The sequence below is a fragment of the Spirulina sp. CS-785/01 genome (assembly GCF_028330525.1).
In the GTDB taxonomy this organism is placed as follows: domain Bacteria; phylum Cyanobacteriota; class Cyanobacteriia; order Cyanobacteriales; family Spirulinaceae; genus JAQMSD01.
Map to the genome: position 1 here is coordinate 1 of NZ_JAQMSD010000175.1, position 57,671 is coordinate 57,671.

48 protein-coding genes (1 of these 48 running past the window's edge) are annotated in these 57,671 nt (G+C 45.7%); 20 read left to right on the forward strand and 28 right to left on the reverse strand.

Annotated elements, in window-relative coordinates:
• The 3 genes from cas2 to csx18 form a co-directional block, all read right to left on the reverse strand.
• Positions 1 to 253: CRISPR-associated endonuclease Cas2 (cas2, locus tag PN462_RS11430; protein WP_272128346.1), on the reverse strand; the 253-nt coding region annotated here is incomplete at its 3' end.
• Complete coding sequence (cas1, locus tag PN462_RS11435; RefSeq protein ID WP_272128347.1) at positions 253 to 1,239, reverse strand: CRISPR-associated endonuclease Cas1; 987 nt, start codon at positions 1,237 to 1,239, stop codon at positions 253 to 255. The genes cas2 and cas1, both read right to left, overlap by 1 nt.
• Positions 1,240 to 1,438: 199 nt before the next feature.
• Positions 1,439 to 1,714 carry a CRISPR-associated protein Csx18 gene (gene csx18, locus PN462_RS11440; protein ID WP_272128348.1) on the reverse strand — a complete coding sequence of 92 codons (276 nt, stop codon included), beginning with the start codon at positions 1,712 to 1,714 and terminating at the stop codon, positions 1,439 to 1,441.
• Positions 1,715 to 1,901: 187 nt separating this feature from the next.
• Between csx18 and PN462_RS11445 the strand changes: the two genes are divergently transcribed.
• Positions 1,902 to 3,113, forward strand: a complete 1,212-nt coding sequence (locus PN462_RS11445; protein WP_272128349.1) for a helix-turn-helix transcriptional regulator — start codon at positions 1,902 to 1,904, stop codon at positions 3,111 to 3,113.
• Between the two features lie 37 nt (positions 3,114 to 3,150).
• On the opposite strand, the gene PN462_RS11450 is transcribed toward PN462_RS11445, so the two are convergent.
• From PN462_RS11450 to PN462_RS11510, 13 genes are all read right to left on the reverse strand, one after another.
• Complete coding sequence (locus PN462_RS11450; RefSeq protein ID WP_272128350.1) at positions 3,151 to 4,083, reverse strand: hypothetical protein; 933 nt, start codon at positions 4,081 to 4,083, stop codon at positions 3,151 to 3,153.
• A 5-nt stretch (positions 4,084 to 4,088) separates the two neighbouring features.
• Positions 4,089 to 5,792: an AAA family ATPase gene (locus tag PN462_RS11455; RefSeq protein WP_272128351.1), complete on the reverse strand. Its 1,704-nt coding sequence runs from the start codon at positions 5,790 to 5,792 to the stop codon at positions 4,089 to 4,091.
• 48 nt (positions 5,793 to 5,840) lie between these two features.
• Positions 5,841 to 7,799: an RAMP superfamily CRISPR-associated protein gene (locus PN462_RS11460; protein ID WP_272128352.1), complete on the reverse strand. Its 1,959-nt coding sequence runs from the start codon at positions 7,797 to 7,799 to the stop codon at positions 5,841 to 5,843.
• 45 nt (positions 7,800 to 7,844) lie between these two features.
• Positions 7,845 to 8,240, reverse strand: coding sequence for a hypothetical protein (locus PN462_RS11465; RefSeq protein ID WP_272128353.1), 396 nt, complete (start codon positions 8,238 to 8,240; stop codon positions 7,845 to 7,847).
• A gap of 15 nt (positions 8,241 to 8,255) precedes the next feature.
• On the reverse strand, positions 8,256 to 9,059 hold the full coding sequence (gene cmr4 / locus PN462_RS11470; RefSeq protein ID WP_443029147.1) for a type III-B CRISPR module RAMP protein Cmr4: 804 nt from the start codon (positions 9,057 to 9,059) through the stop codon (positions 8,256 to 8,258).
• 60 nt (positions 9,060 to 9,119) lie between these two features.
• The gene (locus PN462_RS11475) at positions 9,120 to 10,757 is read right to left on the reverse strand and encodes a hypothetical protein (protein WP_272128355.1); all 1,638 of its coding nucleotides are present in this window, start codon (positions 10,755 to 10,757) and stop codon (positions 9,120 to 9,122) included.
• Complete coding sequence (locus PN462_RS11480; RefSeq protein ID WP_272128356.1) at positions 10,742 to 11,830, reverse strand: type III-B CRISPR module-associated Cmr3 family protein; 1,089 nt, start codon at positions 11,828 to 11,830, stop codon at positions 10,742 to 10,744. Before PN462_RS11480 ends, PN462_RS11475 begins: the two co-directional genes overlap by 16 nt.
• 4 nt (positions 11,831 to 11,834) lie before the next feature.
• A complete protein-coding gene (locus PN462_RS11485) occupies positions 11,835 to 12,014 on the reverse strand; it encodes a hypothetical protein (RefSeq protein ID WP_272128357.1) in 180 nt (59 codons plus the stop codon).
• Positions 11,986 to 12,399 (reverse strand): Uma2 family endonuclease, encoded by a 414-nt coding sequence (locus PN462_RS11490; RefSeq protein WP_272128358.1) that lies wholly within the window; start codon positions 12,397 to 12,399, stop codon positions 11,986 to 11,988. Before PN462_RS11490 ends, PN462_RS11485 begins: the two co-directional genes overlap by 29 nt.
• Before the next feature lie 136 nt (positions 12,400 to 12,535).
• Positions 12,536 to 15,529, reverse strand: coding sequence for a type III-B CRISPR-associated protein Cas10/Cmr2 (locus PN462_RS11495; RefSeq protein WP_272128359.1), 2,994 nt, complete (start codon positions 15,527 to 15,529; stop codon positions 12,536 to 12,538).
• 346 nt (positions 15,530 to 15,875) lie between these two features.
• The gene (locus PN462_RS11500; protein WP_272128360.1) at positions 15,876 to 16,334 is read right to left on the reverse strand and encodes a hypothetical protein; all 459 of its coding nucleotides are present in this window, start codon (positions 16,332 to 16,334) and stop codon (positions 15,876 to 15,878) included.
• A 412-nt stretch (positions 16,335 to 16,746) separates the two neighbouring features.
• Positions 16,747 to 18,117: a DNA cytosine methyltransferase gene (locus tag PN462_RS11505; protein WP_272128361.1), complete on the reverse strand. Its 1,371-nt coding sequence runs from the start codon at positions 18,115 to 18,117 to the stop codon at positions 16,747 to 16,749.
• Between the two features lie 79 nt (positions 18,118 to 18,196).
• Positions 18,197 to 19,528: a cytochrome P450 gene (locus PN462_RS11510; RefSeq protein WP_272128362.1), complete on the reverse strand. Its 1,332-nt coding sequence runs from the start codon at positions 19,526 to 19,528 to the stop codon at positions 18,197 to 18,199.
• Positions 19,529 to 19,578: 50 nt separating this feature from the next.
• On the opposite strand from PN462_RS11510, the gene trpB reads away from it, so the two are divergent.
• Positions 19,579 to 20,817 carry a tryptophan synthase subunit beta gene (trpB, locus tag PN462_RS11515; protein ID WP_272128364.1) on the forward strand — a complete coding sequence of 413 codons (1,239 nt, stop codon included), beginning with the start codon at positions 19,579 to 19,581 and terminating at the stop codon, positions 20,815 to 20,817.
• Positions 20,818 to 20,991: 174 nt separating this feature from the next.
• Positions 20,992 to 21,627 (forward strand): ribonuclease H-like domain-containing protein, encoded by a 636-nt coding sequence (locus PN462_RS11520; protein WP_272128366.1) that lies wholly within the window; start codon positions 20,992 to 20,994, stop codon positions 21,625 to 21,627.
• A gap of 61 nt (positions 21,628 to 21,688) precedes the next feature.
• On the opposite strand, the gene PN462_RS11525 is transcribed toward PN462_RS11520, so the two are convergent.
• Positions 21,689 to 22,048, reverse strand: a complete 360-nt coding sequence (locus PN462_RS11525) for a rhodanese-like domain-containing protein (RefSeq protein WP_272128367.1) — start codon at positions 22,046 to 22,048, stop codon at positions 21,689 to 21,691.
• A 306-nt stretch (positions 22,049 to 22,354) separates the two neighbouring features.
• Between PN462_RS11525 and PN462_RS11530 the strand changes: the two genes are divergently transcribed.
• The gene (locus tag PN462_RS11530; protein WP_272128369.1) at positions 22,355 to 24,373 is read left to right on the forward strand and encodes an adenylate/guanylate cyclase domain-containing protein; all 2,019 of its coding nucleotides are present in this window, start codon (positions 22,355 to 22,357) and stop codon (positions 24,371 to 24,373) included.
• Positions 24,374 to 24,646: 273 nt separating this feature from the next.
• On the opposite strand, the gene PN462_RS11535 is transcribed toward PN462_RS11530, so the two are convergent.
• The gene (locus PN462_RS11535; RefSeq protein WP_272128371.1) at positions 24,647 to 25,747 is read right to left on the reverse strand and encodes a tetratricopeptide repeat protein; all 1,101 of its coding nucleotides are present in this window, start codon (positions 25,745 to 25,747) and stop codon (positions 24,647 to 24,649) included.
• Positions 25,748 to 26,423: 676 nt separating this feature from the next.
• Between PN462_RS11535 and ahcY the strand changes: the two genes are divergently transcribed.
• Together ahcY and PN462_RS11545 are read left to right on the forward strand one after the other, a co-directional pair.
• Positions 26,424 to 27,701 carry an adenosylhomocysteinase gene (gene ahcY, locus PN462_RS11540; RefSeq protein WP_272128373.1) on the forward strand — a complete coding sequence of 426 codons (1,278 nt, stop codon included), beginning with the start codon at positions 26,424 to 26,426 and terminating at the stop codon, positions 27,699 to 27,701.
• A gap of 125 nt (positions 27,702 to 27,826) precedes the next feature.
• Complete coding sequence (locus PN462_RS11545) at positions 27,827 to 29,161, forward strand: response regulator (protein WP_272128375.1); 1,335 nt, start codon at positions 27,827 to 27,829, stop codon at positions 29,159 to 29,161.
• Here the strand turns inward: PN462_RS11545 and PN462_RS11550 are convergent.
• Positions 29,148 to 31,187 (reverse strand): hypothetical protein, encoded by a 2,040-nt coding sequence (locus tag PN462_RS11550; RefSeq protein ID WP_272128376.1) that lies wholly within the window; start codon positions 31,185 to 31,187, stop codon positions 29,148 to 29,150. The genes PN462_RS11545 and PN462_RS11550 overlap by 14 nt on opposite strands.
• Before the next feature lie 473 nt (positions 31,188 to 31,660).
• On the opposite strand from PN462_RS11550, the gene psaA reads away from it, so the two are divergent.
• From psaA to PN462_RS11570, 4 genes are all read left to right on the forward strand, one after another.
• The gene (psaA, locus tag PN462_RS11555) at positions 31,661 to 33,916 is read left to right on the forward strand and encodes a photosystem I core protein PsaA (RefSeq protein WP_272128377.1); all 2,256 of its coding nucleotides are present in this window, start codon (positions 31,661 to 31,663) and stop codon (positions 33,914 to 33,916) included.
• A 175-nt stretch (positions 33,917 to 34,091) separates the two neighbouring features.
• Positions 34,092 to 36,320, forward strand: coding sequence for a photosystem I core protein PsaB (gene psaB, locus PN462_RS11560; protein ID WP_272128378.1), 2,229 nt, complete (start codon positions 34,092 to 34,094; stop codon positions 36,318 to 36,320).
• Between the two features lie 157 nt (positions 36,321 to 36,477).
• The gene (locus PN462_RS11565; RefSeq protein ID WP_272128379.1) at positions 36,478 to 36,990 is read left to right on the forward strand and encodes a DUF29 domain-containing protein; all 513 of its coding nucleotides are present in this window, start codon (positions 36,478 to 36,480) and stop codon (positions 36,988 to 36,990) included.
• Between the two features lie 274 nt (positions 36,991 to 37,264).
• Positions 37,265 to 37,564, forward strand: a complete 300-nt coding sequence (locus tag PN462_RS11570; protein WP_272128380.1) for a hypothetical protein — start codon at positions 37,265 to 37,267, stop codon at positions 37,562 to 37,564.
• Here PN462_RS11570 and PN462_RS11575 read toward each other — a convergent pair.
• On the reverse strand, positions 37,538 to 39,475 hold the full coding sequence (locus PN462_RS11575) for a mechanosensitive ion channel family protein (protein WP_272128382.1): 1,938 nt from the start codon (positions 39,473 to 39,475) through the stop codon (positions 37,538 to 37,540). The two genes, PN462_RS11570 and PN462_RS11575, sit on opposite strands and share 27 nt — an antisense overlap.
• Before the next feature lie 500 nt (positions 39,476 to 39,975).
• Positions 39,976 to 42,117, reverse strand: a complete 2,142-nt coding sequence (locus PN462_RS11580) for a prolyl oligopeptidase family serine peptidase (RefSeq protein WP_272128383.1) — start codon at positions 42,115 to 42,117, stop codon at positions 39,976 to 39,978.
• 216 nt (positions 42,118 to 42,333) lie between these two features.
• On the opposite strand from PN462_RS11580, the gene petP reads away from it, so the two are divergent.
• From petP to chlG, 3 genes are all read left to right on the forward strand, one after another.
• On the forward strand, positions 42,334 to 42,525 hold the full coding sequence (gene petP, locus PN462_RS23530; protein ID WP_443029148.1) for a cytochrome b6f subunit PetP: 192 nt from the start codon (positions 42,334 to 42,336) through the stop codon (positions 42,523 to 42,525).
• An 11-nt stretch (positions 42,526 to 42,536) separates the two neighbouring features.
• Positions 42,537 to 43,634 carry a Get3/ArsA fold putative tail anchor-mediating ATPase NosAFP gene (locus tag PN462_RS11590; protein WP_272128385.1) on the forward strand — a complete coding sequence of 366 codons (1,098 nt, stop codon included), beginning with the start codon at positions 42,537 to 42,539 and terminating at the stop codon, positions 43,632 to 43,634.
• Positions 43,635 to 43,800: 166 nt separating this feature from the next.
• Positions 43,801 to 44,769, forward strand: coding sequence for a chlorophyll synthase ChlG (chlG, locus tag PN462_RS11595; protein WP_272128386.1), 969 nt, complete (start codon positions 43,801 to 43,803; stop codon positions 44,767 to 44,769).
• 610 nt (positions 44,770 to 45,379) lie between these two features.
• Here chlG and rfbC read toward each other — a convergent pair.
• Both rfbC and PN462_RS11605 read right to left on the reverse strand, forming a co-directional pair.
• The gene (gene rfbC / locus PN462_RS11600; RefSeq protein WP_272128387.1) at positions 45,380 to 45,925 is read right to left on the reverse strand and encodes a dTDP-4-dehydrorhamnose 3,5-epimerase; all 546 of its coding nucleotides are present in this window, start codon (positions 45,923 to 45,925) and stop codon (positions 45,380 to 45,382) included.
• Between the two features lie 124 nt (positions 45,926 to 46,049).
• Positions 46,050 to 46,520 carry a hypothetical protein gene (locus PN462_RS11605; RefSeq protein WP_272128388.1) on the reverse strand — a complete coding sequence of 157 codons (471 nt, stop codon included), beginning with the start codon at positions 46,518 to 46,520 and terminating at the stop codon, positions 46,050 to 46,052.
• 210 nt (positions 46,521 to 46,730) lie between these two features.
• Here PN462_RS11605 and PN462_RS11610 point away from each other — a divergent pair, with 210 nt between their 5' ends.
• From PN462_RS11610 to PN462_RS11630, 5 genes are all read left to right on the forward strand, one after another.
• A complete protein-coding gene (locus tag PN462_RS11610; protein WP_272128389.1) occupies positions 46,731 to 46,994 on the forward strand; it encodes a YkvA family protein in 264 nt (87 codons plus the stop codon).
• Between the two features lie 281 nt (positions 46,995 to 47,275).
• Entirely contained in the window at positions 47,276 to 48,106 is an 831-nt protein-coding gene (locus PN462_RS11615) for a hypothetical protein (protein WP_272128390.1), read from the forward strand.
• A gap of 65 nt (positions 48,107 to 48,171) precedes the next feature.
• Complete coding sequence (gene rseP, locus PN462_RS11620) at positions 48,172 to 49,260, forward strand: RIP metalloprotease RseP (RefSeq protein ID WP_272128391.1); 1,089 nt, start codon at positions 48,172 to 48,174, stop codon at positions 49,258 to 49,260.
• Positions 49,261 to 49,357: 97 nt separating this feature from the next.
• On the forward strand, positions 49,358 to 50,017 hold the full coding sequence (gene nth / locus PN462_RS11625; RefSeq protein ID WP_272128392.1) for an endonuclease III: 660 nt from the start codon (positions 49,358 to 49,360) through the stop codon (positions 50,015 to 50,017).
• A complete protein-coding gene (locus PN462_RS11630) occupies positions 50,017 to 51,378 on the forward strand; it encodes an aromatic ring-hydroxylating dioxygenase subunit alpha (RefSeq protein ID WP_272128393.1) in 1,362 nt (453 codons plus the stop codon). The genes nth and PN462_RS11630 overlap by 1 nt, the downstream gene beginning before the upstream one ends.
• Positions 51,379 to 51,465: 87 nt before the next feature.
• Here PN462_RS11630 and PN462_RS11635 read toward each other — a convergent pair whose 3' ends face one another.
• The gene (locus tag PN462_RS11635; protein ID WP_272128394.1) at positions 51,466 to 52,320 is read right to left on the reverse strand and encodes an ArsR/SmtB family transcription factor; all 855 of its coding nucleotides are present in this window, start codon (positions 52,318 to 52,320) and stop codon (positions 51,466 to 51,468) included.
• A 17-nt stretch (positions 52,321 to 52,337) separates the two neighbouring features.
• Positions 52,338 to 52,871, reverse strand: coding sequence for a peptide deformylase (gene def, locus PN462_RS11640; protein ID WP_272128395.1), 534 nt, complete (start codon positions 52,869 to 52,871; stop codon positions 52,338 to 52,340).
• Positions 52,872 to 52,929: 58 nt separating this feature from the next.
• Between def and dnaA the strand changes: the two genes are divergently transcribed.
• Positions 52,930 to 54,276, forward strand: coding sequence for a chromosomal replication initiator protein DnaA (gene dnaA, locus PN462_RS11645; RefSeq protein ID WP_443029146.1), 1,347 nt, complete (start codon positions 52,930 to 52,932; stop codon positions 54,274 to 54,276).
• 159 nt (positions 54,277 to 54,435) lie between these two features.
• Here the strand turns inward: dnaA and PN462_RS11650 are convergent, their stop codons facing one another.
• Entirely contained in the window at positions 54,436 to 55,113 is a 678-nt protein-coding gene (locus tag PN462_RS11650) for a Uma2 family endonuclease (protein WP_272128397.1), read from the reverse strand.
• A 408-nt stretch (positions 55,114 to 55,521) separates the two neighbouring features.
• Here PN462_RS11650 and PN462_RS11655 point away from each other — a divergent pair, with 408 nt between their 5' ends.
• Positions 55,522 to 55,836, forward strand: coding sequence for a hypothetical protein (locus PN462_RS11655; RefSeq protein ID WP_272128399.1), 315 nt, complete (start codon positions 55,522 to 55,524; stop codon positions 55,834 to 55,836).
• A gap of 76 nt (positions 55,837 to 55,912) precedes the next feature.
• Here the strand turns inward: PN462_RS11655 and PN462_RS11660 are convergent, their stop codons facing one another.
• The gene (locus tag PN462_RS11660; RefSeq protein ID WP_272128400.1) at positions 55,913 to 56,644 is read right to left on the reverse strand and encodes an SDR family oxidoreductase; all 732 of its coding nucleotides are present in this window, start codon (positions 56,642 to 56,644) and stop codon (positions 55,913 to 55,915) included.
• Between the two features lie 10 nt (positions 56,645 to 56,654).
• Positions 56,655 to 57,671, reverse strand: partial view of an FAD-binding oxidoreductase gene (locus PN462_RS11665; RefSeq protein WP_272128401.1) — the 3' portion only. The gene runs 324 nt beyond the window's last position; only the last 1,017 of its 1,341 coding nucleotides appear in the window; the start codon falls outside the window, past its right edge; its stop codon occupies positions 56,655 to 56,657.

Here is a 57,671-nt window from a genome sequence, read left to right on the forward strand (position 1 = left end):
CAGTCACCGGAGGCTCACCCCACACCTCCACCCGTCCCAACGTATGACGCGACAACGGATAAAAACGAATACTATCCTCCCCCTCCTCATAACGATGCCGCAACCGTTCCCGCAACTCCTCAAACTTCCTCTCATCCAACACACATTCAAACACCGAATATTGAACCCGTTGCCCATACCCCTCCAACAAATCCGCAATCTTCTTCCGCCGCCGATCCGACGGAATATCATAAGTAATCACATACAACAACATCAGCGCGTTACATAGGGAGAATATCCCTCACTAGGACTGTACACAAACCGCTTAAACCGCTTCACCTGCTGCATAAGAATATCCCATCGAGGCTGCACCCCATCCTCGACCTGAATTTCCTCCTCCATCCGCCGCACAAACCCCTGTAAATACTTTTTCCGTCCCCTCTCACTCAAAAAACACCCCCCATCCCGATACTCAAAATCCCCCAACTGCATGACCCGTTTATTAATCAAGCGCAACATCAACGAATCCACCAACGGCGCACGAAACTCCTCAATCAAATCACTCGCCAACGCCGCATGACGCTGACTCCCCGAATGTAAACACGCCTGATAGGGGTCTAACCCCTGCACCTCAATCAACGCCAACAAATGATTCCACAACACCTGATACCCAAAACTAAGAATGGCATTCACCGGATTCCCCGGAGGCCGCCGCGAGCGAGACGTAAACACAAAATCCCCATTCCGTAAACAATCCCCCAACGCCGCAAAATAGGTCTTCGCCCCAGTCCCCTCAAACCCCAACAACCGTTCACTAGAATCCGCGTGTTTCACCTGAGTTTGTAAATAATCCAAACTCTGAATCGCCAAACTCAGAGACTCCGACGGATAGCGACGTTTTTGCCGTAACAAAAGCGTCCGACTATTCTGTAACTTCCCCAAAACAATACTTTGAGCCACCCCCAACCGTTCCCCCACCCCCAACTCCTGCTGATACCGAGCCAAAACCCGATACCCCCGTTCAATGGCCACAATGCGCCCATAGCAATACCCCATCCGTGATAAATAAACAACGGGAATATCCCGCCATAAACAAGCCCGAATGGCCTGAGTCGTCATCTGAGACTTCCCAAAAATCAAAACCTGCTCTAGTAAAGGCAATTGAACCTGAGAGAGAACTTCCCCCTGAGCCTTCACCACTAACTGCTCCTGCTCCAGAGCCACATAACAACCTTGTTGAGAGACATAAAGAGAACGCATTTTGGATAATTCATAATAGGTAAGTAAAAAACCCGGTTTCTTTCTCCATCTAGAGACATCATCCCCCACTCACAAGAGAAACCGGGTTTTTCGGACAAACAAAAGGGAGTCAAAAACCCAGTTTCTTTCTCCATCTAGAGACATCACCCCCCACTCACAAGAGAAACCGGGCTTTTCCGAGACAACCAACCAGGACTCCCTAAAACCGCCGAATATCATCCCGTTGACGCTCCTGCATCACCCCCGTATCAACCCCCCTGGGTAACTCAGACGGCGGCACACCACCCCCCAACCAAGCCACCACCCAATCGCCAACCACACAAACCCCAAAGGTCGAGGCCGTAATAAACAACGTATTGGTAATTACCGCCGCTAACCCTAACGGCGCAATCAACAGTAAAGTCAGGGTAATCGCACAATTCACCCCTGCAACCACCCCACTGCGAACCAGTGCGGCCCGAGTCGATATATACATAACGCTTAATTCCTGAAACTCAATCTTTTATCTTCACCCTACTCTCCCCCCACCCCTAAAATCCACTAATAGCCCATCCTCACCCCTCCCTCCCTTGCCCCCATCAAACCCCCATGCTAGGCTAAACCCCAAACCTCATCTTCCCTAACAAAAATATTCTCTTTTTTTCCCTCCCAAAACAGCCCCCATGCCCCGTAAACCCAGTCCTCACCCCTATGCCGACCCAACCGCCTTCCAACGGTTAATGCTCCTCATCGCCACTCTCATCCATCACCCCGGAGTCGGTTGTCCCCAACGCCGCGCCTGGCGAGATAACCCCAAGCAACACCACAACGCCCTAGAAGACCTACAACAGCACCTGCAAACCCTCGCCCAAGAGCAAGGCCACCCCCTCCCCCCCAACTATCCCGCCCCCCCAACCCTCCAAAAAGACCTCAAACGCCTGCGAGAGTACGGCATATTAGACCGCAGGATGTATCGCTGGGGCTATTATCTCGGCACAGGGATCATGAGTCCCAGAGAATTGCAAGCGGCTTTAAATGCCCTAGAATCTCAAGCTAAATACCAAGGGGATCCGCAAATTCGCCAAATGTATCAAAGCCTCCTGCAACGGGTGCGGGGGTTTGCTTTCCCCCACCAAACCAAGGCCACTTCTCCCTATCCGGTCCGACAAAACTGCGATCGCGCGATCGATTATACCGACCCAGAGGAGATGTTAGAGAAACAGGACTATCAACCCACCCTATTTCATCATATTGCCCCTTTAGAGGAGGCGATCGTCACTGGGCAACCCATTGAAATTTCCCGTACAGTGAACCCCTATGGAGACAGTCAATTAGGCATTGATCAAGTTTGGCCCTTACAACTGATTTATCGAGATATCGCCTGGTATCTCCTCTATGAACGCTGCGCCAACCATCAATTAGTCATTGGCCGCATGAACCGTTATAAAGACTATTTAAAGGTACTTACCCCCAATGGTCGAGGCATTGAGGCTCAATGGGAGCGTTTACAACAGGCCCATGAATTACTAGAGACAGGGTGGGGGTTGAAGTTGGGGACACGGGAGGAACAGGAACAGGAGTTAGCAGGAAAGGGGGAAGGAGTCAGCGTCCGAGTGCGCTTTTTCCCCCCAGTGAGTACCTTTATCGAGGAGGGCCAATTACGACACCCGAAACAAAAGTTACGACGGGGAAAGAAAGACCCCACCACAGAAAAACCGGAGTATATAGATTATTCTTTAGTGTTACCACCTCGGTCCTTGGATGAGTTTAGTATTTGGGTCCAACGCTATGGGGATAAAGCGCAGGTAATGAGTCCTCCAGCGTTAGTGGAGCGTCATTATGGGATGGCGTTGCGGTTGTTGGGGCGGTATCAAGGATCAGTAAAATTGGACTAAAATATAGTAAAATTCCATAATTTAGTATTTAATCATATTAAGGAAGTGAAAAAGTATCTATTAATCTATGCTGTTTTGTACTAGGATCAAATTCACCTTGTACTTCATCTTTATGTTTTTTTCCTAATCGAGTCCAAGTAGTTTTTGGCTTGGGAGAGTAACTGAATCCAAAACCATGAGGTAAACTAATTCCAACTAAATCAGTTATGAGATAGCGATCATGAAACTGCTCCCACATAAAAACAGTAATTGGAATCTTTAGATTTTTAATTTGCTGTTTTAAATGATTAAAACTGACTCTATATTCTTCACTTGAGTAACGGTCCAAACTAACATGAAATTCTATGCTTTGCAAGGAGTTAGTAAGGGGTATTTTTATAAAAATTTCATGAAATTTATTATGACTTTTAGAGTCGGGATTTAAGTAAGGATCAATAAACATTAAAGAATTAGAATGTTGGAAAATTAGCTTTAAATTGTTTACATAGTCTTGTACTGTTCGAGATAATCTTACTGATGGACTTCTATCTAGCCACCAATTAGTTTCATTAAGTTTTTCTATAGAAGCAACTATTTGATTGTTTTCAAACCTTTGTTTTGTAGCTTTTGGTGTGATTATTCCAGTTAGCGGTGCTTGCTTATGGGAAGAAAGTGCTTCTTGACACCATTCAAAATCATCACTAGGTTTTTTTAAATTGACTTTTTCTGTGGTGACTAATCTTCGTTGCTTTTTTAACGCTTTTAAAAACTTTTTAGTTGTAATGGGGTGCTTATACTGAAGCCGATTAATAAATTCATACCATTTGCCACCATGTAAATTACGTAGTAACGCTTCTTCTTGTAATATTGATAAAAGCTGTTTTAAATGAATTTCACAAATATCTTTACGACAATCTTCATCAGTAGTGCTGTTACCATAAGAATTAAAATTGAATACATCTGGGGTTAAACTATATTCATTCAAAAGCATTATTTTTAAAATAACTCCTCTAATTCTTCTTCAAAAAAACCACCCGGCCATGATTTTATAAATTCTCCTCTTGCATTCAAGTCTATATGTCGAACAACCGCAGTATCTCCAATAGGTTCAACAAATAAAACTGATATATTTTCTGGTTTTATTGGGGGGGCATGAGAGGGTAATTCCTCTTGAAATGTTTCGCGCATTCGTCTCATAATTCGCAACATTAAATGTTCGCTATGCGTTTCAATGATTAAGGTATTTTTCTGTGCAGATTCTATGAATAAATCTCCTAATTCTGTTTGCAGTTTAGGGTGTAAGTGTAATTCTGGTTGTTCCATTAAAATGGTTTTTCCTTCCGATAATACACTTTGTGTGATAACGGGTAAAACTTGACTGATACCGAAACCAACATCTAATAAACTAACATTAACATTATTTTTATCCACTAAGCGAATAGTGTAAACATCACTTTTTAAACCTTCTTCACTAGGAGTGAATGAAACAGGTTGTAATTGATAATGAATTTCAAAATCCTTGAATTTTTGATTAACTTGATCCAATAACTCCGGGTTTTTAAACAGTAAATTTGTCATCATTTTACCAGATTTACCTACTTGTGAGTCAGACTGATTTGTTGCAATATAAAAACGTTCTGGATAATCTCTGATCGGTCCAATATAGCAAGTTTCTTTGATAAATGTAAGAAATAGAGGATTTAAAAAATCAATAAAATCGACTAATATATTAGAATGTTCTTGATAAATTTTAGCTAAATATTCTAATTGTTCATCCATTTCTTTTTGGATTAAATCCCCATAAAAATTCGGTAAAAAATCATTAAAATCAAGATATTTTGAATAATTCATAACTTGAATATAATCTTCTAAAGCTACTTCTAATATTAACGTTTTATTGAGAATGCTTAGAAGTGAAATTATTCGATCTATTTTTAGTTCAATTTTCTCTTCATCTATTTTTCTTTGTTTTAATTGAGTTACTCCAAGTTCGTTATCATTTTCAGCTTTTAACTCTTCAAGAGCTTGAATTTGTTCAGTTTTTAACTCCTCAAGAGCTTGAATTTGTTTATTTTTTGCTGATGGTGGTCTTTTTATTCCAAAACTTTTTAATGCTGTTTTTACAACATTGGTTACTGATTTTCTGATATCTACTTTAGAGTGTTCCCACCAATTTTGCCAAATAATGTGATTAGGATTAAGTTCACGGATTATTAAATAATCTTGCTCCTCACTAGGTTGATAAGTCACAAAAGGTTCTTTCATATTACTAGCAAAACAGTTTATAGATTCAAGGCAAATTTGAGAGTCCCGATAACAATAAGTGACTTCTAAACCAATGAAGGGGTGATCCGTTAAAATCTCACCTAATAACGCTTGGATACTATCGGGTAAAGGTGGATCAGAATCAAATTCCCCAATCTTGAAGGTAGTTTTAAAAGAAAAAAATCGCTCTGTTTCGTGACGATGAATAAATTCTCGATAATTCCCTAAATCTACAAGGTTTCCTTGAGGAAGTAAGAGTGTGTTCCCATCTCCTGCTTGCTCTAAGGTTTGTTTGAGCAGTAGAAGGGATTGAATAATGGAACTTTTTCCTGATGAATTTGCACCGTAAATTAGGGTGATAGGACGAATGGGAATAGTTTCCGGGCCAGCAAAGGCTTTAAAGTTGGTGAGTTGATAGGAATGGAGTTTAGTCATACTAGAATTAGATGAGGTGAAATAGGTGCGCTAAAGCGCACCTACGAACTAGGGTAGAGGAAATACTGTAGCATAATTTTTAGCTGACGTTTGGTTGCTTAATTCCTCTACATATTGCCGACGGGGATTCTGAGTTGCTCCAAAAACGGTGACAACTTGATAATCGCCTAAATCCGCAATCCACACAGGAGAGGGTTGTACACCCTTCACGACTTTCCCACACAAGTTGCCATCATAGTCTTCCCTTGACCCTCTTTTAATTTTAAACTGGGGACTGTGAAGGATGTTTAACGCATAGGGTTTATCATTTCTCTCCCTGCCATTACAAATAATGATTTCACAGTTCCGATCTACGGCATCTGTCCAAGTATCCTGATGGACTGGGAAATTATTGGTACGGTGGTTATAGTCGAGGTTTTGAGAGGTGAGTTGACCTAATGCTTGATAAAATGCCTTGAGACGCTGCTGAAAGGTCTTTTTAAAGGCGGAAATTTGTTCGGGGGCCTCCCAGAAAGGATCGGCTTCTTCTAGCTCAATATAGAAGGTTGAACCCCGATACCAAGGGGCGCGATCGCGGTTTTGTCGAGAATAACAAGGTCGTCTCGCCCCTTGTCCAATTCCCCCCAAATTAAACAATAACCAAGTTAAATTTTTCAACAATGTTTTTAACTGGGTCTCTTGGTCATTGGGCGTTTCTGGAGAGAAAGATAAAACCAACGTTCCCTGCTGCTCCCCACAAGGATCATTTTGCCCTTTATAATTAGGACGGGGTTCTTTTTGAGCAATACGACCATTGAGCAAACTAACTTTCAAATAACCGTACTTTTTAGGATTAATGCCCCCAAAGAGTTGTGCTTCCCAAGTGGATACTTGTTGTGGGGTTAACACTCCCAAAGCAAAGGCACGAAACCAATAACGCAACATGGATTTAAACGCCGTGGGACGGACTTCCGCTTGGGCTTGTCCGCGCATTTGCCATTCGTGGCGACGGTCATTCCATCGCCATTGGGTAAAGCGTTGATATCCGTGAATTAACTGCCCTTCTAAGCTAAAATCAACCCGGAAAAACTCATCTGTCGGTTGCCCCACTCCGGCTTTCAATAAGTCGCCATAGCCTGTGTTGACTTGAGACCCAATCCCAGACTGTAATCCTTGAATTAGCCAAGTTTTCACGGGTTCTAAAAGGGCTGCATCCTCACAGCGACTCGTTAACCGTAACCCGATTAAAAATGTGGTTTCTTTCAAGGATAAAAAGGGATTGGGATTGGGAGAATAATTCAGGTCATTCCCCTCCCAAGACCAAATATTATTGGCAATATCCATCGTTAACCCTCCCGTTTGACTGGGGATGGGGTAAGCATCCAGAAAAACAATTTTTCCCGCTTTATCCGCATCCCCTGCTTCGAGAGAGCCAAAATATTTGGCAATGTTGGGATGGTCTTGAGCTTGTTTCCAGTTCAACTGGGGATTTTTTGCCATTAACTCTCGGATGGCCTGAGTTCTCGCCACACCCCGTAGGGTACTAGAGGGGATATAGGGCATCCCCAAAGCATCAAAGGCCGGGAGTAAAATACTTTCGGGCCCCCGATGTCCCCCAACGCGAATCCGCCAAGGGCATTTGACTTGAAAGGTATTATTTTTTCCGGCAATGCGTTCGGTTCGTTTACTGAGGGTGGCGAGACGTTGGCGATAGTTGGCGTTTTCGGTGGCCTGTTGTAGGATTTCTACTTTTGTCCCGTCTTTGTAGTTGTCTCGGTCTGGTTCACGCATCCAGCGCAAATATTCAACGAAACTAGCGGTTTCGTGGGGACTGGGTTCGTTGTCGGGGTCAAGCCAAGGGGAGGGGGGAGTGTTATTGTTTCCCCCGTTTCCGCCTTGTCTGCCGCCACTCTTGTTTCTCGGTGCGTTTTTTCCGCCTTTAGAGATGACTTTCTTGGTTGGGGGGGTTGGGGGTTTTTTGGTCGCTTTGGAGGGTTTATTGGGACGTTTGGGGCGTTCATAGACCATAGGGGGTTTCTCCTGTTGCAATGATGGGATAATTAAGGACTCGGTTCATTCTTCTCCGGTAATGTCGTGATAAACGGCATTGGCCCAGAAACTGAAGTCGTTGGCGAGTTCTAGTCCTAGTCCGGTGAGGCCGAGGTAATCATCGGAACTTAGGTCTTTGATGGTGTCTAAGCCGCGATCGCCCGCTAGATTTTTCAACCCCGACAGGCTTTCTAAGCATTCAAAGAACTTTTTAACGACTTGTTGCTTTCCTTCCTGCGTTAAGGCGCGTTCTTCAGCTTTAAGACGCATCATTCCCCAAGTGGCCAGATAGGTATAAAGTTCAACGGCTTGATTTTTCTGTTCTTTCAGTCGCGCTTCATCTTGGGAGGATTGCGATCGCAAGCCCGCTAATGCCTCATACACGGGTTTACTGATAGTGCGCGGATCAAATGTTGTCATGATACTTTCCCCTTTTTAATTTTTAAACCATTGTTGAATAAAACCCCGTCCGAGGCTTTCTTGTCCCCCAATTTGAATAATGTCACTCTGCTGGAGTAATTGTTTAAAATCTCGTTCTGCATCAGCACTTGTGCCATTACTCTGGGCAGTTGTTCCCCAAGGGAAATACATTAAAGTATCCGGGGGAATGGCCTCCTCATAGCGAAATCCTCCCTCCACGGTTTTATGTTCATCGAGTTTAATTTTCACTTGTCGCCATAGTCCCATTTGTATTAACGTGGCACAATGGCGATCAGGTAAAATCATCACTCGTTCAATGCCTTTCGCTTCTGGACTTTGGGGGACAAATTCTTTCCAGTTAGAAAAGTCTTTTAACTCTGAAGCCTTTAATAAGGCATCTTTGAGGTAAACATTAGAATTTTCCTGTTTGAAATTACAACTATATGCGTCGGGAATGGTCATTTCTGGATTATTCCACTTTGCCCAACGAGTGAGGAGTAAGGGGGAACTAATCCACACGACTCCATGACTGAGTGAGGGAATCGGCAACCAGAGAATTGACCCATCGCCAATCCAAATTTTACCTTGGGTTAAATTCTCACTGCCATCGGAAGTTTTTCCCTCTTTTAGTTCATTTCCAAACAAGCGATCGCGCTTTACCTGATCGGTTTCACTCGACCGAATTTTCCCCCGTAAGGTACTCGATGGAATATAAGGAAAATTAGTATGCGATTCACGGGCAATCCCCACTAAATTTCCCTCTTGGGTTGTTCCTCCGGTATGTAACGGAGACAGTAAATACAAATAGACGGTGTGCATATTCATAGACTTTTTGACCTACAATTGAATAATTTTTGCAGAATTTGGACAAGACAATCATTACAGCACATGGGCTGATTCTTCTTTTAACGTTTGTATTCCCCAATCAGACAGCGATTTGAGCAAAGAGGTTTCAGGAATCTGCCAATGGGGACTGGCAATTTTTTGGATAACCTCTCGCCAAAGTAGTACAATTTGCTGAGTTTCTTGTAAGTTTTCTGACAGTAAATTCTGTTGTTCCCATAGTCGTTCTAAATCATTTCTTGTAATCGGTTTTGCTTGATGGACAATATCATTACGACTGAGCCGAATCTCATTCAATAATTTAACATAGGGATTATTTCGGGATAAATTATCTCGCCTTTGCCAAGCCTCAATGAGTTCTTTAATGGTGGGATCATAAGGACGGCGATTCATATCCCAATAATCTGGAATTGAAATTAAACCTAGTTCAATCCAATTCTCTTGTTGATGGCGTAAATAAAGTAACCGTTCTAGGGTTTGTGCTAACTGCATAAAGGCAGTTGTGTAGTTATTTTGAGTGAGTTGTAATTCAATGAGAAAAAAGGTTTCTAAGGTGGCTTGTACAGCATCTTGACGGGTTTCTAATAACTGGTTTCGCCATTGCTGCACCCTTGCCCCACCTGCTAAATCTTCCAAATTCCTACTTCTCAGCCACCCCGTTTCAAAGTTACGATTATTTAAAAACGGTTCAATTTCCCAGTTGGTGACATTGGCTAAATAACCCGCCAATTGATAAAGAACCCGATGGCGGAGTTGATGGGCTTGTAGTAAAATTTGACAGGTGCGAAAATCTCCCTTTTCCCAAATGGTGATGATTTGTTGCCGTTCCACAGGCCAAAAATATTCACTGACGGCAAAGAGTTCGTATTGGCTGGCAGTTTGGGCAGAACGCTTCCCGTTAGCCCCCTCGACATAGAGGGTTTGAGGTTCGATGGGGTTGGCATTCAGAACTTGGACTTGTCGCACTAAAGCCGCCGCACAAATTTCCAAACTTTCTGCGATCGCCGGAACAGCCCCTTTATTTTCCACCAGAAAGACCGGAGGGTCTTCCCGACTAGGTAATGCTTCCACCGCAAGGGGAAAGATAAACCCCTCCAATTCTTGGCGGATCAATTCCCGTTTATTGGCTGCAACGATAGGGGCAACCACATCCACTTGCACCCCAGGCCAAGTTTGCTCAATTTTCCCCTTCATCAGTTCCGCCAACCAGAGTGTATCAGCGCGACGGTAGTTCCAGGGGGTACTTTCGGGCTGATTAGTTGCCCAGAGGATAATATGCTTTAATCCCTTGGGGACGGATTCTGCAATGATAGGGTCATCGAGGAGTAAGCGCACCGCAGTAAAATCCCCGCCTAGCCACTCTGTACAATAGTCCCAATAGCGTTGTCCTAAATGGCGGACACTCCAAAAATAAGCGGGTTTGTTTTCCTCGTGATACTTGCGTTCGATTTGCAGTTCTCGGTATAGTTCGTTGATATGGGGGGGATGTCCGCGATCGCTATCGGCCCCAAAGCAACGGACTATCCCATCTTGACAAAGCCAACCGACTTGTCTTGTGCCAACTGTAATAATTAACGTATCAACGCGATCGACTTGGGTAAGTTTAGACGGGTTCATAGGACTGGGTTCAAGCAATAACAGGGTTAAACCAATTCGTTTTAATAAGTTATCCACAAAAATTGCGAATAGCCTAAATTTTGCCACCGTTGGGTTTTCGGGGTTTCTCGGAACAAGGGTTGCGGGTGTTCGAGATAGTAACAACTCCCCGGTGGGGCTGCGAAAACTTGCGGGGCCGGAATACTTTTTTGAGAGTCTTCCTTATCCCGAATACGGCAACTGATGGGAACAGGACGATCTGTCGCCACACTCACCAATGGCCCCGGTGTTTGATTCTTGTTCACCGTATGAGCAAGATTCCATTCCCATGGCCACCCCCGACACATCGCTTGGAGTTTCCCCCGCGACACTTTTTGGGGATATTCAAACACCCCAGGAGTGACCAAATAAGCGATCATTTTCCCCCCTTGCTCAAAATTCTCCTGAGAACGCTGCTGAATTGCCATCCAGTCTTCCCCCAAACCATCGCACTGTTCCACCAAAACCCGATGGCCTTCCCCTCCTAGTTGTAATGTCGTGGGAACATCCGGGAGTGGTTGGTCTAACCCCACCGCCAAACTCCATCCTTTATGCAGACGAATGGCATTCTCCACAAAATATCCATCCGCATCTTTAACTTGTCTTGTCCCTTCGGCAATATTATTGTGGGGTCGAGACTCAACTTCCCAAGGTTGGGGGGATTCAGACTCGGAACACCGCCAATCGGTCTCTGCTAATTCATTATGTAGTATTTTTTTAATGACCTCTGTGGGTAAATATTGGCGATACTTGAGCTTTTTATGATTCGAGTAACTCTCCTCCGTCTCCCGTTGCTGTGTTACTAAAGGAGCAGGTTGCGATCGATCCCACTGCATCATGTGAGCAGGATGGTTCTCTAACCAAGACACCGGAGTTAAACGCCGTTCCCCCACATAGTTGAGAGGTCGAGGCAAATATAAGGTTTTGTCACGGGATAAAAACGGGCCAGTTAAAGTTAATTGGTCTGTTGCTAAAACACTTCGCAATGCCCCGGCTAAAGTGTGTCCATTGGGGGGGAAAACACTCCCTGCCCAAGCTCTTTCCCCAGGGGTAAAGGGTTTGGCATCGCGGAATAAGAGAATATCTAAGGGGGTTAAAGTGTACCAATACATAGTTTTAGCCAAAAATAGTAGAAAAATGAACTGTTAATTCAGGAAAGGCAAGGGGAGCAATCCTTTGATTTTCCGTAATAATTTGCTGTTGTTGATAGGTGCGATTTTCTGGTTCTCGATAAACTTCTAAAAGTTGGCGAGTGAGATTAACTAGCTCAATAGTCTGGAATCTTATTTTCAGCATACAAGGGCTTTTTAATCTCTTGATCGGGGATCAGGCTTGAATCAGCCACTTCAATTAACAGTAAAACATCTTCAGGGGTGGGGAATTTATGGGCATAAAAATCTTCACGGGGTTGGAGTAAGGTGAGATCGGGTTGGGGTTCAGAATAATTATTGAGTCGGATGGGGGTTTGGACTGTCATAATTGCGCGATCGCGCAATTGTTGAGGGAAGAAATTACTCAAACGATTAATCGTGACAGCGTGTTGTAAGCCAATCGGCGACATTTCGAGGATTTCTCCCTCAATTAATTCTACCCTTTCTTCTGGTTCAAAAATGCCAATTTCGTCCATTTTATGATAATGTTCAACGGTAATTTTTTTAGTAAGTAATGGCAGAGTGTTCATATTTAAAAAAACAGAAAAAAATTGATAAGAATTGATCTGGGTTATGCCTAGGGCGTATGCAATATGCTCCTACAGAAATTGAGGATTTTTTAGGGTATCGTAGGGGCGCAATGCTGGTGCCCAAACTTGCTTTTGCTCATCCAAAAGGACTAAGTTCTTTTGAACCCACCTGGGAATTTCGGAGGACAAAAGCCGCTAATTTGAACCAGTTTTTCACCTCTTGCTCTAATTGTTTCTCTAATGTTTTCTCCCAAATTTTCTCTAAAAAGGCCGTTAATTGCTGAGTAAAACGCTCTTGTTTCTCATCATCCTTCAACACCTCTCGACGAGACACAAACGCCTGGACCCAAGGGGAAATAGCTGCCTTGTGCGGAACAGGATGTTGTTCCCATAATTGCGCCGCACTTTCAAATAATGCGGGTTCTAACTCTAAATTTAATAATGCTCGCCATTGGGCAAACGTCTCAAATTTAGTGGTCGCTTTGAGAATATTGCCGTTGCCGTAAATAACCCGGACTTGGACCGCATCTTTTTTATCTTCCTCCCCCTTCTCATTGATGCAGACATGATCTTTTGCGTCATCTTCCGCTTCCCAGAGGTTTTCTAAAGCAATAGCCAACGGTACACTATGATGAGCCATGACAAGGCCAAAACTAATAGTCGCCTTCTCTCCCATCGTGAACAAAGGACGGTCTGATAAGCCGTTAATAGGCGTTTTCGGTCGCCAATAGTCTCCCGTCTCATCAAACTCCCCGTGCGGGTCTTTATCCCCTTTAAAACACTGTCGCACATCCCACAGCCAACTGTCCCATTCCCAAAGGTTGGTATAAGCGAGGACATCATCTCCACCCCCATAAATTAACCGCCCCGCATAGCGTTGTTCGGTGAGATAGGGTAGAAGTTGGTTAGAAAAGTCGAGTAAAGCCCGACTGAGGGCATTATGGGTTGAGGGGCCCATACGTTTTTGCAGTTGTTTGAATTCCTCAAACTCTGGTTTCACGGGATCGGGAATAGTTAAGGTTTCGGGGAAATAGGCTTGATATTGCTTCATTTTCGTCCCTTTCAGCCAGTCCCCCATGCCATCCCCATCTCCGGCTGCTAAAACATACCAATTGGCCGGGTTATTATTGGGGTAATGGCGATCGATGCGCTGTTGTAGCTCATTGCGATAGCTGCGAACTTCCTCCTCTGGTAATTCCAACTCCTCGACCAGCCAACCTGCATTTAAGACACGAGGATGATACTGGGAATACTGTTCATTGTCTGAAGTATCAATCCAAGGAATTCCCCAAGATTGGCTGATGAGGTCAGGAATTTTCCGGTGATCTTGAATAATTTTCTGCTGAATATCTTGGCAAGCGTGACGAAAATGCTGGAGTTGTTCGGATGTTCCGGTTTTGAGAAAACCCGCTACTCCGGCAGTGAGGTCGGGATAAGACCCGGCTATATTGGTTTGACCTTGTTCGTTGTCTATCCCCAGTAAGTCGGGTAAAACTTTTTCTAAACCTCGTTTGACGGTTTCGGTGGCGTTTAATTCTTCAATGCCGTCAAATAATCCAGCATTTCTTGTCCAATAGTTGCGAGTCTCTCTTTCTGTTACCCAGTCTGTGAGTTCTCCTGCTTGGTTGCGTTTTTTCTGGTGGTCGGGATAGACGACAGACCCTAACCCAGAAATGGTCGAACGGGGGCCGAAGACGGTGGGAAGTTGCCAGTTACGGGCATTTTTGACTGCTGCTAGGCTATAGCGGTTTTGGTCGAAGATGGCGGCCCACCATGACCCCACATTGGCGGCACAGGGGTTGCGGTGTTGAGTCTCTTTGCGATGTTGTCCACTTTTACGGAGAAAGTCTAGTTCTTGTTGAAGGAAGAGTGCTTGCTTGCCGGTCAGTCCGTAGGCTTCATTTTGCCGTTCACACCAATCTTGATCTTGTTGGGCTTTTTGTTGTGTGGCTTGGGGGGTATCGTCTTGATAAATTTCACTACTTTTGAGGGTTTCCCCTTCTTTACCGATGGGAACGGCAGTCCAGTAGATTTGCCATTGTGCTTCTAGCCAACTGGTCCAAGTTCTATCGGTTTCTTGTAGTTGTCTTGTCCAGTGGCGTTTCTCTTTTAAGTGGGTGAAGACAAGATGGGCAACTTGTCGCCATTCTTGCAATAAGGTGCTTTTGGCGGTTTGCATGGCGGCTGCGACTTTTTCTTTGGGCAGGATTAATAGGAGTACATTGGGGAAGCCAGCAGTGAGTAAGCTGCGATCGCTAGGTTGTTTGACCCATTCTCCAAATTCTTGTCTCAGCCAATGGTCGATTAAGGGTTGTTGGAACAAACTGGGATAAAGGAAGCAGTCGGGCCCGTATTGTTTGGCAAGAGTCCAGCAGACTTTGGCGGACAGGTAATGGAGTAACCAAGACCCTGCCCAGAAGTCTCGCATTTTCCGACTGGCTTTGATCAGTTGTTGGACGGGGGAGAAGCTGAAGGTGGCTAGGTAGGCATGGGGGAGAGGCGCATTGGCTGGCCAAGGGTTGGCGAGAAGGTCTGGGGTGGCATTATAGCCGATGAATGCTCCTGCTAGGGCGGCGGTTAAGCTGGCATGACTCCAGATTGATCCGTCGGGAAAGCGGGTTTCGGCGGGCAGGAGTAATAAAGATGGGTCATTAAAGTTTTGACAGGTGGTTTCGGGGAGGCAACGCCACAGCCACCAAAACAGGCGTTTGGGGTCGTTTCTGATGGCGGTGGGGATACTATTTCGCAGGTCTTGTTCTTGCTGTTGGAGGTAGTTTTTACGGTTGCTGAGAATTTCTTGATGGTGAGTTTCTGGGAGTTTAAGGTCTTGTTGTTCTCCTGAGAGGAGATGGCTAATTTTTAAGCCTTGGTCATTATAATTAACACTGGTATTGAGGTTAGCGATCGCGCCGCGATCGCTGGCAGAGGTAATATAATCGGCATTTTTCAGGTGCTGAAAGATTTTTCCGCTTTTGCTTTCAGGATTCCAGTTATTGTCTTTCCAGTCTGCCATGGCTTCTAGGTCGAGCCAGAAGCTATTATCACCGCGTCCGGTGTTGTTATGTAATCCTTTTAAGGCCGGGTCATGGAGAAGTCCCCAAATTTTCGCTTGCCAATAGACATTGGACATAATTCGATGCTCCTTTAGTCAGTAAACAGTAAACAGTAAGCAATAAGCAGTAAATAGTCAGCAGTTATTAGTAGGCAGTTATTAGTAATCAGTAATCTGACACTGAGCTTGTCGAAGTTTAGGACAAGTTTTGGTTGCTAGGGGGGCTTCATTTCAATGGGTGACTGCTTAGGACCCGCTATTTTGCCGGAAGCTAGGTTCTACCTTAGCAACTCTTTTAAGGAAATAGACCTTGAGGTAAGCATATTTTGATAGTTTGTTTTATTTTTCAATAATTGGTTATAGGCAGTAACATTAATTCATTAAGTTATACGAAGAAGTATGAAGCAAGTCCCCTAGAGGGGCATTAACCTGGCTTTTTTGCCGAGGGTTTGCGTTTGGGGGAGGGGGGAGTCGAGGCCGACTGGAGTTGAGTGAGTACCGTTTGGGTGAATTGTTGGACTCGTTTTTGCTGTTCTGTGGGAAAGAATAGGATATGGATGGTTTGGCCGGAGTGAACGACTAAGCGTTCTCGTTTGATCAGGAAAAAGGCAATAATAAAAATGATTCCAATGATCCAAATGATGGTGATTAGACCCACCCATAATAACCACCAAATGGGTCCAGAGACAATTTCGATACTGTCTATATTTTTTAAGGGGAGGTAGGTGGTTTTGGTTTCTAGGTTGAAGGCCGTTTTTTGTTGACTACATAGCATTTGGCCTTGTAATTCTAGTCGAATTGTTCCCCGTGTCGGAACAACAAAATTCCCGACGCTTTCTCCCAGTTTGCCTTGGAGTTGGGTGAGGGGTGCTTGGGTTCGCATGATCTCCGCTTCTGTGAGGGTTAGTTCTACTTTAAGGGAGGGGTGAGGGAAATGTCTTGAAAAAGAGCATATTTTATTGTTTTTGTGTGAAATTGAGGAGAGGTTTATGAGATGAGGGTTTTGGAGGTTAGAGGAGCAGGTTTTGTCTAGTTTTAAATATTGGCTTTTTTAGAGAGGCGGCAGTTAGTCTTTCCTGAATTTTCCTATATGAAAACGGTATGGAGGATATCCGCCTGTCAGAGAGTCTAACCCATCTCTCTCATTAAAATCCAAACGCTAAAGTATCCAGCATATATTTGCTTTTCTCCCGACCAACCGCCATATAAATCTCTAACAAGTCCTGATAAGTCGTTTCGCCGCCGACCAATGATTGCTTCTCGTGTTTTGTTACTAATAGTGGTCATTATTCTGATTAAATAAAGGGTAAAACTTCTTTTGCTAAGTGATAGACAACTGGAACTGAAACAGCATTACCAAACTGATATTTAGCTTTATTTTCATTACTGAAAAGTTGAAAGTTGTCAGGAAAACCTTGTAATTTTGCGTAATCTTGAGCAGTTAAAGGCTTATAATTTCTCGGACTATAAATATTTTTAATAAAATCCTGCTTATAGGCTATTGGATTTTGGCATTTAAAAGGAACAGTTGCCACATAATCTCTAACACCTGTTGCTGTTAAAGTTCCCACTGCATCTCCATGGGGTAAATAAATTTTGCAAACGCCATTAATACCAGATGAGATTTTAGAATTAGCAAATTTATAGCCTTTATTTTCTTTATTTTTTAAAACTCCTTTATCAATTAATTGATTAAGTTCTGAAACTTTTAAATCAGGAAGCAAGCCTTGTAATTGTTCAAAAGTTAGCGGATTACCATCTTTAGAACCATAGATTTTTTTTCGTCTATTTTTTAATAGGGTTTGACAGATTAGCTTTTCTCTAGGAGTAGTTGGAATTAAATCCCAAGAATGAATCGTTGAATGTCCATCTCGTATATCAGCAAACGTAAAAAAATCGTTTAATTCATCAGGTTTTTGAAATCTGCCTCTAGACGGTGGAACTTTTCCCGTTGAGTATAATACTTCGGGAGGAAATTTAGCTTTTTTTAACTCATAGGGTTCAAGTCCAGAGATCACATCATAGAGTTTCACTTTATGATTAAGCGGTTTTGGGAACGTAAACCCCCAACAATTCTCAAGTTTATCTTGAATTCCCACAATAAAAATTCTGTCTCGATCTTGCGGTAAACCAAAATCATAGGAATTCAGGACTTGGTATTTTACAATATAGCCTGATTCAGTAAAATTTTTGAAGATATACTCTAAACTACTACGGTTTCTCGGTTCAAGTAAACCTTTGACATTTTCAAAAATAAAGGCTTTGGGTTGATTGACTTTAACGAGACGGAAGACATCCAGCCACAATTTTCCCCGCGAATCTTCCAACCCTTTGAGTTTGCCAGCAATTGACCAAGGTTGACAAGGTACACCCCCCACCATTAAATCCACAGTAAACGGCAGCTTCCCAACTGCTTGAATATCACCTAAATCAATTTTGTCACTCTCTTTATTTTTAATAAAATTTTGCTGATAAACCTGAATCGCGTTTTTATCAACTTCTGAATACCCTAAACAAGTTCCTCCCAATTGTTCCAGAGGAATCCTAACCCCCCCAATCCCCGCAAATAAATCAACAAACGTAAACTTTTTTTGGATACTTTTGGGATTGAGAGGTTGTAATAATTGAAATATATCTAACTGATTCGTTTCGGTACGGATTGCCATTCGCTAGAATTTCTTGACTTAACCTATTGTAACTGGTCTGTAGGGTTATCTCAAAATTCTAGGCAATTCAAGTTAACCATTACTGGATCATCCGACACCCCCCCGACGGGACAAAAGTAATCCCCCGACGGACTGGTTTGGCCGGGAGACGGTTTTGTAACTGAAAGCGAGTTTCAGCCACCATTGTCCCTAAAATAACCTGCATTTCAAACAACGCAAACGCCGCACCAATACAACTGCGACTCCCCCCACCAAAAGGGAAAAATTCATAGGCCGTAAATGTCCGATTTAAAAAGCGGTCTGGATTAAATTGATCAGACTGTTGAAACGTCCCTTCCCGATGATGAGCCAGATAAATATTCGGGACAACAATTGTGTCTTTTGTCAAGAGATAGTTATGAATTGTATAATCCTCTTGTAACACACGAGGTTGGGCAATAATCGCAATGGGATACGTCCGTAATGTCTCCTGACAAACTGCCTGTAAATAGGGCAACTGGCACAACTCATGGGGAGCAGCTTGAGTCCCCACTGTGTTCAACTCTTGCTCCAGTCGAGATAACACAACATCTTGACTATAAATCCAGTAAAACGCCCAATCTAACGCCGATGCGGTGGTTTCATGGCCTAACAATAACAAAGTAATTAGTTGATCTCGCAACTCCTCATCAGTCATCCCCTGCCCCGCTTCATCCTCTGCCCTCAACAGTAAACTTAACACATCCATCCCCAAGTCTTCCTGCTGTTGGCGACGCTCCCGAATTTCTTGATAAATTAACTCATCAATCTCCCGTTGTTGCTGTAAAAAATGTCCCCAAGGACTCCAAACCCCCAAATCTTTTTGTAAAGGGGGGAAAAAGAAACAAGTCGAATAAAGCGGCTGAGTAATTTCCTCTAATAACTGAGAAATTAACCCCTTTAACCGTTCATACCGTTGTCCTCGCCCTATACCAAACACTACCCTTAAAATAATATCTAGGGTAATTTCTGCCAGATAGGGACGGAGACGAAAAACCCGCTTTTTCGGCAACCGAGAAAGGGTGTCTAAGGTAATGTCTTGAATAGTTTGCCCATAACTTTGTAAACTCTGCCCATGTAACGGGGGCATTAATAACTTACGCTGTCGTAGATGAGACGCACCATCTAACATAATCAACGACTGGGGCCCCGTCAACGGTCGAAACACATCGGTTACTTTTCCCAAAGCAAAAGTCCCCCCAGGGGCCGTAAAGACTTGCTTCACGGCCTCTGGGTGGCTGACAAACACCACTGGAGGGGAGTCCAGTCCTAACACTCGCGTACTAAAAATGTCTCCGTAGCGTCGGGAAGACTTCTCAAAAAAGCGAATGGGGTTGAGGACTAACTGGAAAGTTTGCCAGAGGGGAGGGGTAGATAGACTAGAAACACTCACAGACAAAACACTATAATAAAAACTCGTGACAAGCCTATTTTCCCAAAATCGTGACCACTACACCTATTAATCCTTCACAAACTGCAACACAACCCGACTCCCTCGGTCGTTTCGGACAATTCGGCGGCAAATATGTCCCGGAAACTCTAATGCCTGCTTTGAGCGAGTTAGAAACCGCTTATCAACGCTACAAAAACGACCCGGAGTTTCTCGAAGAATTAAATGCTCTCCTGCGCGACTATGTGGGGAGAGCTAACCCTCTCTATTTTGCCGAGCGACTGACGGCCCATTATGGGAAACCGGACGGCACGGGCCCCCAAATTTACCTGAAACGGGAAGACCTCAACCATACGGGGGCCCACAAAATTAATAATGCTTTGGGTCAAGCTCTTTTAGCCCGTCGTATGGGCAAACAGCGCATTATTGCTGAAACAGGAGCAGGCCAACATGGGGTTGCTACGGCGACTGTGTGCGCCCGTTTTGGCTTAGACTGTGTGATTTATATGGGAGTCCAGGACATGGAGCGACAAGCGTTAAATGTCTTCCGAATGCGTCTCATGGGGGCGACGGTGCAACCTGTGGAAGCGGGGACGGGGACGCTCAAGGATGCGACTTCTGAAGCTATCCGCGACTGGGTGACGAATGTGGAGACGACCCATTATATTTTAGGGTCTGTGGCGGGTCCTCATCCCTATCCTATGATGGTGCGAGATTTTCATGGAGTTATTGGCCAGGAAACCCGTGAGCAATGTCAGGAGAAATGGGGCGGTTTGCCGGATATTCTCTTGGCCTGTGTGGGTGGGGGGTCCAATGCGATGGGGTTATTTTATGAGTTTGTGCGAGATGCTTCGGTGCGTTTAATTGGTGTTGAGGCTGCGGGTGAGGGGGAAGGCACGCTGAAACACGCGGCCACCCTGACGAAGGGCCGTCCTGGGGTGTTACACGGGGCGATGAGTTATTTGTTACAGGATGAGGAGGGCCAGGTGACGGAGGCTCATTCGATTAGTGCTGGGTTAGACTATCCTGGGGTGGGCCCGGAGCATAGTTATCTCAAGGATAGTCAACGGGCGGAGTATTACAGTGTTACGGATGCGGAGGCGGTGGAGGCGTTTCAGCGTTTATCCCGTTTGGAGGGTATTATTCCGGCGTTGGAAACGTCTCATGCGTTTGCCTATCTGGAGACGTTATGCCCTACGTTGGAGGGGAGTCCCCGTATTGTGATTAATTGCTCTGGCCGGGGGGATAAGGATGTGCAGACGGTGGCGAAGTATTTGGAGGGGAATGGGTAAGGGAGGTAAGAAATGGGGTTTCTTATGCTCGTTGGGGTTAATTCTTGCCATTTTATGCAGAAACCCGGTTTCTCGACTCCTAGACCTATCTGGGAAGTAAAAAATGATCCCCCCTAACCCCTCTTGAAAAGGGGGGAAAAGAATAAATAACATAACTAACAAATAATCCAAAAAATGACCAATTTAGATGATTTTCAAGTGTGCGAAGGTGATTTAGATGAGGAGACGTTTAAGCGGTATCAACAGGCGGATGTGTTGGCGGTGGATACGGAGACGATGGGGCTAATTCCACAGCGCGATCGCCTCTGTCTGGTTCAAGTTTGCGATGCCCAAGGATTAGTCACGGCAATTCCTATCGCCAAAGGGCAAACCACTGCCCCCTATTTAACTCAATTAATGGAGGATCAAAAGATTGTTAAAATTTTCCATTATGCCCGCTTTGATGTGGCACAATTTCAACACACTTTCGGGGTGTTAACTCAACCGATTTTTTGCACTAAAATTGCCAGCAAACTCGCTCGCACTTATACCTCTAGCCACGGTTTAAAGGCGTTGGTGCAGGAGTTAGAGGGGATTGAGTTAGATAAATCTTCTCAGAGTTCCGATTGGGGAAATGTCTCCAATTTATCTCTCGAACAGTTAAGTTATGCGGCTAATGATGTGCGCTATCTTATTAGTTTACGAGAGAAGTTAATGGAAATGTTGGGACGAGAAGAACGCTTGGAGTTAGCCTATCGTTGTTTTCAATGTCTTCCGGTGTTTGTTGATTTAGATTTAAGTCATTTTAAGGATATTTTTCAGCATAAGTAGTTTTGGGTGATGGGTAATGGGTAATTGGTAATGGGTAATTGGGGATTGGGGATTCAACACCTTAAACCCATCCTGACTCGATGGGATAACCAAAGGCTTGCCATGCGGCTACACCGCCCCGTAATTCGGAAACGTGAGTAAATCCGGCTTCCCGTAATTTTTCGGCTGCGTCTGCGGTTTCGGTGTCGCTGTTGCCGTAGATGTAAATATCCCGATCGCGCTCTAATAATTGCTCGATACGCTCCACTAATTCCCCCAGAGGAATGGGGATCGCGCCGACAATGTGACTGGTGTTGAAATCCTTGCGATCGCGCACGTCAATAATCGTCAACGCTGGCTCACCCCAGTCTAAACGGTATTTTAGCTCATCGGCACGGGATTTCGGTTGGAGGGGCGGTGGTGTGGGAAGAAAGTTTAGCATTTTTATACGGAGTAATCTCTACCTCTATTTTAAGAATTATAAAAATTTTTCGTGTAATCATTGACACTAAAATTAAATTATGCTCCAGAGATAGTCTGCGGTTTTTGCTGTTGTGAAGATATATTGATGTCAGAGACACTGAAAACAATGGAGGCCGGATCAGCATCTCACTGTATCTCACCGTGAATGGCCGATCTCCCCCCATTGTCTCAAGACTCCAAGCAATCATCAGGGTGCCAATGAATCGACAACAAAACACAAGAGTCAGGGACGACTTACCAACCCTGGCCCAAGGAGGATTTTTGGATGTGGCGCGGATTTCGGACTTCCCTCCCCCTTATTCTGGGTTTAGTGATCATTGCCTTCCTTTGGGTCGTCCCCCTACAAGCACAACACCCCCTTAATCCCATCACCCTTAACCAAAATTGGCAATATCGCCTAGGGGACTCCCCCACCAACGCCAAAGGACTCCCCCAACTGTTGGATGAGTCTCCCACCTCTGCGGACTGGCAACCCTTATCCGTCCCCAGTCACCTGGAAATCCCCCCAGGGACTAACTTTTTTTGGTTAGCCATCCCCCTCCCCAGCAAAAACTGGTCTTCTCCCAGTCTGTATTTACGGGGAATTCCTCATATTTTAGAAGGCTATTTTCAAGGCCAACCCCTCTTTACCTTCAAGGGAGTGGATGCAGACAACAACCTCATTCACAGTGAAGGGGCCTTCCCCATCATTTCCTTACCCGACCCCTTACCCCAAGACACCCTTTATTTGCGGGTTCATACCGATGAAGCATTAAGAATCCCCCTCGGTTATACCGGGCTTCCCTTAATCGGCAATAAACCCGATCTCATTCGTCATTTTTTCCTCGCCGATAGCTTACAAATTGCCCTCGGTTTTCTCTTTGTATTTTGCGGCATTTTCCCCCTCGCCATCTCCCTCTATAAACGAGTTAATAACCTCTATACAGCCTTCGGGTTATTTAACCTCGTGCTGGGCATTTATACCCTCACCTTCTCCAATGTTGTGAGATTAATTTTAAACTACGGAATGGCTGTCACCTTCATTCATCACAGTGCATTCCATTTATTACCCAGTATTATTTTAATTTTCTATGAACAAGCCTTCAGTCGAGAAAACCACAATATTATCCGGCGACTGTGGCAAATTCATCTTTTTTATGCTCCCTTAGCCTTAATTTTGGCTGGCAAGGGACTTATTACTTGGAATGAAGCCGCCCTCCCCACCCAGTTTTTAGGGATTTTTAGTGCCTTCTGTCTCATCTTTTTCGCTTGTAAAAATGCCCTCAAAGGGAAACCCGAAGCCAAAATCTTTACTATGGGCTTTTCGAGCTTTTTAATTGCCGCTATTCATGATATAATTGTCTATGTTTTCCCTAAATTGTTTATCGGGCTACGTCTTTTCCCTTGGGGAATGTTACTGCTTATTTTTTGCCTTGCGTTAATCCTAGAAAGACGCTTCACCCATGCCCAAAATTACTTAAAAATTTACAATAAATCCCTGCAACGATTTGTCCCCTATGAATTTTTTGAAGCCTTAGAAAAAGAAAGCATCATTGATGTAAAATTAGGGGATCAAGTCCAGAAAGAAATGGGGATTTTATTTTCGGATATTCGCTCTTTTACCAGTATTTCCGAAAGTATGCCCCCCAAAGATAATTTTAACTTTTTGAATGCCTATTTAAGTCAGGTGGGGCCAGTCATTCGGCAAAATCATGGCTTTATTGACAAATATATTGGGGATGCAGTCATGGCACTCTTTCCCAACTCCCCAGAAGATGCCATGAATGCAGCATTAGCAATGCAGCAACAGGTTCAAGAATTTAATGCAGTGAGTCAGGAAAAAGGCTATCCTAATATTAATATTGGCATTGGGGTTCATTGGGGCAGTTTAATGTTAGGAACAATTGGGGAAATTCAACGAATGGAAACCACTGTTATTGCCGATGCGGTGAATTTAGCCTCTCGTTTAGAAGACTCTACAAAGCAGTATTATGCAAGTTTTTTGGTGAGTGATGAAATGCTGAACAAATTAGCCAATCCAGCACAATATTGCTATCGGTTTTTAGGGCAAATTTTAGTAAAAGGAAAGCGAGAGCCTGTTGGGGTTTATGAAATTTACGATCATGATCCTCCAGCGTTAAAGGCATTTAAAACAGAAACGAAAGAACAGTTTGAGATGGCGATTCAGTTTTATGGGATGGGTAAGTTTAAGGAAGCTAAAGCGATTTTTCAAGAGTTATGGGGAATAAGTTCCCAAGATAGGGTGGTTTGGGTGTTTTTATTTGTGTTATTACAGAAGGTGTAATGGGGGGGGTGTTGTCGGTTGTGTGGAGCGTCGCGTAACCCAACATTAGGAAGGTTTATAATTATCTTTGTGTAAGCTCTAAAGAGCTTACTATGAACAGATAAAAGCTAATTTTTGCCCCAATAAGCTGTTCGTTATCTAAACCAAAATATCAAGAATTCCAAAAATCCCGTAATGCGACCATCTTGGTCGCTACGGTATCCCAATTTAAAGGTGTGACGGCTTAACCAACAACCAATAACCAACTACAAATAACCAATAACCAATTAACCCCTAATTTTGATGAGGGGGAATGCCGAAGGGGAAATCAAAAATAACTTGGTTGAGTTCGTTGCGGAGGATGGCTTCGGACTGTTCATCCTCTAGGCGTTGAGCAACGGCAATGGCGTTATTATACAAATTCTGCGCTTGTTGTCGTTCGCCTAAACCTGCATAATATTTGGCGTATAAGTGTAAAGCCGCTAATTCTTGGGATAAGTTGTCTGTAGCTCGCGCTAATGTTACCCATTCATCTAAGGCTTCAAAGGCCGGACTTAATAACCCGGTTTTCACATAAGAAATGGACAACCCGCGTAAGGCGCGAAAATGGTTGTGAAGATCATTACTTTCTTGGGCATACCATCGGGCTAAACGGTACTCCGGTAAGGCTAAGTCGTGTTTCCCCCAGGCTTGATAGGTATCTCCGGCATTGTTGAGGGTGTTGGCTTGGCCGGAATAGTCATTAAACCGCCGACGGAATTCTAAGGCGCGTCTGTACCGTTTAATGGCGACGGCATATTGTCCTTCACGGGTGGCTAATAAGCCTAAATTACTTACACTGAGGGCAATGCCTTCTTGACTGTCAATACTTTGGGCAATGTCTAGGGCTTGTTGAAAACTCGCCCCAGCCCCGTCTAAATTTTGATTAAACAGGAGAACAGTCCCTAAATGGTTTAAGGCATCCACTTGGCCGCGAAAGTCCTCTAAGTCTCGTAATACAGCTAAACGACGGCGGATATAATATTCGGCTTTGGCATATTGTCCCAATTGACTGTAACCGTTGCCTAATGCTTCGGCTGCGGTGGCTAGGGCGGCATCATCTCGAATTTGTTCATAGAGGTCTAGGGCCCCTTCCCAGAGTAATACAGCCCGTTCGTAGTCGCCACGGGCGGCGGCTTGGCGGCCTTGACGGACTAAAAAATCGGCTTCGTTGCGGAGCGTTCCGGTTTCCGTGTTGCCTGGGAAGCTCTCGCCTTCTGGTCCCAAGGGGGAGTCGGCCCCCGGAATTAATAATTGTTGGTCTAAGTTATCGACGGCCTGAGCGACAACTCCAGAGGGAAACAGTAAACTCAGACTAGATATGATGCCCCATAGCCCAATTAATTTAAGATTCATGGTCAAAATCAGTAATCAGTAATCAGTAATCAGTAATCAGCGTCTGAAGGGAACAGGGAACTCCGGAACTGGGAACAGGGAATAGGAAGGTTTTACCCTTACCCTAAAAAAAAGGTCAGAAACTAATCACAGTAAGCCTTTCAGTTAATTTTAAGTGATTTTAGTTTCACCGAGAGTAATCCCTTCCCAGAAACCCCCGACTCTCCCCCAAAACTGGAAGAAGTTCCGGATGAAAAAGGGTCTCCCCTGAATCCCCAAGCCTTGCCAAAATTAAATCAACCTAAAAAAAATCATCCAGAGTCATGAAATCCGAAAAATTGGTGCGCCATTCTCCTTTTCCCCTGTCTCCGAGAGGATAAGTTGGTGAAACCCTTATCTTAGTAGCTTTTCACCTCTTGCCTTTCTCAAGCCCTTCCTCAACTGAATGGGGGTAAACCCTTAAAAATCCCATAAGTTTTTGTTCATTACAGTTGCAGTGATCACAATTTGCTATTCCCACTTGTCCAACTTTCGGGTAAGATAACAGAGCGAACTTTGTGCAAAAGTCAGCAGCCCGGTTAAAAAACCGGGATTCCCAGAACTCAATCCCTATTGGGGAATGGCGAATCTATTTGCCTGAGTCGTTTTTTCTACCCGTTTTTCAAAACGGATTTTCCGAAGTTACAACTTTATACTCATGACTGCAACCATCACACCTCCCAAACACGAAATTAAAGACATTAACCTTGCTACTCAAGGGAAACAACGGATTGAATGGGCTGGACGGGAAATGCCCGTACTGAGCCAGATTCAAGATCGTTTTGCCCAAGAGAAACCTTTCACTGGGATTCGCTTGGTTGCTTGCTGTCACGTTACTACAGAAACAGCCCATCTAGCGATCGCGCTAAACAAAGGGGGAGCAGACGCGATGTTAATCGCTAGTAACCCCCTCTCTACTCAAGATGATGTTGCTGCGGCCTTAGTTGCGGAGTACGGAATTCCTGTTTTTGCCATCAAAGGGGAAGATAACGAAACTTATCACCGTCACGTCCAAACCGCTTTAGACCATCGTCCCAACATCATTATTGACGATGGAAGCGACGTGACCGCTACATTAATTCAGGAACGTCAAAACCAATTATCCGAAATCATCGGGACCACCGAAGAAACCACCACCGGAATTGTCCGCTTACAAGCCATGTTCAAAGATGGGGTTCTCTCCTTCCCCGCCATGAACGTCAACGATGCGGACACCAAACACTTCTTCGATAACCGCTATGGGACCGGGCAATCCACCATGGACGGCATTATCCGCGCCACCAACATCCTCTTAGCCGGGAAAACCGTGGTAGTATCCGGTTATGGCTGGTGTGGTAAAGGGGCAGCCCTCCGCGCCCGTGGGTTAGGCGGTAATGTGGTCGTCACCGAAATCGATCCCACCCGTGCCATTGAAGCTATCATGGACGGTTTCCGCGTCATGCCTATGTCCGAAGCCGCGAAACAAGGGGATGTGTTCATCACCGTCACCGGGAATAAGCACGTGATCCGCCCTGAGCATTTCGATGTGATGAAAGACGGTGCGATCGTTTGTAACTCTGGTCACTTCGACTTAGAGATCGATCTGAAATCCTTACGGGAAAAAGCTACGGAAGTTAAAGAAGTTCGGAACTTCACCCAACAATATATCCTTCCCAGTGGCAAATCCGTGATCGTCTTGGGGGAAGGTCGTTTAATCAACTTAGCGGCTGCTGAAGGACACCCCAGCGCGGTAATGGATATGAGCTTCGCTAACCAAGCCTTAGCTTGTGAATACTTAGTGAAAAACAAAGGCAGCTTACAGCCTGGTTTACACTCCATTCCCGAAGAAGTGGACAAAGAAATCGCGGCTCTGAAACTCAAAGCCATGGGAATCGCAATTGATACCCTCACCCCGGATCAAATTGAGTACATCAATTCCTGGACCGTGGGAACCTAGGTTGAAGCCTGAGTGGCGGCACGACAGGAGAGTAAGATGAGAGTAAAATTTTTCTTTGACTCTTGCAAATTTGGGGGCGAAGGACTCTAGACTAAAATCAGGGTCCATCATAACCAACCTAAATCATGACTCCTGTCAACCCTTCTCCACTCAATTCCTCGGGGCGATCTAAGATCGCCCCCCAACAGCCAGATTCTAGCCCTGCCCATGATTCTCAAGCCTCCCCAGACCTGAAAGAACAACTCTTGTCTTACAGTCATAACAAGTTTACGGGTAAACTCTCCCTACAACTGGTGACGGGTGAACAATGGGAGTTGTATTTTAGTTTAGGGCGATTGGTTTGGGCAACGGGTGGCTTTCATCCCGTCCGCCGTTGGTTACGTCAGCTTTGGCGGTGTTGTCCAGATATTTCCCCTTCTCAGCTTAATTTACGTCGCTCTGATCGTTGGGAATGTTGGGATTATCAAGTGTTGGCCGTATTAATTCAGCGTCAACTGTCCCCTACAAAAGCAGTTGTGGCGGCCATGTTAGGGATGATCACAGAAGTTCTCTTTGATATATCCCAAACTTGGGAGTTAACCTCCCGTAAGAAGAAATTACAACGCAATCCTAAAAGTCGTCACACCCATAAACCTCTGTACCGACTGACTCCCTATCCAGGGGTGCGGCCTTCCCACTCTAGCATTTTGCCCCAGAGTTCCACTTGGTCTTTAGAGGCGGCCTTTTTACAAATAGAGTTAGTCTGGGAACAATGGTCTCAGGCCACCCTCTACAAATATTCGCCTAATTTCGCACCCGTTATTACTGATCCCTCTCAACTGCAAGAATACGCACCAGAAGCGACGTATCAGAATTTACGGAAATTATTAAACGGACAACGAACTTTGCGGGATGTGGCCATTCTCTGTGAACAGGATTTATTGACGGTGAGTTGTTCCCTACTGCCTTATATTCATCGTCATTTGATTCAATTGACTCGCATCCCTGACTTACCCTGTCCAGAATTTCAGGGTAAACCTGCTGTTATGTTGCGGAAAGAGGGACTTTGGGAATGGACTGAACCTACTGAACCCACCTTAATTGCCACATTGGTAGAGGATGAGGAACACCGTCAGACCTTGGATGAGATTTCCGATTGGTTTCATTATCGGACGGTTGCGATCGCTAGTAATAAATCCCCTCTCCCCGTCCTCCTCCAACAACAACCCAATTTAATTGTCTTAGAGAATAGCCAATCTGTCACCAATAGTTACGATCTCTGCTCGAAAATACGCGCTTCAGCCAGTTTTCAGCAAACCCCCATCATTATTCTGACTGACAAGAGTAATATGATTGACCGAGTACGGGCCAAGTTTGCGGGGGTAACAGATTTCTTGGTGAAACCCATTACCCCCGAAAAAGTGAAAGCACTCTTTGATCAATATCTCTCAGATACTGCTTCTGATGCTAGTCCAGATTAGAGTTTGCAGTGACATCACGGTTTGCTGTTTCTGTTTCCTCTATCTTCTCCTCTTGCTGAGGTTCAGCATTAGTTTCACTCTCTGCTGCTTCCTCAGTGGTTTCAGTGGACTGAGATTCAGCATTAGTTTCACTCTCTGCTGCTTCCTCAGTGGTTTCAGTGGACTGAGATTCAGCATTAGTTTCACTGTCTGACGATTCCTCAGTGGTTTCAGTGGACTGAGATTCAGCATTCACATCACTCTCTGACGATTCCTCAGAGGTTTCAGTGGACTGAGATTCAGCATTCACCTCACTCTCTGCTGCTTCTGTTTCCTCTGTCAGTCCCCCTTGCTGAGATTCAGAATTAGCTTCACTCTCTGATTCTACCTGGTCAGAGTCCTCCATCTCCTCCCCAGATTGAGCTTTAGAACTCGACTCTGTTTCCTCTGTTTTCGGTTCAACCGTGAGAGGATCAGTAATTACCGTGTCGCTTTTTGGTTCAATCTGAGGGAGAGGGGTTTCTTCTTCACGACGCAAAATTCGATCAAAAAACCGTTGAATGGGATTGCGTTTTGTCGCAGGTTGGTCTTTCTCTGGACTTTCCTCGGTTTCCTCGGAGGGAGTGGCCGCTGTGTCACTGTCTCCTGTGTCCGCAGGTTCGGTTACTGGGGTCGTTTTTTCAACGGTTTCCGGTTGTTCTTCCCCTTCAGAGGGGATTGTTTCTGCTTCTTCTCCGGTTTCCGTTTCTTGGACGCTTTCCGGTTCAGTGGCTTCAGTTTCCGGGGTTTCAACCGCTTCAGGGGTTGTTTCTGGTTCTTCTACTGTTTCCGGTTCAGTGGATTGAGTTTCGGTGTCTTCTCCCTCGGTTTCTACTTTTTCGGGTTCAGTGGGTTTTGGGGTTGCTTTTTCTCCTGTTTCTGCTTCTTCTAAGGTTTCTGGTTCAGTTTCAGGTTGTTCAACTGCTTCAGGAGTGGTTTCCGCTTCTTCTACGGTTTCGGGTTGTTCAACTGCTTCAGGAGTGGTTTCCGCTTCCTCTACGGTTTCGGGTTGTTCAACTGCTTCAGGAGTGGTTTCCGCTTCTTCTACGGTTTCGGATTCAGTTTCGGGTTCGGGTTCTTTTTGGTAGTCGGGATCAACAATCGCTTGTGCATCTGCAACTGCAATTTCACCCCGGACTAATTTTGAGAGGGGGTCCTCCCCTTGGGGGTGATAGTTCACTACCCGCACTGTATTGTTATATTCATTGGCAACAGGATTGCCCTGTTCATCGAGAAAATCTAATTTAACCCAGTTTGTCCCTTCTTTAAACCCGCTTAAATAAATGGGTTGCCATTGGTCAAGGTAAAAACTTTTGCCGTTCACGGTGACTTGTACTCGCCAATCTCCAATGGGATCATCGGCCTGATCTTGGCCAACTAGACGTAAGGGGGCGTTGGTGAGGTAAAAATCAAGCAAAATGGGTTCTGCCCCATAGTCTCCTTGAGGACTGTTATAGGTGAGGAGAGGTAATTGGGGATCAGGATTATTGTCTCTAGATGGGGCAAATAGATGAAAAGTGGTTTGAGCATAGGCCCCTTCGTTTTTGAAACTCTCATGCCAAGGCCGGGAGGCAAAGACGCGCAGAGTATGAGTTCCGGGTTCTAAGTCGGAGAAAACGAGGGGAGTTTCGAGGTTATAAACCTCTTGGGGGGGGTGGTTGTCGAGAATGACCTCTAAATGAGGCCCCAATTGTAGGGTTTCGTCTCGGAAGATGGGGAGATCGGAGACTTGTAATTGGACTTCAACCGTTGTGTCGCTGAGGACTTGGTTGGGTTGGGGGGTGGTAATTTCAACTTGGGGCTGATAGTCGTCGAGTTGGAGATTAAGTTGTTGTAGGGGTCTTGGGGGGGCTGCTTCAGCTAAGGTCGTTTGACCCTGGGGGGTTTGGTCGGAGGGGGTTGAGGATTCAATGCGATCGCTACAACCGACCAACCCCCAACTGACGACACCGATTAAGCATCCCAAGAACAGTCGGGGAAGGATTTTGCGCCACACAATCTGACTCACGATGTTGTTTTCTCCTATACAACCGTTAGGCATCTATCTCAAGGTTGATTTCTGTTTAGTTTCTCAAAGATCGGGGCAGAAAATCTAGTACAGCTTGGAGTACCGTTTCTTGACCCCCTCTAATCTGAAACAAATTATTGCATTTTGTAACAAAAGCGTCAGACTTCCTTGACTTTTGAGGCGATAACTTAGCCCTATAAGCCCGAATTACGGGAGAATTGAGCGAAGTTTAAATATTGTTAACTTGAGTGAACAATAAGGGAAACCAACCTTTATCATCTACTGTTAAGCGTTGCGCTCCCAACTTCTTTAACAATTCCATCCAAAGATGAGTATTCACTTATTCAAAAGGATGCTAAAAATTGATAAAGAGGAAAGGGGCGAACCAAAAAGGGTTCCCTGAGTACCCGAATATTTTCACCCACCAGGGAAAACATTCATTTTTTGTTCGTTGTCTAGGGAGGAGAACCCTCATGACAATCAGTCCTCCAGAAAGAGAGGCAAAAGTAAAGGTATCCGTCGATAAAGACCCCGTTCCTACTTCCACAGAGAAGTGGGGTAAGCCGGGTCACTTCCGTCGTGATCTAGCGAAAGGTCCCAAAACCACCACTTGGATTTGGAACCTCCACGCCGACGCTCACGACTTCGATAGTCAAACAAGCGATCTAGAAGAAATATCGCGCAGAATTTTTAGTGCGCACTTTGGACACCTCGCGGTGGTCTTCGTTTGGTTAAGCGGGATGTACTTCCACGGTGCTCGCTTCTCCAACTACACAGCGTGGTTACAAGACCCCACCAACATTAAGCCCAGCGCTCAAGTGGTTTGGCCGATTGTGGGTCAAGACATCTTGAATGCGGACGTAGGGGGTGGCTTCCACGGGATTCAGATCACCTCTGGATTCTTCTATCTGTGGAGAGCCTCCGGCTTCACCAATGAGTTTCAACTCTACTGCACCGCCATCGGTGGCTTGGTGATGGCTGCGTTATGCGTGTTCGCAGGTTGGTTTCACTACCACAAACGCGCTCCGAAACTGGAATGGTTCCAGAATGTAGAATCCATGCTGAACCATCACCTCTCGGTGTTACTCGGTTGTGGTTCTTTAGGATGGGCAGGACACCAAATTCACGTTTCTTTGCCCGTCAATAAGCTGCTCAATTCTGGCGTAGCTCCAGAGGATATTCCTCTGCCCCATGAGTTCATCTTAAATTCCAGCCTCATGGCCGAGCTATATCCTAGTTTTGCAGAAGGACTCAAGCCATTTTTCACCCTAAATTGGGGCGTTTATAGTGACTTCCTGACCTTCAAAGGTGGATTAAACCCCGTTACTGGTGGTTTGTGGTTATCTGATACGGCTCACCATCACCTAGCGATCGCAGTTCTGTTCATCATTGCAGGACATATGTATCGCACCAACTGGGGCATTGGTCACAGCATCAAAGAAATCTTAGAAGCTCATAAAGGGCCCTTCACAGGTGAAGGTCACAAAGGACTCTACGAAATCTTGACTACCTCATGGCACGCGCAATTAGCGTTAAACCTAGCCATGTTAGGGTCTTTGACCATCATCGTCGCCCATCATATGTACGCCATGCCGCCCTATCCGTACATGGCGACCGACTACGGCACCCAATTATCTCTCTTTACCCACCATATGTGGATTGGAGGATTCCTAATCGTTGGTGCAGGGGCTCACGCCGCCATCTACATGGTGCGTGACTACGACCCCGCGAAAAACGTCGATAACTTGTTAGACCGCGTGATTCGTCACCGGGATGCAATTATCTCCCACCTGAACTGGGTCTGCATTTTCTTAGGCTTCCACAGCTTCGGGCTGTACGTCCACAACGACACCATGCGTGCCTTTGGACGGCCTCAAGATATGTTCTCGGACACCGGGATTCAACTTCAGCCGATCTTCGCCCAATGGGTGCAGAACCTGCACACCTTAGCTCCTGGCGGAACGGCCCCCAACGCCTTAGAACCGGCCAGTTATGCCTTTGGCGGTAGCGTTGTCGCCGTCGGTGGTAAAGTCGCCATGATGCCCATCACCTTGGGGACAGCCGACTTCATGGTTCACCATATCCATGCCTTCACCATCCACGTCACCGCGCTCATCCTCCTCAAAGGGGTACTCTATGCTCGGAGTTCCCGTTTAATTCCCGACAAATCCGAACTCGGTTTCCGCTTCCCTTGCGACGGTCCGGGTCGGGGTGGAACTTGCCAAGTCTCTGGTTGGGACCACGTATTCCTCGGCTTATTCTGGATGTACAACTCCCTCTCCATCGTCATCTTCCACTTCAGTTGGAAAATGCAGTCGGATGTATGGGGAACCGTGTCTCCAGACGGTAATGTGTCTCACATCACCGCCGGAAACTTCGCGCAGAGTGCGATCACCATTAATGGTTGGTTGCGTGACTTCCTCTGGGCGCAATCCTCCCAGGTCATTACCTCCTATGGTTCTGCCCTGTCCGCTTATGGCATCATGTTCTTAGCGGGTCACTTCATCTTTGCCTTCAGCTTAATGTTCCTGTTCAGTGGTCGCGGCTACTGGCAAGAGCTGATCGAGTCCATCGTTTGGGCCCACAACAAGCTGAAAGTCGCTCCCGCTATCCAACCTCGTGCTTTGAGCATCGTTCAAGGACGCGCTGTTGGGGTAGCACACTACCTCCTAGGAGGCATTGTCACCACTTGGGCATTCTTCTTAGCCCGAATTATCTCAGTCGGTTGAATATCCGAGTGAAAACGGTACAATCTAAGCTAAATCCTGGATTCAAAACCGCTTTTCAATCCGCTTTACTCCTTCACCGGACTCCGGTTCGGTGGGGAGAAACAAAACAAACCATGAGCAGCACGTCTGCATGAGTCTCAAATACGTCAGGTAGGAGAATTTCCTAAAAAGGTTTATGGCAACTAAATTTCCAAAGTTTAGCCAAGATCTCGCCCAAGACCCGACAACACGCCGGATCTGGTACGGGATTGCCACAGCCCACGACTTTGAAAGTCATGATGGGATGACTGAGGAAAATCTGTATCAAAAGATTTTCGCTTCCCACTTCGGTCACATCGCCATCATCTTCCTGTGGACTTCTGGCACGCTATTCCACGTCGCTTGGCAAGGTAACTTCGAGCAATGGATCAAAGATCCCTTAAACGTTAGTCCAATTGCTCACGCTATTTGGGATCCGCAATTTGGAGAAGGCGCAGTAGATGCGTTCACCCAAGCTGGTGCGTCTAATCCAGTTAACATCGCCTATTCGGGGGTTTACCACTGGTTCTACACCATTGGGATGACCAGCAATAATGACCTCTATCAAGGGTCGATCTTCCTGCTGTTATTGTCCGCCGTGATGTTATTTGCAGGTTGGTTACACCTGCAACCCAAGTTCCGTCCTAGCTTGTCTTGGTTTAAGCAAGCAGAACACCGCCTCAACCACCACTTGGCTGCGTTGTTTGGGGTGAGTTCCTTAGCTTGGGCGGGTCACTTGATTCACGTGGCAATTCCTGAATCCCGTGGGGTTCACGTGGGTTGGGACAACTTCCTGTCGGTGAAACCTCACCCCGCAGGACTGGCTCCCTTCTTCACCGGAAACTGGGGCGTTTATGCTCAGAATCCCGACACCGCTAACCACATCTTCGGGACTTCTGAAGGGGCAGGAACGGCTATCTTGACCTTCTTGGGTGGCTTCCATCCTCAAACCGAATCGCTGTGGCTGACCGACATGGCTCACCACCACCTAGCGATCGCGGTTCTGTTCATCGTTGCCGGACATATGTACCGCACCAACTTTGGAATTGGTCACAGCATCAAAGAAATGCTCAATTCTAAAGCCGGACTGTTCGGTGGCAAGAGCGAAGGTCAATTTAACCTGCCTCACCAAGGGTTGTATGACACCATCAACAACTCCTTGCACTTCCAGTTAGCACTGGCACTGGCTTCCTTGGGAACTGTAACCTCTCTGGTTGCACAACATATGTATTCCTTGCCGCCTTATGCGTTTATCGCCAAGGACTACACCACCCAAGCAGCACTTTATACCCACCACCAGTACATCGCTGGCTTCCTGATTGTTGGGGCATTCGCTCACGGCGCGATCTTCTTAGTCCGTGACTATGATCCCGAACAAAACAAAGGAAACGTTTTAGACCGGGTACTGCAACACAAAGAAGCAATCATCTCCCACTTGAGTTGGGTGTCCCTGTTCTTAGGGTTCCACACCTTGGGACTGTACGTTCACAACGACGTAGTGGTGGCATTCGGTACACCTGAAAAACAAATCCTCATTGAGCCTGTCTTTGCTCAATTCATTCAAGCGGCTCACGGGAAAGCCCTTTACGGCATGGATGTGTTACTGTCGAACCCCGATAGTATTGCCTCCACTGCTTATCCCAACTACGCGAACGTTTGGTTGCCTGGTTGGCTCGATGCCATCAATGACGGAGCGAACTCCTTGTTCCTCACCATTGGGCCGGGAGACTTCTTGGTTCACCATGCGATCGCTTTAGGACTGCACACCACCACCTTAATCTTAGTGAAAGGTGCGTTAGATGCTCGTGGTTCTAAATTAATGCCCGACAAAAAAGACTTCGGGTACTCCTTCCCTTGTGATGGTCCTGGACGGGGCGGTACTTGCGACATCTCCGCGTGGGATGCCTTCTACCTCGCCGTGTTCTGGATGTTAAACACCTTGGGTTGGTTAACCTTCTACTGGCACTGGAAACACCTCTCCGTGTGGACAGGTAACGTAGCACAGTTTAACGAGAACTCCACCTACTTAATGGGTTGGTTCCGGGATTACCTCTGGGCGAACTCCGCACAGTTAATCAACGGCTACAACCCCTACGGTGTGAATAACCTGTCTGTCTGGGCTTGGATGTTCCTCTTCGGACACTTAGTTTGGGCGACTGGCTTCATGTTCCTCATCTCTTGGCGCGGTTACTGGCAAGAGTTGATCGAAACCGTGGTTTGGGCCCACGAACGCACTCCTCTGGCGAACCTGGTTCGTTGGAAAGACAAGCCCGTGGCGCTCTCCATCGTTCAAGCTCGTTTGGTAGGGTTAGCTCACTTCTCGGTGGGTTACATCTTCACCTACGCCGCCTTCTTGATAGCTTCAACGGCCTCGAAGTTCGGTTAACTAGCGAGTTAAATAATTAACCGCAATCCCCTGCCCCCGGCAGGGGATTTTTTATGGCAAAACATTGAACTACAGACGTTGAGCTTTCATCGTCATGCCATAGAGGAGAGTTTTCTATAATGAAAAGGAGTCCCTATTGTGAGCGATTTTAACCTTGATGCAATCCTCTCAACCTTCTCTCTCTCTTTCTCCCTTATATGATCAAGATTATTACCTCTGGTTAAAGCAAACAGTTGACTGTTTAGAAAATCAAGATTTAGAGGCATTAGACTGGCCGCATTTAATTGAGGAGATCAAGGATTTGGGGAAAAACCAGCGTCGAGAGTTGAAAAACCGCTTAATTGTTTTATTGACGCATTTGTTAAAGTGGCAGTATCAACCCGAACAGCGAGAGTATTATGGCAATAGTTGGGTGAGTACCATTAACGAACAACGCCGTCAGTTAGCATTATTACTTGAGGATAGCCCCAGTCTGAAACCGTATATAGTAGAAATGTTTAGTGGGAGTTATAGCAAAGCCCGTAAAGAAGCGAGTCAAGAAACCGGGCTACCTATAGAGACATTTCCCGTGGACTGTCCATTTTGCCAAGAAGAAACCCTCGATGGGGATTATTGGCCAGAGTCCCTATCCTTGGATTTTAATCCAAGGCTAAGAGTGAAAACCCGTTGAAACGGGTTAAATTATCCCATTGGTTCATTAAAATAGGTTCAATTCCCCCATCAGCCTGTTAAAAACAGGCTTTAGCTACGCAGCCCTGGGTTTTAACCCAAGGTTCAAGGTTCATGGGGTTCACAGGTTCAAGGTTCATGGGGTTTAAGCCTCCCCAAAGTCGGACTATTGTCCGGTATCGGCGGATCAACATTCCTTACTGGATGTACAATCTCTACTGAAACAAGGGCCCCTATCCCCAGGGAGTTTTCTCCTGTTAGGGACCTATGGAGACTTGCTGCAAACTATCGCCCCAGACACCGCAGAAGCGGCTGACTTAGCGGGAGAGTCCAATTCAGGACAAAATGCTCAACATATTACGGGGTTAGAGATCAAAGTGGTGGCGGTATTAGGAGGAGATGACCGTTCCATTGGGGCCAGTCGGGCCTTTTCCGTCACCCACAAAGCAGAGACGGCGGATATTCGACCCAAAACCCTTTATACGCAACAACTGTTTGGACGGAAACAACGACCGTTACTCGATAGCTGGTTACGAGAATGTATGAACTTAAATCGGGGGGACATTCTCGATTAATACCTTTTGCCCAGGGAAAGCAATGGGAATTTGGGATTCAGCAAAAGCTCGGTTGAGACGATGGCGATATTCCCTAGCCACCGTCCATTGTTGGATCGGTTGGGTTTTTAAAAGAATCACTAACTGGACTCCGGTATAATCGAGGTTATCAATGCCCAGTAATTCCGGTTCATCTAACACCAAATCTTCCCAGTCAGGATCAGTATAGAGGTCTTGGGCCACCTGTGTCATCACCGTCATGGCTTTATCCACATCCGTCTCATGGCTAACATTAACCACACATTTGGCTTGGGACCAACCATTGGTCATATTTTGTACCGTGCTAATTGTGCCATTGGGAATGGTGATTAATTCCCCTTCTAGGTTGCGGAGTTGGGTCATCCGTAGGTTTAAATATTCCACATACCCCCCTAAATTCCCATTCACCGAAATCACATCCCCCACCGCATACTGGTCTTCGACTAAAATAAAAATCCCATTGATCACATCGCGGATAAAATTTTGCGCCCCCAAGGAAATGCCAAAGGTGAGAATGCCTAATAAAGCGGTAATGGGGGTGGCAATGGCTTTAAATTGACTGAGAAGGGTTAAAATGAAGACCACATAGGCCACCACCGTTGTCACCCCTTTGGCCGCTGTGGCCAAGGTGGGGATACGCAGAGAATAGCGTTGGGTATTCCCCCCTAAATTCGCCAACATGGCTTGATTTTCCAGTATTTTTTTAGCGAGACGATCAATTAACAGATCGCTGGTTCGATCAATTAAATTAACGGTAAAAAAGAGGAGTAAGAGGAGTAACAGGGGGGAAGGATACCCTTGTTTGCTGAGGGTAAATAACCAAGTTAGAGGAGGACTACCGAGGAGAAAATTGGCTAGAGGACGAGAGAAAGGGAAAAAGAAACAAATTAAGCCACTGCCGAGAAACCAGAGCAAAATTTGTCCCCAATAGAGAAGACCCCGTAAAAATTTATTGACACTATAATTGCGGTCAATGGCCAGTTTTTGCATTTGTGCCGTCAGTCTTTCTAAGGGGGTTAGAGTCTGACTTGACCCTTCTTCCCCTACTTGTAACGCTGCGGTTTGGGCCGAGGCTTGGGCCTGTAAATGTTTGCCACTGCGTCGCAGCCGAAACTGGAAAAAGCGAATAATTAGGGTCAAAAGGACAACAGTAAGCACCACCAATAGGGAAAAAATGACTCCTAATTCCACTGCAATGGGTTGGCGCATTAACCACCCTTGGAGTAATTCAATTTGCAAATTTTTTGTCCATCGTTGCGCTAATTCAACGGTGGAGGTTTGCTGAAAGAGTGCGTCGGCCTTTGTCACCGTCACCACTGTTTCTATGGGCGCACCGCGAGGAAAAGCGGCTTTAATAATATAAGACCCATCCTCTACTTTTTCGCTATTGAGGAGTAATTGTCGATTGAGTGCTTTAATTTGTTGAGCAAAGAGTCCTCGCTTGGGGAGAATTTTGTCTAGATCAAAGGAGTCCCATTGTTGGACTTCTCGTAAATGTTGCAAATGGAGCGATCGCGTGAATTTTTTTTTCGTATATTGCCCCATTCCATCTAAAATTTGCTGTAACTTATTACTCACATATTGGGAACGATAGGCCGCTGTTAAATCTCGCGTTTCTATATCCTCTTGAGACTCCTCGAAACCAATGGCTGCACTAATTTCTCTAATCATTACCCCATCGAGAAACACGGGAGCAATTTCTAAATTACCAATGCGTTTGGTGGGGATATTGGGAATTGAACTCACTGTCTCACCACTGACATTCAGTCCAGGAATTTGGGCCAGGAGGGGAGAGGAAGTCAGCACTACTCCTAGACAGGTAAAGAGGGTTAAGAGTAACCAACCCCACACCGAACGACATTTTCGGGATTTTAAACTGCGATCGCGTCTCATTCAAGCCGTTATCTCAACATCTTCGTATCTTAACCCGCTTCATGCCTTGGGAATAGGAGTGAACTCAAATTTGTGATCGAGATCAACGGGTTTTGGCACAGATGACACAATAAACACTTACCAAGATCAGTGAAGATACGTAAAACCTTGGAGAGAATAGATATAATTTGCCCTTACCAATCGTTTAGGAGGTTGTATGGCGAAACCCTCTAATCTCCCCTTAAAACAACAACCCTTTGTAGTCTATCGAGATCAGCAAACCGGAGAATGGGTAGTGGTTAATCCGGCCCCAAACCAAGCAGATAGGAACAACCGCCCGCTCCTTCCTCAGAATAGGTTAGGAGACAATATTAGTATTATGAGGGAATGTTGATGGCTCGAAGATAAGCCCCCTTCTTTTTACCATATTGTTTTTATTTTGTCAACATAAGAATAAAGTAATTTCCCCTGATTTAAGCCCAAGGCTAATCACCAATGACCAATCACCAATGACCAATCACCTATTTTAAATATTGACGAAACCAGTCAATAACAACTTGGGCGGCATAATTTTGATATTCTGGGATAGCTTTCCCCTGTTCATCCACCAACCCGTGGCCAGCATCCGTAAACTCCAAAAAACGAACCGGGACTCCTTGTTCTGCTATCATATTCACATAAAACTGATCCGGTTCAAGGGGCAAAAAGTCCTCACTCCCCTTAAACATTAACAACGGAGTCGTCACCTGTTCATACTGATACAAGGGAGAATCTTGTTGAAACTCCTTCTCCCCATTAAAGGGGGTTAAACTCCCATAAGCAAAAGGAGTCCTAGCAGGATGGGTGTTTAGCCAATCTAACCCCCAATCGAGAATGGAACATTGGGCATTGGCCGCCGCATATAACTCCGGATAGCGGATAATACTTTGGTGGGCAAAATACCCCCCATAGGAACACCCCATCACCCCAATGTGGTCGGGAGACGTATAACCCAACTCAACGGCATCTTCTAATAATTCGGCCATGGCCTCAATATCGACAGTGCCAAAATTGCGATCGCTATACAACTCTAAAAAACGATTGGCCCCAAACCCATGTCGTCCATACAAGGGCATCACCAGCAAAGCAAAGCCAAAATTGGGCAATAATCCAAAAGGACTCTCCACCGTCGTTAACCATTGATTCTTCATAGTGGCAAAAGGCCCCCCTTCTTGCCACACCACCAAGGGAACATCCTGGGGAGGAAACTCACTATCGGGAGGTTGGAGTAACACCCCCTGAAACTGTTCCCCCTCCTCCGATTCAAATGTCACCGGATCGACGTAAAATTGGCTCAGGGTCGCCAAAGATTCATTAAACTGGCTAAGGGGAGTCGTGTCTCCCGTCCGCCAGTCCATGCGGTACAATTCTGGGGGGTCCACAAAGGAACTGTAGCGAAACAACAGTTGCGAAGTCTCTGGAGAAACTTGAACTTCGGCATAGGTCCCCGGCCAGTCGGACAAATTCTGTAAGTCTTGGCTAATAAGATCATACAGGTAAAGATGGGAATTCATCCCCACTTGGGCCGTAAACAACACCTCCCCAGGAGAAATAAATTCCCCCGTTGTCCCCATGGCCGAGGCCACCTGGGGAGACTCCAAGCGATACAATTCCTCTAACTGGGTATTGTAAAAGCGAAACGTAGTGCGTTCTCCCACTAGGGGATAATACACCGGATAGTCGCGGCCTGCGGGTTGACTGGGATAGCGTAACCCGGCCATCAACAATTTCCCGTCTGGACTCCAAGTAATACTCGAAAAAATCCCCCCATCTCCTCGTTTTGCTTCTAATAACCGGCCTCTCCCCCCCTGAGTTAAATCAAACGTCAATAAAACACTTTTCTCCACAAAAGGACTCTCCGAGGGAGGGATTAACCCTTGGGCATCCCGTGTAATAAAAGACGCAGGATTTGCCCCTATACCGTTCACAGGCGGGCGATCGGGTTCAACAAAGGAAATTACTGCCAACTGGTCGCCCAGGGGAGTCCATGCCGCGTCTAGGAAGGTACTGTGAGACGGTAGGGTGAAGCGGATAGGGTCTTGATTGTCCTGTAAATGATAAACAGCCATTTCTGGGAAGGGAAACTTGGCCACATCGGGAGTTAATTCCACCAAAACCCGTGACCCATTGGGGGCTACACTACGCAAAATACCGGGGAGGTTGAGGGGGTGTTGGGTGACTTCTCCGGTCTGACGATTGACCCGAAATAAGGCTTGTTTGCGGCCTTGGGGAGTGACTTGGGAGAGAGGGGCAATGGCCGTGTTGCGATCGCGCCAATAAAACTGTCTCGGTTCAAACTCCCCAAATGCTTCCCGATCAATTTCGACCGTTGTTCCCTTCTCTATATTCAAGAGAAAAAGCGGTGGCTTGTCCACCCCTAAGCCACTTTTACGAAAAATTACCGTTGTCCCATCGGGACTGATCTCACTCATCACCACAGGTTGGACAAACCCCTGTAAGCGGGCAATTTTCTCTACCTCCTCTGGAGATAAGACGGTATTTTGCGTAGCCCTTTCCCGATCAATTACTTGGATTGGTGATGGCGTTTCCCCCCTAGCGAGACGGGGAATTGTACAAAATCCGAAAACGGCGATCGCAAGAATAATTTTCTTTAGGTGAGTCATGGGTAATGGGTAATGGGTCATCGGTGGATAATGAATAATGGATAATTGATAATGAACTATTATTCATTATTGTTTGAAACTATTTTTCTCCCCCATCCCCCCTATCTCTCCATCCCCCTATTCCCCCATCTCAACTCTCCACTATTCCCTGGGGACAGATTTTGCCCTAAACTGTGTAATGGTCTAAGTACATGGATGATAGTGACTGGAGTAGGAATGGAAATCGGGCAAAAAGTTCAAGTCTGCCGAATCAGAGATCGCGTTGATCGGGATGTTGCCGATAAACTGGGTAAAGTTGGTACAGTAAAAGGGTTCAAAATGACCGATGGTAGTGGTGTTGGTGCAGTCATTGAATTTGACGACAATACGGCCACCTGGTTTTTTGAAGACGAACTCAAAGCAGTCTAAACATCCCCAGCATGGCACATTTAATCACCTTTCTTGGTAAAGGTGGGGTAGGCCGGACAACAGTAGCGATCGCTGCGGCTAAAAAATTAGCCCAAAACGGCGATCGTGTGCTGTTGGCCACCCAAGACCCCACACCCGCCTTTAGCGTACAACTCGGTGTCCCTGTCACCCCAGACCCCACGGAAATTGCCCCGAATTTATCGGTGGTGCAATTCCAATCCCCCGTCATGCTAGAAAAAGGTTGGGAGGAGGTCAAGTCCTTAGAAGCACAATATTTACGGTCTCCCACCTTAAAAAACGTCTATGGTCAAGAATTAGCAGTTTTCCCTGGCATTGAAACCGCTTTATCGTTCTACGAAATACGCAATTTTAACGCCAGTTTTAAATATGATGTGATTATCTACGATGGGGCCGGGGATTTAAGCACCTTAAAAGGCTTTGGCATTCCGGGCAGTGCCAATTGGTATTTACGACGGTTTCGCCAAGTTATTCTCGAATCTGACTTAGGGAAAGCCTTGGCCCCCTTTGTTCAACCCATTACCAATGCCATTTTCAATCGGTCTTGGTCCTTAGAAAACTTTGCCGAAGAACCCACCGATGAAATACGATCGCTCCTGCAAGAAGGCGAAAAAGCCATTGCAGACCCCAAACGGGTGTTAGCCTATCTGATTACCGATGATAGCCCCATGGCCATCGCTAAAGCCCAATATCTCTGGGGCAGTGCGCAACAAGTGGGAGTCTCCGTCGGTGGAGTCCTCTGGAACAAAACCAACTCCCCCTCAGCCCAAAGCAGTGAATTCTCCCCCTTGCCCATCATTCCCCTTCCCCCATGGCAGGGAGACGACTGGCAACCCCTCATGGATGCACTCCCCAACCTTCGCAATGTGGGAGATATCCCCAAACCTATCGAAATTGACAGCCCATCTCGACAGGTGAAAGTTTTTTTACCAGGTTTTAGCAAACAACAAGTTAAACTGACTCAATACGGGCCAGAATTAACCATTGAAGCCGGAGATCAACGAAGAAATCTAATCCTCCCCCCTCCCTTCACCGGCCAACCCGTTAAAGGGGCAAAATTCCAAAAACCCTATTTGATTATTTCCTTGTAAGTTCTTTTTCAGTCACCAGCATCCGAAGGCAGGAGACAGATGGCAGATGGCAGTGGTTTGCGCTCCGCGCACACTACGTGAACGACAAGCTCACCAACTAGGAAGGAGGAAGGAGTTTGTCACCAACAACCAACAACCAACAACCAACAACCAACAACCAATAACAATGACAAATAAAGAACAAAGCAAAAACTCCTCAAAAACCCGGCAAATGCTAGGGATGAAGGGTGCAGCAGAAGAAAAGAATATCTGGAAAATTCGCTTGCAACTGATGAAGCCCATCACTTGGATTCCCCTGATTTGGGGGGTGGTCTGTGGGGCTGCTTCATCGGGAAATTACAGTTGGGAACTCGAAGATATCCTGAAAGCTGTCACCTGTATGTTACTCTCTGGCCCCCTCATGACGGGCTATACCCAAACCCTGAACGACTTTTACGATAAAGAAATTGATGCAATTAATGAACCCTATCGTCCGATTCCCTCTGGGGCGATTTCAGTTCCCCAAGTGATTACTCAAATTCTGGTTTTATTATTGGGGGGATTTGGTATTGCTTATCTGTTAGATAGATGGGCGGGCCATGATTTCCCGATTATGGTTTGTTTAACCCTACTGGGGGCATTTCTCGCTTATATTTACTCTGCCCCCCCTCTGAAGTTAAAACAGAATGGCTGGTTAGGGAATTATGCCCTCGGTGCGAGTTATATTGCCTTGCCTTGGTGGGCCGGCCATGCGTTATTTGGGGAATTAAATTGGACGATTGTGGTTTTAACCCTGTTTTACAGTTTAGCTGGGTTGGGCATTGCTGTGGTCAATGACTTCAAAAGTGTAGAGGGCGATCGCCAGTTGGGATTAAGTTCTCTCCCCGTTATGTTTGGGGTGGGGACAGCCGCTTGGATTTGTGTTTTAGCCATTGATGTCTTTCAAGCGGGAATTGCGGGCTATTTAATCAGCATTAATCAGAATCTCTACGCCACGATTCTCCTATTACTGATTATTCCGCAAATCACCTTCCAAGATATGTACTTCCTTCGTGATCCCTTGGAAAATGATGTCAAATATCAAGCCAGCGCACAACCTTTCCTAGTCTTAGGAATGCTGGTAGCGGGTTTAGCACTGGGGAATGCAGGAATTTAAACCCATCATTCAGACTTTATTATAATCTGTCGGGACGTTGTGTACAATGTCCCGTTTCTTTTGGGATTTCAGAATAGATAAGTTTTAATTATTAAAATAGAGTTTAAAAATATTTTATTTGTATCGAAACCCCCAATTTAACAAAAATTAACCAAAATTTTCCCTTGATCTGAGTAACGAGATTGCGCCGTTTGGTACAATAAAGGCCCCTTGACAAAAAATTAAAATCCAAGGCGTTTTTATATCTTCTCGTCAAAACACACCCTTCAACCCCCCATTACTCCGTGATTTTAGCCTCGAAAAGGGGAATTTTGGGGAGGAGTCGCTTACAGAATTTTGCCACCAGCGCGAGGAATGGATTTGACAAAAATCACAAAATGTGATAATCGAAATGTGCTAGGCGGTGACTAGATTGGGATTGAATGAATTTATTATAACTATGAATAGCCGTCAACCGCTCAAGAGCTTGGTTTGTCCAAAATATAGCATCTCCAACGACACCGAAATGAGCTTGACAGGAGAATCATTCAAGAAAAAATGATCTTCTCCCCCTTTATCCCCTTCTTTGTGTCCTTTGTGTCTTTGTGGTTTTCCAACCCATTAAAACCCATTAATCAAACAGGGGGACATCATCCAAGGATAACCCCTGCTTGTCCTTCTGAGAGAGAATGGGACAGTCACTCAACGGCCACTCTACCCCTACCTTAGTATCATTCCAGAGTAAAGAACGCTCATGTTGCGGTGCATAAAAATCCGTTGTTTTGTATAACACCTCAGCCACCTCCGACAACACCAGAAACCCATGAGCAAACCCCACTGGGACCCACATCTGTGCCTTATTTTCCGCACTGAGACGACATCCCGTCCACTGGCCAAAGGTGGGGGAGGACTTCCGTAAATCTACCGCCACATCAAAAATTTCCCCCACAATAACCCGGACTAACTTCCCTTGGGGTTGTTTAATTTGGTAGTGCAGGCCGCGCAACGTATGACGCACTGACCGAGAATGATTATCTTGGACAAATTGCGGAGAGCATCCCGTTTCTTCCTCAAATTTGCGAGCATTGTAGCTTTCAAAGAAAAAGCCTCGTTCATCTTGAAAGATTTTTGGTTCTAGGACTAAAACATCGGGAAGGGAAGTCGGGGTAACGTTCATGACACAGTTGCAAGATGGATTCAGGGGTCTATTTTAATCTATCTGGGTGGGGAAAGCAGGGGAAGGTGAGTGAAAGTCTCACTTGGTAAGTATTCAGCCGTCAGCACTCAGCCTTCAGCTTTTCTTATTGGGAGTGACGGACTTCATCGAGGAGGCTGAAAACTTCCTTTTGCATCTCGATAAACTGGGTTTGCAAGGTGGCCATTTGTTGGGTGATATGCTGAATTTGACGGGTGGTTTCTTGTTCGTACTGTTGTCTTCCCGCGATGATTTCTTGAATCATGCTTTTGAAGTCCTGCATGATTTGCTGTTTTTCGGTGATAATTCGGGTAACGGAGATTTGTTGGGTTTGGAGAGTGTCTAAGGAGTGGATGAGGTCATTAATGGCTTGGCCGTTGGCTTGAATTAAATCTAGTTCGGTTTTGCGGTGGTTGTGAATGGTGTCGGTTAAGGCAGCGATCGCGCGACTTTGTGAATCATACCATTGTTGATGAGTTTTGCGGGTCTCCTCTAATTTCGCTGCCAAGACGGTTAAAACCCAATCTGAGGCATTATCCCCCAAGTCTGGGGTAAAATTATCGTCAGAAGCGGACATGGCGTTATTTCTCGCACAGGATTACCTGTTCATCTTAGCAAGGGATGAAAGGAGAAATACAGTGGCCCTACAAGAGAAGTTTAGCCAATTTCGGAGGAGAGAGAGGAGGAATACTACCCCAGCAAAACGCGGATATTGCACCTTTCCCTGCTTGGGAAAATCCGTCACAATACAAGAGAAATGAGCAGGAGTTTCCGTCTTATGCAATCCATGGTCAATAGTTTCTATCAGTGGTATCGGCGGATGTTACGCCACAATAAGTATCGTTGGGTGATTATTCTTGCCACCGTTGCCTATTTTATCAGTCCCTTTGACTTGTCCCCGGATGTCTTCCCCATTGTCGGTTGGTTGGATGATGGTATCTTAGTCACCCTGTTACTTTCGGAATTGGGACAAATGCTGTTAGAGCAACGGAAAACCCGTCAAACTCCCGCAGACTCTATTGGAGAAGTCCCGCAAAATTCCGTCGAATAATCCCAACCAATGCCCTTTTCTTGGTCGGGTTTCCTTCCCTCGCTCTCTTGATGGGAGGATTTTCCTATGAAAAGCGCGTTTTCGGGCTGACATCTTGGTACAGTACAAAAGAAAGATTAAAGTAAGCACAAAACTGGGGATAGACCTCGGTGGAGTGTTTAGAAGTGCCTTGACTGCGCTTTCAAGCGTCCGATTAGGGACGACTTGAGAATCCCACGGTATTAAAACCGTGGGACTGTCAACTTAACGGTATATTTGCATCTTTGCGGAATAATTGCATTATGTTGGGTCAAGGACCATCGTTACCAGACGGTTACAGAGAACGTTTACAAACATTACTCAAGAATCAATGGCAAATGGGCGAAAGTTATGCCAAAATTGCCCATCGTTTAGGCATTGGGTCGAGTCGGACGGCGAAGGCCTGGTTAACTTTAGATTGGCGGACTGAACCGGATGCGCAAAAATTGAGAAGTTTAGCGGAACATCTGGGGTGGCAATATTGGGAGTTAATTCGTTATTTGGATACGGGGGAACAACCCGATCGCAATTCTAATAAAACCGAGAGTGAGAGAAAACCCCCCAGTGAACCGTCCTCTCTCTCCCTCTCCAACAATGCGAAAACGGCCTTAGTGGCCTCGGCCAGACAAATGCGTGATCTCGCGGACTCCCTTTATCAGTCCTTAGAGTCGGTCCCCCTGAAAACCACCTCTCCTAAAACCTCCACAGACCCCTCTGTGATTCCCTTTTCCTCTCCCTCCCAGTTTCGAGAAACCGCACAATCCTTTAGTCCTCTGAAAAAACCCCAGACCAAAACCCTGTCTCAGATGGTGCAAGACTGTATTGAACGGTTTCGCTTGAATGGTCGGGATATTGAACAGCGATTGCGCGATCGCAATTATTATGTCTCCTCCCGCGACCTGATCAGCGAAGAAGACTTTGAGGCCATGCGTCAAGGGGTGAAAGTTCCCCAAAGTGAAACGCAACTGGAACTTTTAGCCGATGTGGTGGACCGCGATCGGGAAAACTTCAGCCATAACTATTGGCTCAAAGCCTGGATTGTCAGCATTTATCAAGGCACTCCCTCACCCGATTCTCCCCAATCCAAGGAGTAATCTGAAAGAATGTGTCAGAATATTAACAATTGGTTGATGTTATTAAATTAAGTTAAAAAAATCCTATGTCAGTTCTGGCGGCGATCGCAGTCCTCGCAGTCCTAATCATCGTCCACGAGTTAGGGCATTTTACCGCAGCACGCCTGCAAAATATCCACGTAAATCGGTTTTCCATCGGCTTTGGGCCGATTTTGCTGAAATACCAAGGGGCCGAAACCGAATATGCCTTACGGGCCTTCCCGTTGGGAGGATTTGTCGGATTTCCTGATGATGATCCCGATAGTGATATCCCCCCCGATGACCCCAATTTATTACGGAATCGTCCGATCTTAGACCGCGCGATCGTCATCAGTGCCGGGGTGATTGCCAATTTAATCTTTGCCTACCTCCTCTTAGTCTCCCAAATCGCCACCGTCGGCATCCCAGACTTCCAATATCAGCCCGGAGTGGCCGTTCCCCAAGTGATGACCGAAGACGTGACCGCGGCCCAAGCGGCAGGAATCCAAGCAGGGGATGTCATTATCTCCATCGAGTCCCAACAACTGGGGGCCTCCGATGAAGCGGTGAAAACCCTCATGAAAACCATTCAAACCTCCCCCGAAGAAACCCTAGACGTGACGGTTTTACGGGAGGAGAAACAAGTCTCCCTCCAAGTTACCCCAGAACGGGGGCCCGATGGTCAAGGGAAAATCGGGGTTATTCTCTCCCCCAACGGAGAATTAAACCGGAAAAAAGCCAGTTTAATTGAAGCCTTCCAACAAGGAGGAACGGAGTTTCAGCGTTTAGCAACCTTAACCTTTGGAGGGTTTGCCAAACTGGTAAGTAATTTCAGCGAAACCGCAGAACAAGTGGCCGGGCCGGTAAAAATTGTTGAAATTGGCGCAAATTTAGCCCAATCAGACTTGACCAGTTTATTTCAATTTGGGGCTTTAATTAGCATTAACTTGGCGATTATTAATATCTTGCCGCTTCCGGCCTTAGATGGAGGACAATTAGCCTTTTTATTCATTGAAGGAGTCCGAGGCAAACCCCTCCCCACCCGCATTCAAGATGGCATTATGCAGACGGGTTTGGTGTTGTTACTCAGTTTAGGAGTATTCCTAATTATTCGGGATACCGCCAATTTACAAGTCATTCAAGAGTTGTTTCAATAAGTCTTTTGGGTAATGGGTAATCGGTAATTGGTAATTGGTAATTATTTAGACTCCTGATTACTCAATTATCCATTATTCATTATCCATTATCTAAAAAATGAGTATCACCCGTACTTGGTCAAGTAAAAAACAACGTGCCTTAGAGATATTAATTCGTCTGAAACGAGAATATCCTGATGCGACGTGCAGTTTAACCTATGAAACCCCCGTGCAATTACTGGTGGCCACCATTCTGTCTGCTCAATGTACCGATGAACGGGTGAATAAAGTCACTCCTGCTTTATTTGCTCGCTTTCCCGATGCGTTGGCCTTGGCCAATGCAGACCGGGAGGAATTAGAAACCTTAATTCGTTCTACTGGATTTTATCGCAATAAAGCCAAAAATATTCAGGGAGCGTGTGAGAAAATTGTGGCCGAGTTTGGGGGGGAAGTCCCTAAACAAATGGAGTTGTTGTTGTCGTTACCGGGGGTTGCTCGTAAGACAGCTAATGTGGTGTTAGCCCATGGATTTGGGATTATTCAAGGGGTGACAGTAGATACCCATGTAAAACGTCTCAGCCAGCGTTTAGGACTCACTGAAGCGGATAACCCGGTGAAGATTGAACGGGACTTAATGCGGTTATTACCGCAACCGGAATGGGAAAATTGGTCGATTCGTTTAATTTATCATGGTCGGGCGGTTTGTAAGGCGAAAAAGCCAGATTGCGATCGCTGTTCCTTGGCGGAGTTATGCCCTTTTTTACAGGAGAATAGATAATGGAAAATTTGGAATTGTCAGACACCATAACGGCGAAAAATACCGAGTTTGATTGGTTTGAGGTGTGGTATGCGGTGCAGTTTGTGCGCGATTTAGATCAAACTGCACCAACGCGCTTTGTTTTGTTGGGACAACCTCTTGTGATTTGGTGGGACGCACAAACTCAGGACTGGGTGGTGTTTGAAGATCGTTGTCCTCATCGTTTGGCCCCACTTTCAGAAGGCCGCATCACCGAAGATGGGTGTTTGGAATGTCCGTATCATGGTTGGGCCTTTACGGAAAAGGGAACTTGCGATCGCATCCCCTTTGATCAAGAAAACGGCACGGCCAATGAGAGTCCCCGGGCCCAAGTTCGCACCTATCCCACAAAAGTGGCCCAAGACATTTTATTTGTTTACCCCGGAACACCAGAAAAAGCGGCCCAGCAACCCCTACCCCTTGTGCCTCCCCTAGAGCAACATCAGGAACAATGGACTAAAATTGATGTGTTTCGAGATGTGCCTTATGATGTAGTGACATTATTGGAAAATGTCCTAGATACCAGTCACGTTTCCTTTACCCACCATCCCAGAGTAGGAAAACGGGAGAATGCGAAAGAGTTTGTCTTAGAAGTCTCTGAGATTGAGCAATCAGGGTTTACGGGATTTTGGGAAGAAGGACCCCGACGAGGCCAACTGGGGTCTCAAAAAACAACTTTTGTTGCGCCCAATTTAATGTGGCATGATATTGAGGAGAGTCCCTTTGGCCAAGTAATGACGGTGGTTTATGCAACCCCCATAGACAAAGGGAAATCTCGCGCTCTCATCCGGTTGCCGTTCCGGTTTAAATCCCCGTTTCCCCGTTTCGCGTTTAAACTGACTCCTCGTTGGTATGCTCATTTAAATCAAATGGGGATTTTGGAGGATGATCAAATATTTCTCCATCTCCAAGAACGCGCGATCGCAGACTCCCCTCAATCCTACGCCAAAACCTGCTATTTACCCACCCGCTCTGATCGTTTTGTCCTTGCTTACCGTCAGTGGGTGGAAACCTATGGTGAACCCTTCCCCCATCAGGACTTTCCCCCCGCAGAAACGAATCGAGAGATTCTTTTAGAACGTTATCAGTCTCATACCGAACATTGTTCGAGTTGCCGTACTGCTTTAAAGCGGGTGCAAGGGTTACAAAAAATTAGCGCAATTCTCATTGTGTTCTTACTCATTGCCTTACCGATAACCATTGGCTATCATCTCCCGATGTGGGGAGTGGTGTTGTTAGCAGGACTTCTCTTGCTTCTAACGGGTACAACTTGGCAACTCCAAAAACTCGCAAAAGGTTTTATTCAGGGAGAATATCCTCCCAGTCGGAATATTAACAATTAACCATAAACAATGGTTCTTTATTCTTTGTGTTCTTTATTCTTTGTGTTCTTTGTGTCTTTGTGGTTCACCAATTCCCCACTACTAAATTCACAACTCCCGTAAATGTTGTAACATTTCTTGGGGAGAAACAGGGACTTGAGAGAGGAGTTTTGATGCCACACTAAGGGGTTCATGGTGTTGTTTGGAGATTTCCCATTCTCGGACAATACCTAACAGGAGATGTTCCGTATTAATAATAATATGACCCCCTGCAATAGCCTCCTCTAACGCATAATGTAACACCTGCTGCGCTCTGGGAGTAAAAGGGATTTCTTCCCCACTGCCTCGGCCTTCTCCAATAAACTGTTGTACCGCAATTCGGGCTTGATCTAACTGCATTCCCCAGTCATAGAGACTCTTGGCCGCATTGCCACTTCCCTCCCGCATTAACCCTAATAAAATCTGCTCTGTGCCGATAAAATTATGTTGAATGCGACTCGATTCAGATCGGGCTAAAAGTAAGACTTGTAAGGCTTTTCCCCCCAAACGTTCATAGATAGAGAGGGGGAGAAGATGTTCTAAATTATCGGGATCGGCTAATTCTGCGGCCAAGGAATCCTTTAACCAAGCGTCCTTTTTCTCATGGACTCGATCCCAATCTACAATTTGTTGACGGACAGACCATTCCGCATAGAAAAAAGCCAATAAATCTTCTAATAACGACACATCGACAGTATAAACAAGATTATCCCCATCGGGGTTCACTTGAATTAATCCCTGTTGTTTTAATTTTTCGAGGTGATAGCGGAGTTTTTCGGGAGTGAGTTGCAGACGTGCTTGTAATTCTCCAGCGATCATCCCTTGGGGGTGTTTTTTGACTAAAAGACGAATTAGGGTTAATCGCGTAGGTGATCCTAAAGCCGCTAAAAGGTCGGCGTAGCGGGTAATATTGTTGGTTTTCATGCAGCTTGAAAGCAGGTTTACCGTGATTGGGCGAGACTGTTTTGGTATTCTTCTTCAGTGAAGCGATCTTCATGGGATTGTAAGCGATCAATAAAGAGAATACCGTCGAGATGATCGAGTTCGTGTTGGAAAATGCGGGCGATAAAATCCGTTAAGACTTGCCGTTGGAGATTACCCGCGCGATCGCAATATTCCACTTCAATCTCTCGATAGCGAGGCACTAACCCCCGCACCCCTGGCACACTCAAGCACCCTTCCCAATCTTTCACTGTCTCCTGAGAGTGCGCCACAATCCGGGGATTTAACATAGCAGTAGGAGGCATCTGGGGGGCGTAGGGGTAGCGGGAATTGGGGCGAGAGGCCACAATAAAAAGACGGAGAGACGCTGCCACCTGGGGGGCCGCAATCCCAACTCCATTCGCTTCTTGAACCGTCGTGATCAAATGGTCAATTAATTTTTGTAACTGGGGATCATCAAGGTATTGAATGTCCCGTGCTGTTTGTTGCAGGGTAGGATGCCCCTGATGCACAATCTTTAGAGAATCCGCCATAACCCTTCGCGCTTACAAGATACCTGTTAATATTTTAATCCCAACCCCATTTTTCCCCATGCCTATGTCTCCCGATCAACTTTGGCAGGAAGTGTTAGTCCGGTTGCAATTACAGTTAAAAAACCCCACCTTTGAAACGTGGATTCAACCAGCCACCCTACAATCGTGGCGCGATCGCACCTTAATCATCCAGGCCCCCAACCCCTTCGCCCGCAACTGGTTACAAAAACACTACATCCCCACCATTGCCGAAGTCGTCGAAGACATTTTGGGCTATTCCGTAGAAATTTGCTTCACCACCACCCAAGGAGATGATACCTTAGCCAAAATGGGGACCACCTCCGCCAGCTTACAAGGAGACCCCCCCCAAACCCACCCCACCCCCACCCATTTCAACCTCAAATATGTCTTTTCCCGCTTTGTCGTCGGGGAAAACAACCGCATGGCCCACGCTGCGGCCTTGGCCGTCGCGGAATCCCCAGGCCGAGAATTTAACCCCCTCTTTCTCTGCGGAGGAGTCGGGTTAGGCAAAACCCACCTAATGCAGGCCATCGGCCATTATCGCCAAGAAATCCACCCCGATTCTAAAGTCTTCTACGTCTCCACCGAAAAATTCACCAATGATTTAATCACGGCCATTCGCCAGGACGGGATGCAGCTTTTCCGCGACCACTATCGAGCCGCCGATGTACTATTAGTGGATGATATCCAGTTTATTGAAGGGAAAGAATACACCCAAGAAGAATTCTTCTACACCTTTAACACCTTACACGAAGCCGGAAAACAGGTCGTTTTAGCCTCAGATCGTCCCCCCCACCACATCCCCAGACTACAAGAAAGACTCTGCTCTCGATTTTCCATGGGATTAATTGCCGATATTCAACCCCCGGATTTAGAAACCCGCATGGCCATCTTACAACGGAAAGCCGAGGACGAGAATGCCCGTTTACCCAAAGCAGTCATTGAATATATTGCCACCCGCTACACCTCCAATATTCGGGAATTAGAAGGGGCGTTAACCCGAACCATTGCCTACACCTCCATTTCCGGGTTAGCGATGACCGTAGAAAATGTTGCCCCCGTCTTAAATCCCCCCGCCGAAAAGATTGCAGCCACCCCCCAAGCCATTTTAAACGCCATTTCCGAGACCTTTGGAGTCTCCATCGAAGACTTACGGGGAACATCCCGTCGTCGAGAAATTAGCTGGGCCCGTCAGGTCGGAATGTATTTAATGCGACACCATACCGATTTAAGTTTACCCCGCATTGGCGAGGAGTTTGGGGGGAAAGACCACACAACGGTTTTGTATAGTTGTGATAAAGTCGAACAACTGAAACAACGGGATAATAAGACCCAGCAGCTTTTAATTCAATTGGGCGATCGGATTAATTTGGGGAATGGGTAATGGGGAATTGGGAATGGATAATTAATGGTTTGTCCTTTGTGTCCTTTGTGTCTTTGTGGTTTGATTCAAGTAGCGAGAAACCGAGTTTCTATTCCCAGTTAATTCTTTTCGCCTAAAATTTCGATAGAAACCCCGTTTCTAACCTCTATCAACCATCAACTAAAGAGTATCCGGATCAATACCCAACTCTTGCAGTTTGACTAAGGCTTGGTTTAGTTTAGTTTGAGCTTGATCTCGTTCCGCTTTAACCTGATCCCGTTCCAACAAACTGGTTTCCGGGTCGGTGAACGGTTCACCATTGGGATAAAACACCGTTAACCCATCCTCAAACAATTCAAAGCGAATTTGTAATAGAGGTGAAGTCCAAGGGAGATATAACGCAGTAATCAAAGTGTAAATATCATCGGACTGTTGACGCACAAACCCCCAGAAGTCTTGACGTTCGGGGTCATAATAATAACTCTCTAAAACCCCATAATCTTCATAAAATTTCTGTTTCTCTGCCATTTCTCGACGGGTATTCGTGGGGGAAAGAATTTCAAAAACCACTTGTGGTGCAACGTTGTCCTCCTCCCATTGCTTATAACTCCCTCGATATCCAGGAGGACGACCCAAGGCCACCATTACATCCGGTGCTTGTCGGGGGACTGGGGGTTCTTCAACTTTCACGGGATACCACAACAAATCTCCCGCCACAAATGCCATTTCATCTTTCAATAAATGCTTGAGATTTGTAACCAAACGCACGATCCATTCATACTGTTCGGTATTGTCGGCCATGGGTTGCCCATCTGAATCAGGATAGAGGGTGTCATAGGAAAAAGGCGTTTGAACCATGAGTCACACAATTTTTGATCCAAGCTAGTTCGTTATCATTATAAGGTCTGATGAAGATGAGCCTTGGGTTAAAGATGAGCCTTCTTGAAAAGCCCTCTGCCCTCTGCCCTCTGCCTTGAAAAGCCCTCTGCCCTCTGCCGTCTGCCTTTAAAAACCCTCTACCCCTAGTAACTGATCACCCACTCCGCAAAACCGTAGTGTTCTGTTACGTGAAGTTACTAAACTACATAAAGTATCATTTTGTCAAGCCCTAAGCCGGATTTGACCAATATTTTTCAGTTTATTTTAAGAATTAAAACAATTGCGTGGAAAACTCAGTGATTCTCGCTAGATTAACATTGTGGTCATCGCCTATCTAGATGTCCTCCTAACTTGCAAGAGTTAGGTGTTCACGGAGTTTCTCCCATTATGAAACTATCTTCTAACTACAACGGTTTTCTTTCCCTCACTTTAACGGTGTTTTTCAGCTTTGCCAGTCCTATTATCTTAGTCGGGATGGGGTTACTGGGTTTATGGGGGTTGAGTTGTCTCCCTGGGGGGGAAATGATTGCTACTCCCGCCATTAAACAGGTATTATACTTTCTCGCCACCTTTGGTAGTGGCAACCCGGTTTATGGAAGTTTAACCATTGGGTTAGCTTGGGGATTAGTGGGTGGCCTGTTTAATTTATGTACGTTATATCGCCACCAAATGTACAACTCTGGCAATTTTCCGGTAAGTTAAGTCTCGCTTCACGGTAAGTTCGTTTCTTGTGTCATGTTTTGTCTTCTTTGCTGCAAAAGTGTCCTGTCTCTACGCTTTACAGGTTGAGTTTTTTAAAAATCCCTTCCGGAATACTGCGAATAATGAGTAAAATCCATCTCCACATCCAGAGGGTATAGAGAATATTGGTTTTGCTGCGATAAGCGTTATAAATGGCCGTAGCCACTTGTTGGGGGGATGCGGTGATGGGTTGGGGTAAGTCCATGTTTGCTGTCATGCGGGTGGCCACATAACCGGGTTTGACAGTGATTACATGAACCCCAGATTTGACGAGACGATTCCGTAACCCGCTTAAATAGGTGGAGAAGGCCGCTTTGGCACTGCCGTAGATATAATTACTCTGACGACCGCGATCGCCTGCTACCGAAGATATTCCAATAATAGTCCCATTTTGTCGTTGTTCCAAGTCTTGGGCGACTAAATTTATAATCGACACCGCCCCCGTATAATTACTATTAATAATACGCTGAGTTTCCGCAAAATCCCCCTCTGCTTGTTTTTGATCCCCTAAATACCCAAATACACAAACCACCACTGTCGGTTTTTCGGGAAGATTCTCATAAAACTCCCCATGAGAGGCAAAATCTAACCCATCAAACTCCCGCAGGTGGACGGGTTGTTGATGTTGAATGGTAATATCCTTGGCGAGAGGATCAAGGAGATCAACCTCTCGGGCCGCAAGTGTCAGGGAATGGCCGTGACGGGCAAATTGATAAGCGATCGCTTGGGCAATATCCGATTTAGCCCCTAAAATTAGAGTATGGGTCATTGTTTATTGTTTATTGTTTATTGTTTATTGTTAACTCTAATCTCTCCGCTAAATGAGACGTAAACCCAGGGGGGAGAGACTGCTTAAATTGTTCTAAATGGGGATAATTTTGTAACGCTTCTTTCTTCATTCTCGCATCCTTGGTTAAATATAACCGTCCACCATACTTTAACACCAGTCGATCTAACTGTTCTAATAACTCAAACACTTTCGGCTGAACTTTGAAATCTAAGGCCAAAGTATAACCCTCCATGGGGAATGATAACCACGCTTCCGGTTCTCCCTTTCCAAATAATTTTAACACCGCTAAAAATGACCCTTGACCACTCTGGCTAATTGTGGTAAGAATCTCGCTTAATCCGTCTTTACTGGTTTCTTTCGGTAAGACAAACTGATATTGGACAAACCCCGGTTTGCCATAAATGCGATTCCAATTATAAATACTATCGAGGGGATAAAAGAAGGGATCATAACTAATAAGACTTTGACTCTCTTTTGCCCATTGCTTGTTATAGTATAGGGTGTTAAAGGCTTTTACAGTTAACCCATTTAAGGCAAAACGGGGGAAGTAAAAGGGAATGTTTAATTTGCGCTTTTGGGGGATTTCTAGGGGGTTGGCTTTTTGGTTAGGGGAAACATCTTCTAAAGTCGCGTGTTCTCCTAATAATAATAATGATCTTCCCTGTTTTTCCCCTGTGGCCAAACAGTCAATCCATGCCACACTATACGTCCAGTCGGTGGAGGACTCAAATAAGTCCATAATTTCAGCTAAATTACGGGCTTTAATACAAGTTTGTCGAATGTAAGCGGTTTCGATTTTCTTGAGTAAAAAGGTAGCAGAAAGTATTAATCCTGTCAAGCCCATTCCGCCCATAGTTAGCCAAAATAACTCTTGATTTTCCTGTCGAGAACAGGTGAGAATTGTACCATCAGCTAACATTAAATCAAAGGACAAAACATGACGGGAGAAACTGCCCTCTTTATGGTGATTTTTTCCGTGGACATCGGAAGCAATTGCCCCCCCAAC

Coding starts and splice junctions, on each gene's coding strand:
- cas1 (WP_272128347.1), bottom strand. CDS start 1,239: ATGCGTTCTCTTTATGTCTCTCAACAAGGTTGTTATGTGGCTCTGGAG.
- csx18 (WP_272128348.1), bottom strand. CDS start 1,714: ATGTATATATCGACTCGGGCCGCACTGGTTCGCAGTGGGGTGGTTGCA.
- PN462_RS11445 (WP_272128349.1), top strand. CDS start 1,902: ATGCCCCGTAAACCCAGTCCTCACCCCTATGCCGACCCAACCGCCTTC.
- PN462_RS11450 (WP_272128350.1), bottom strand. CDS start 4,083: ATGCTTTTGAATGAATATAGTTTAACCCCAGATGTATTCAATTTTAAT.
- PN462_RS11455 (WP_272128351.1), bottom strand. CDS start 5,792: ATGACTAAACTCCATTCCTATCAACTCACCAACTTTAAAGCCTTTGCT.
- PN462_RS11460 (WP_272128352.1), bottom strand. CDS start 7,799: ATGGTCTATGAACGCCCCAAACGTCCCAATAAACCCTCCAAAGCGACC.
- PN462_RS11465 (WP_272128353.1), bottom strand. CDS start 8,240: ATGACAACATTTGATCCGCGCACTATCAGTAAACCCGTGTATGAGGCA.
- cmr4 (WP_443029147.1), bottom strand. CDS start 9,059: ATGCACACCGTCTATTTGTATTTACTGTCTCCGTTACATACCGGAGGA.
- PN462_RS11480 (WP_272128356.1), bottom strand. CDS start 11,830: ATGTATTGGTACACTTTAACCCCCTTAGATATTCTCTTATTCCGCGAT.
- PN462_RS11485 (WP_272128357.1), bottom strand. CDS start 12,014: ATGCTGAAAATAAGATTCCAGACTATTGAGCTAGTTAATCTCACTCGC.
- PN462_RS11490 (WP_272128358.1), bottom strand. CDS start 12,399: ATGAACACTCTGCCATTACTTACTAAAAAAATTACCGTTGAACATTAT.
- PN462_RS11495 (WP_272128359.1), bottom strand. CDS start 15,529: ATGTCCAATGTCTATTGGCAAGCGAAAATTTGGGGACTTCTCCATGAC.
- PN462_RS11500 (WP_272128360.1), bottom strand. CDS start 16,334: ATGCGAACCCAAGCACCCCTCACCCAACTCCAAGGCAAACTGGGAGAA.
- PN462_RS11505 (WP_272128361.1), bottom strand. CDS start 18,117: ATGGCAATCCGTACCGAAACGAATCAGTTAGATATATTTCAATTATTA.
- PN462_RS11520 (WP_272128366.1), top strand. CDS start 20,992: ATGACCAATTTAGATGATTTTCAAGTGTGCGAAGGTGATTTAGATGAG.
- PN462_RS11525 (WP_272128367.1), bottom strand. CDS start 22,048: ATGCTAAACTTTCTTCCCACACCACCGCCCCTCCAACCGAAATCCCGT.
- PN462_RS11530 (WP_272128369.1), top strand. CDS start 22,355: ATGTGGCGCGGATTTCGGACTTCCCTCCCCCTTATTCTGGGTTTAGTG.
- PN462_RS11535 (WP_272128371.1), bottom strand. CDS start 25,747: ATGAATCTTAAATTAATTGGGCTATGGGGCATCATATCTAGTCTGAGT.
- ahcY (WP_272128373.1), top strand. CDS start 26,424: ATGACTGCAACCATCACACCTCCCAAACACGAAATTAAAGACATTAAC.
- PN462_RS11545 (WP_272128375.1), top strand. CDS start 27,827: ATGACTCCTGTCAACCCTTCTCCACTCAATTCCTCGGGGCGATCTAAG.
- psaA (WP_272128377.1), top strand. CDS start 31,661: ATGACAATCAGTCCTCCAGAAAGAGAGGCAAAAGTAAAGGTATCCGTC.
- psaB (WP_272128378.1), top strand. CDS start 34,092: ATGGCAACTAAATTTCCAAAGTTTAGCCAAGATCTCGCCCAAGACCCG.
- PN462_RS11565 (WP_272128379.1), top strand. CDS start 36,478: ATGCAATCCTCTCAACCTTCTCTCTCTCTTTCTCCCTTATATGATCAA.
- PN462_RS11575 (WP_272128382.1), bottom strand. CDS start 39,475: ATGAGACGCGATCGCAGTTTAAAATCCCGAAAATGTCGTTCGGTGTGG.
- PN462_RS11580 (WP_272128383.1), bottom strand. CDS start 42,117: ATGACTCACCTAAAGAAAATTATTCTTGCGATCGCCGTTTTCGGATTT.
- petP (WP_443029148.1), top strand. CDS start 42,334: ATGGAAATCGGGCAAAAAGTTCAAGTCTGCCGAATCAGAGATCGCGTT.
- PN462_RS11590 (WP_272128385.1), top strand. CDS start 42,537: ATGGCACATTTAATCACCTTTCTTGGTAAAGGTGGGGTAGGCCGGACA.
- chlG (WP_272128386.1), top strand. CDS start 43,801: ATGACAAATAAAGAACAAAGCAAAAACTCCTCAAAAACCCGGCAAATG.
- rfbC (WP_272128387.1), bottom strand. CDS start 45,925: ATGAACGTTACCCCGACTTCCCTTCCCGATGTTTTAGTCCTAGAACCA.
- PN462_RS11605 (WP_272128388.1), bottom strand. CDS start 46,520: ATGTCCGCTTCTGACGATAATTTTACCCCAGACTTGGGGGATAATGCC.
- PN462_RS11610 (WP_272128389.1), top strand. CDS start 46,731: ATGGTCAATAGTTTCTATCAGTGGTATCGGCGGATGTTACGCCACAAT.
- PN462_RS11615 (WP_272128390.1), top strand. CDS start 47,276: ATGTTGGGTCAAGGACCATCGTTACCAGACGGTTACAGAGAACGTTTA.
- rseP (WP_272128391.1), top strand. CDS start 48,172: ATGTCAGTTCTGGCGGCGATCGCAGTCCTCGCAGTCCTAATCATCGTC.
- nth (WP_272128392.1), top strand. CDS start 49,358: ATGAGTATCACCCGTACTTGGTCAAGTAAAAAACAACGTGCCTTAGAG.
- PN462_RS11630 (WP_272128393.1), top strand. CDS start 50,017: ATGGAAAATTTGGAATTGTCAGACACCATAACGGCGAAAAATACCGAG.
- PN462_RS11635 (WP_272128394.1), bottom strand. CDS start 52,320: ATGAAAACCAACAATATTACCCGCTACGCCGACCTTTTAGCGGCTTTA.
- def (WP_272128395.1), bottom strand. CDS start 52,871: ATGGCGGATTCTCTAAAGATTGTGCATCAGGGGCATCCTACCCTGCAA.
- dnaA (WP_443029146.1), top strand. CDS start 52,930: ATGCCTATGTCTCCCGATCAACTTTGGCAGGAAGTGTTAGTCCGGTTG.
- PN462_RS11650 (WP_272128397.1), bottom strand. CDS start 55,113: ATGGTTCAAACGCCTTTTTCCTATGACACCCTCTATCCTGATTCAGAT.
- PN462_RS11655 (WP_272128399.1), top strand. CDS start 55,522: ATGAAACTATCTTCTAACTACAACGGTTTTCTTTCCCTCACTTTAACG.
- PN462_RS11660 (WP_272128400.1), bottom strand. CDS start 56,644: ATGACCCATACTCTAATTTTAGGGGCTAAATCGGATATTGCCCAAGCG.